General features: G+C 60.2%; 51 protein-coding genes and 1 other RNA gene (2 of these 52 cut by a window edge). 33 read left to right on the top strand and 19 right to left on the bottom strand.

Features of this window, described 5'->3' with window-relative positions:
* The 4 genes from IEV40_RS06150 to trxA all read right to left on the bottom strand — a co-directional run.
* Nucleotides 1–316: the 5' end (the start) of an ArnT family glycosyltransferase gene (locus tag IEV40_RS06150; RefSeq protein WP_188420134.1), read on the bottom strand. Its footprint begins 1,415 nt before the window's first position; 316 of the gene's 1,731 nt are visible here — the first part of the coding sequence; it begins with the start codon at nt 314–316; its stop codon lies beyond the left edge, outside the window.
* A gap of 224 nt (nt 317–540) precedes the next feature.
* Entirely contained in the window at nt 541–804 is a 264-nt protein-coding gene (locus tag IEV40_RS06155) for a type B 50S ribosomal protein L31 (RefSeq protein WP_188420135.1), read from the bottom strand.
* Between the two features lie 281 nt (nt 805–1,085).
* The gene (gene rho, locus IEV40_RS06160; RefSeq protein WP_188420136.1) at nt 1,086–2,351 is read right to left on the bottom strand and encodes a transcription termination factor Rho; all 1,266 of its coding nucleotides are present in this window, start codon (nt 2,349–2,351) and stop codon (nt 1,086–1,088) included.
* A 123-nt stretch (nt 2,352–2,474) separates the two neighbouring features.
* Nucleotides 2,475–2,801, bottom strand: a complete 327-nt coding sequence (gene trxA / locus IEV40_RS06165) for a thioredoxin TrxA (RefSeq protein ID WP_188420137.1) — start codon at nt 2,799–2,801, stop codon at nt 2,475–2,477.
* A 313-nt stretch (nt 2,802–3,114) separates the two neighbouring features.
* On the opposite strand from trxA, the gene IEV40_RS06170 reads away from it, so the two are divergent.
* The 25 genes from IEV40_RS06170 to IEV40_RS06290 all read left to right on the top strand — a co-directional run bounded on the left by IEV40_RS06170 (nt 3,115) and on the right by IEV40_RS06290 (nt 34,856).
* Nucleotides 3,115–5,838: a PD-(D/E)XK nuclease family protein gene (locus IEV40_RS06170; protein WP_188420138.1), complete on the top strand. Its 2,724-nt coding sequence runs from the start codon at nt 3,115–3,117 to the stop codon at nt 5,836–5,838.
* The gene (locus IEV40_RS06175; RefSeq protein WP_188420139.1) at nt 5,838–9,143 is read left to right on the top strand and encodes a UvrD-helicase domain-containing protein; all 3,306 of its coding nucleotides are present in this window, start codon (nt 5,838–5,840) and stop codon (nt 9,141–9,143) included. The genes IEV40_RS06170 and IEV40_RS06175 overlap by 1 nt, the downstream gene beginning before the upstream one ends.
* A 298-nt stretch (nt 9,144–9,441) precedes the next feature.
* A complete protein-coding gene (locus IEV40_RS06180; RefSeq protein WP_188420140.1) occupies nt 9,442–9,657 on the top strand; it encodes a DUF904 domain-containing protein in 216 nt (71 codons plus the stop codon).
* Nucleotides 9,654–9,965 carry a cell division protein ZapA gene (locus tag IEV40_RS06185; protein WP_188420141.1) on the top strand — a complete coding sequence of 104 codons (312 nt, stop codon included), beginning with the start codon at nt 9,654–9,656 and terminating at the stop codon, nt 9,963–9,965. Before IEV40_RS06180 ends, IEV40_RS06185 begins: the two co-directional genes overlap by 4 nt.
* 42 nt (nt 9,966–10,007) lie before the next feature.
* Nucleotides 10,008–10,186: non-coding RNA, 6S RNA (ssrS, locus tag IEV40_RS06190), on the top strand.
* 182 nt (nt 10,187–10,368) lie between these two features.
* On the top strand, nt 10,369–10,830 hold the full coding sequence (locus tag IEV40_RS06195; RefSeq protein WP_229723989.1) for an EVE domain-containing protein: 462 nt from the start codon (nt 10,369–10,371) through the stop codon (nt 10,828–10,830).
* Between the two features lie 742 nt (nt 10,831–11,572).
* Nucleotides 11,573–12,760: an XrtB/PEP-CTERM-associated polysaccharide biosynthesis outer membrane protein EpsL gene (gene epsL / locus IEV40_RS06200; RefSeq protein WP_188420142.1), complete on the top strand. Its 1,188-nt coding sequence runs from the start codon at nt 11,573–11,575 to the stop codon at nt 12,758–12,760.
* On the top strand, nt 12,750–14,156 hold the full coding sequence (locus IEV40_RS06205; RefSeq protein WP_188420143.1) for an undecaprenyl-phosphate glucose phosphotransferase: 1,407 nt from the start codon (nt 12,750–12,752) through the stop codon (nt 14,154–14,156). The genes epsL and IEV40_RS06205 overlap by 11 nt, the downstream gene beginning before the upstream one ends.
* Nucleotides 14,157–14,234: 78 nt before the next feature.
* Nucleotides 14,235–15,017, top strand: coding sequence for a polysaccharide export protein EpsE (epsE, locus tag IEV40_RS06210; RefSeq protein WP_229723990.1), 783 nt, complete (start codon nt 14,235–14,237; stop codon nt 15,015–15,017).
* Between the two features lie 37 nt (nt 15,018–15,054).
* Nucleotides 15,055–16,485: a chain length determinant protein EpsF gene (gene epsF / locus IEV40_RS06215; protein WP_188420145.1), complete on the top strand. Its 1,431-nt coding sequence runs from the start codon at nt 15,055–15,057 to the stop codon at nt 16,483–16,485.
* A gap of 49 nt (nt 16,486–16,534) precedes the next feature.
* A complete protein-coding gene (gene epsG / locus IEV40_RS06220) occupies nt 16,535–17,431 on the top strand; it encodes a chain length determinant protein tyrosine kinase EpsG (RefSeq protein ID WP_188420146.1) in 897 nt (298 codons plus the stop codon).
* Nucleotides 17,432–17,444: 13 nt separating this feature from the next.
* Nucleotides 17,445–18,512 carry a polysaccharide pyruvyl transferase family protein gene (locus tag IEV40_RS06225; protein ID WP_188420147.1) on the top strand — a complete coding sequence of 356 codons (1,068 nt, stop codon included), beginning with the start codon at nt 17,445–17,447 and terminating at the stop codon, nt 18,510–18,512.
* A gap of 22 nt (nt 18,513–18,534) precedes the next feature.
* On the top strand, nt 18,535–19,611 hold the full coding sequence (locus IEV40_RS06230; RefSeq protein WP_188420148.1) for a glycosyltransferase family 2 protein: 1,077 nt from the start codon (nt 18,535–18,537) through the stop codon (nt 19,609–19,611).
* A gap of 105 nt (nt 19,612–19,716) precedes the next feature.
* Nucleotides 19,717–21,267: an O-antigen ligase family protein gene (locus IEV40_RS06235; protein ID WP_229723991.1), complete on the top strand. Its 1,551-nt coding sequence runs from the start codon at nt 19,717–19,719 to the stop codon at nt 21,265–21,267.
* Nucleotides 21,264–22,271: an acyltransferase family protein gene (locus tag IEV40_RS06240; RefSeq protein ID WP_188420150.1), complete on the top strand. Its 1,008-nt coding sequence runs from the start codon at nt 21,264–21,266 to the stop codon at nt 22,269–22,271. Before IEV40_RS06235 ends, IEV40_RS06240 begins: the two co-directional genes overlap by 4 nt.
* A 9-nt stretch (nt 22,272–22,280) precedes the next feature.
* Complete coding sequence (locus tag IEV40_RS06245; protein ID WP_229723992.1) at nt 22,281–23,705, top strand: Atrophin-1 multi-domain protein; 1,425 nt, start codon at nt 22,281–22,283, stop codon at nt 23,703–23,705.
* A gap of 6 nt (nt 23,706–23,711) precedes the next feature.
* Nucleotides 23,712–24,335: a serine O-acetyltransferase gene (locus IEV40_RS06250; RefSeq protein ID WP_188420151.1), complete on the top strand. Its 624-nt coding sequence runs from the start codon at nt 23,712–23,714 to the stop codon at nt 24,333–24,335.
* Nucleotides 24,336–24,337: 2 nt separating this feature from the next.
* On the top strand, nt 24,338–25,591 hold the full coding sequence (locus IEV40_RS06255) for a glycosyltransferase family 4 protein (RefSeq protein ID WP_188420152.1): 1,254 nt from the start codon (nt 24,338–24,340) through the stop codon (nt 25,589–25,591).
* Nucleotides 25,588–26,778, top strand: coding sequence for a glycosyltransferase family 2 protein (locus tag IEV40_RS06260; RefSeq protein WP_188420153.1), 1,191 nt, complete (start codon nt 25,588–25,590; stop codon nt 26,776–26,778). The genes IEV40_RS06255 and IEV40_RS06260 overlap by 4 nt, the downstream gene beginning before the upstream one ends.
* Nucleotides 26,768–27,985 carry a WecB/TagA/CpsF family glycosyltransferase gene (locus tag IEV40_RS06265; protein ID WP_229723993.1) on the top strand — a complete coding sequence of 406 codons (1,218 nt, stop codon included), beginning with the start codon at nt 26,768–26,770 and terminating at the stop codon, nt 27,983–27,985. Before IEV40_RS06260 ends, IEV40_RS06265 begins: the two co-directional genes overlap by 11 nt.
* Before the next feature lie 291 nt (nt 27,986–28,276).
* On the top strand, nt 28,277–29,296 hold the full coding sequence (gene galE, locus IEV40_RS06270) for a UDP-glucose 4-epimerase GalE (protein WP_188420154.1): 1,020 nt from the start codon (nt 28,277–28,279) through the stop codon (nt 29,294–29,296).
* Nucleotides 29,297–29,415: 119 nt separating this feature from the next.
* Nucleotides 29,416–30,705, top strand: coding sequence for a nucleotidyltransferase family protein (locus tag IEV40_RS06275; RefSeq protein WP_188421069.1), 1,290 nt, complete (start codon nt 29,416–29,418; stop codon nt 30,703–30,705).
* A complete protein-coding gene (locus IEV40_RS06280) occupies nt 30,702–32,129 on the top strand; it encodes a mannose-1-phosphate guanylyltransferase/mannose-6-phosphate isomerase (RefSeq protein ID WP_188420155.1) in 1,428 nt (475 codons plus the stop codon). Before IEV40_RS06275 ends, IEV40_RS06280 begins: the two co-directional genes overlap by 4 nt.
* Nucleotides 32,122–33,402 (top strand): hypothetical protein, encoded by a 1,281-nt coding sequence (locus tag IEV40_RS06285; protein WP_229723995.1) that lies wholly within the window; start codon nt 32,122–32,124, stop codon nt 33,400–33,402. The genes IEV40_RS06280 and IEV40_RS06285 overlap by 8 nt, the downstream gene beginning before the upstream one ends.
* Nucleotides 33,399–34,856: a lipopolysaccharide biosynthesis protein gene (locus IEV40_RS06290; protein ID WP_188420156.1), complete on the top strand. Its 1,458-nt coding sequence runs from the start codon at nt 33,399–33,401 to the stop codon at nt 34,854–34,856. Before IEV40_RS06285 ends, IEV40_RS06290 begins: the two co-directional genes overlap by 4 nt.
* Nucleotides 34,857–34,968: 112 nt before the next feature.
* Here the strand turns inward: IEV40_RS06290 and IEV40_RS06295 are convergent, their stop codons facing one another.
* Entirely contained in the window at nt 34,969–35,601 is a 633-nt protein-coding gene (locus IEV40_RS06295; protein WP_188420157.1) for a hypothetical protein, read from the bottom strand.
* A gap of 39 nt (nt 35,602–35,640) precedes the next feature.
* On the bottom strand, nt 35,641–35,937 hold the full coding sequence (locus IEV40_RS06300; RefSeq protein ID WP_188420158.1) for a hypothetical protein: 297 nt from the start codon (nt 35,935–35,937) through the stop codon (nt 35,641–35,643).
* A 306-nt stretch (nt 35,938–36,243) separates the two neighbouring features.
* On the opposite strand from IEV40_RS06300, the gene IEV40_RS06305 reads away from it, so the two are divergent.
* Nucleotides 36,244–36,534, top strand: a complete 291-nt coding sequence (locus IEV40_RS06305) for a hypothetical protein (protein ID WP_188420159.1) — start codon at nt 36,244–36,246, stop codon at nt 36,532–36,534.
* Between the two features lie 72 nt (nt 36,535–36,606).
* On the opposite strand, the gene IEV40_RS06310 is transcribed toward IEV40_RS06305, so the two are convergent.
* The 3 genes from IEV40_RS06310 to IEV40_RS06320 are packed head-to-tail and all read right to left on the bottom strand — an operon-like array spanning nt 36,607 to nt 42,470.
* Nucleotides 36,607–38,076: an efflux transporter outer membrane subunit gene (locus IEV40_RS06310; protein WP_229723996.1), complete on the bottom strand. Its 1,470-nt coding sequence runs from the start codon at nt 38,074–38,076 to the stop codon at nt 36,607–36,609.
* The gene (locus IEV40_RS06315; RefSeq protein WP_188420160.1) at nt 38,073–41,222 is read right to left on the bottom strand and encodes an efflux RND transporter permease subunit; all 3,150 of its coding nucleotides are present in this window, start codon (nt 41,220–41,222) and stop codon (nt 38,073–38,075) included. The genes IEV40_RS06310 and IEV40_RS06315 overlap by 4 nt, the downstream gene beginning before the upstream one ends.
* A gap of 12 nt (nt 41,223–41,234) precedes the next feature.
* Entirely contained in the window at nt 41,235–42,470 is a 1,236-nt protein-coding gene (locus IEV40_RS06320; RefSeq protein WP_188420161.1) for an efflux RND transporter periplasmic adaptor subunit, read from the bottom strand.
* Nucleotides 42,471–42,741: 271 nt separating this feature from the next.
* On the opposite strand from IEV40_RS06320, the gene IEV40_RS06325 reads away from it, so the two are divergent.
* The gene (locus IEV40_RS06325) at nt 42,742–43,377 is read left to right on the top strand and encodes a TetR family transcriptional regulator (protein WP_188420162.1); all 636 of its coding nucleotides are present in this window, start codon (nt 42,742–42,744) and stop codon (nt 43,375–43,377) included.
* A 35-nt stretch (nt 43,378–43,412) separates the two neighbouring features.
* Here IEV40_RS06325 and IEV40_RS06330 read toward each other — a convergent pair whose 3' ends face one another.
* The 3 genes from IEV40_RS06330 to IEV40_RS06340 are packed head-to-tail and all read right to left on the bottom strand — an operon-like array spanning nt 43,413 to nt 45,734.
* Nucleotides 43,413–44,723, bottom strand: coding sequence for a TolC family outer membrane protein (locus IEV40_RS06330; RefSeq protein ID WP_188420163.1), 1,311 nt, complete (start codon nt 44,721–44,723; stop codon nt 43,413–43,415).
* A 29-nt stretch (nt 44,724–44,752) separates the two neighbouring features.
* On the bottom strand, nt 44,753–45,073 hold the full coding sequence (locus tag IEV40_RS06335) for a rhodanese-like domain-containing protein (RefSeq protein WP_188420164.1): 321 nt from the start codon (nt 45,071–45,073) through the stop codon (nt 44,753–44,755).
* A gap of 7 nt (nt 45,074–45,080) precedes the next feature.
* Nucleotides 45,081–45,734, bottom strand: coding sequence for a protein-L-isoaspartate O-methyltransferase family protein (locus IEV40_RS06340; RefSeq protein ID WP_188420165.1), 654 nt, complete (start codon nt 45,732–45,734; stop codon nt 45,081–45,083).
* A gap of 174 nt (nt 45,735–45,908) precedes the next feature.
* Between IEV40_RS06340 and IEV40_RS06345 the strand changes: the two genes are divergently transcribed.
* From IEV40_RS06345 to recQ, 3 genes are all read left to right on the top strand, one after another.
* Nucleotides 45,909–46,172: a YkgJ family cysteine cluster protein gene (locus IEV40_RS06345; RefSeq protein WP_188420166.1), complete on the top strand. Its 264-nt coding sequence runs from the start codon at nt 45,909–45,911 to the stop codon at nt 46,170–46,172.
* Nucleotides 46,173–46,362: 190 nt separating this feature from the next.
* Nucleotides 46,363–47,196 (top strand): undecaprenyl-diphosphate phosphatase, encoded by an 834-nt coding sequence (locus IEV40_RS06350; protein ID WP_188420167.1) that lies wholly within the window; start codon nt 46,363–46,365, stop codon nt 47,194–47,196.
* A gap of 11 nt (nt 47,197–47,207) precedes the next feature.
* Complete coding sequence (recQ, locus tag IEV40_RS06355; RefSeq protein WP_188420168.1) at nt 47,208–49,049, top strand: DNA helicase RecQ; 1,842 nt, start codon at nt 47,208–47,210, stop codon at nt 49,047–49,049.
* A gap of 58 nt (nt 49,050–49,107) precedes the next feature.
* On the opposite strand, the gene IEV40_RS06360 is transcribed toward recQ, so the two are convergent.
* The 4 genes from IEV40_RS06360 to IEV40_RS06375 all read right to left on the bottom strand — a co-directional run bounded on the left by IEV40_RS06360 (nt 49,108) and on the right by IEV40_RS06375 (nt 52,935).
* Complete coding sequence (locus IEV40_RS06360) at nt 49,108–49,698, bottom strand: YdeI/OmpD-associated family protein (protein ID WP_188420169.1); 591 nt, start codon at nt 49,696–49,698, stop codon at nt 49,108–49,110.
* Between the two features lie 31 nt (nt 49,699–49,729).
* Nucleotides 49,730–50,455 (bottom strand): tRNA (guanosine(46)-N7)-methyltransferase TrmB, encoded by a 726-nt coding sequence (gene trmB, locus IEV40_RS06365; protein ID WP_188420170.1) that lies wholly within the window; start codon nt 50,453–50,455, stop codon nt 49,730–49,732.
* 264 nt (nt 50,456–50,719) lie between these two features.
* Nucleotides 50,720–52,396: a TRAP transporter large permease gene (locus IEV40_RS06370; protein WP_188420171.1), complete on the bottom strand. Its 1,677-nt coding sequence runs from the start codon at nt 52,394–52,396 to the stop codon at nt 50,720–50,722.
* Nucleotides 52,393–52,935: a TRAP transporter small permease subunit gene (locus IEV40_RS06375; RefSeq protein WP_188420172.1), complete on the bottom strand. Its 543-nt coding sequence runs from the start codon at nt 52,933–52,935 to the stop codon at nt 52,393–52,395. The genes IEV40_RS06370 and IEV40_RS06375 overlap by 4 nt, the downstream gene beginning before the upstream one ends.
* Before the next feature lie 216 nt (nt 52,936–53,151).
* Between IEV40_RS06375 and IEV40_RS06380 the strand changes: the two genes are divergently transcribed.
* The 3 genes from IEV40_RS06380 (at nt 53,152) to IEV40_RS06390 (ending at nt 55,413) form a co-directional block, all read left to right on the top strand.
* Nucleotides 53,152–53,637, top strand: a complete 486-nt coding sequence (locus IEV40_RS06380; RefSeq protein WP_188420173.1) for a MarR family winged helix-turn-helix transcriptional regulator — start codon at nt 53,152–53,154, stop codon at nt 53,635–53,637.
* A 264-nt stretch (nt 53,638–53,901) separates the two neighbouring features.
* A complete protein-coding gene (locus tag IEV40_RS06385; RefSeq protein WP_188420174.1) occupies nt 53,902–54,330 on the top strand; it encodes an organic hydroperoxide resistance protein in 429 nt (142 codons plus the stop codon).
* 63 nt (nt 54,331–54,393) lie between these two features.
* A complete protein-coding gene (locus IEV40_RS06390) occupies nt 54,394–55,413 on the top strand; it encodes an alpha/beta hydrolase (protein ID WP_188420175.1) in 1,020 nt (339 codons plus the stop codon).
* Between the two features lie 47 nt (nt 55,414–55,460).
* Here IEV40_RS06390 and IEV40_RS06395 read toward each other — a convergent pair whose 3' ends face one another.
* The 3 genes from IEV40_RS06395 to IEV40_RS06405 form a co-directional block, all read right to left on the bottom strand.
* A complete protein-coding gene (locus IEV40_RS06395) occupies nt 55,461–56,447 on the bottom strand; it encodes a TIR domain-containing protein (protein WP_188420176.1) in 987 nt (328 codons plus the stop codon).
* A gap of 52 nt (nt 56,448–56,499) precedes the next feature.
* Nucleotides 56,500–57,156, bottom strand: coding sequence for a 5,6-dimethylbenzimidazole synthase (gene bluB / locus IEV40_RS06400; RefSeq protein WP_188420177.1), 657 nt, complete (start codon nt 57,154–57,156; stop codon nt 56,500–56,502).
* A gap of 69 nt (nt 57,157–57,225) precedes the next feature.
* Nucleotides 57,226–57,671 carry the 3' portion of a GGDEF domain-containing protein gene (locus IEV40_RS06405; RefSeq protein WP_188420178.1) on the bottom strand. It continues 502 nt past the right edge of the window, so only the last 446 of its 948 coding nucleotides appear in the window; its start codon lies beyond the right edge, outside the window — the gene reads right to left on this strand; the stop codon is at nt 57,226–57,228.

Genomic DNA, 57,671 nt, shown 5'->3' on the forward strand with positions numbered 1-57,671 from the left:
GGAAAAAACAGATCGGCGCCATACGCGCCGCCATCGGTTCGCCGAGCAGCCAGCCGAACAGCTTGATGCACAGTGCACCCAGCCAGAAGGCGAGCGGACCTTCTTCCGTCATCGGCAGGCCGGCGACGTTCGGTGCCAGCCAGTCGGCCAGCGAGCCGTGCGCCATCGTCCACATGATGCCGAAGCCGGTGGCATCGTCGGGCTTCCAGGGATCGCGGCCGATCAGGCCGGGCAGGATGTACAGCAGGCACAGTGCGAACAGCGCCCAGCGCGGCAATGCAAGCGTGGCGGAGGCGGGGAGTCGGACTGGCTTCATGAAGGAATGCTGTTTTTTATGGTTCGGCGCTATTGTGCCGCAAAACGTCTGTGCTCAGTGCACGATCGGTAGTCGGTCTGTAGTGGAGCGATCGAGCAGGACAAGAAATCAGAGCAGAAAGTCAGGACAAAAAACCAGGATAAAAACCGGTGCAATAAGGCGAGACAATAAATCAGGACAATAAAAAAGGCAGCCGCAGCTGCCTTCTTTGATCCACGCGGGAATTACGACGTGGTGGTTTTCGAACCGACGGAACCGAACTTCTTGCGGAACTTGTCCACGCGGCCGGCGGTATCGACGATCTTGTGCTTGCCGGTATAGAACGGGTGCGATTCCGACGACACCTCGATCTTGATCAGCGGGTAGTCCTTGCCTTCGAAATTGATCGTTTCTTTGGTCTGGATCGTCGAACGGGTGATGAATTTGAAGTCGTTGGACATGTCTTGGAACACGACTTCGCGGTAATCCGGGTGAATGCCTTCTTTCATTTTCTGCCTCAATGGTTTGGTAGCCAATCGTCACTTCGTCGGCCTGTACTGCTTCGCGGCCCGATTGTCGATCACTTGCCTGGTTGGAAATAGCCCGAAATTATACAATGAAATCAGCAGCTTGCGGCAAGTCGGCGTATGTACGAAAACCGCATCTGCGTCGTATGTGTGCTGCAAACGTGACGCAAACGCGCCGGATTTACGCGAAACGATGTCGTTTCAGCATGAAAAAACGCCGTTCCGCGAGCGGCAACGGCGTTTTGACGATAGATGGGCGCAGATCAGGAGCTGCCGCGGCGCATCATGTCGAAGAATTCGGCATTGTTTTTCGTCGCCTTCATCTTGTCGAGGATGAATTCCATCGCCTCGATCTCGTCCATGTCGTACATCAGCTTGCGCAGCACCCAGATCTTCTGCAACTGGTCCGGCTTGATCAGCAGTTCTTCACGACGCGTGCCGGATTTGCTCAAATTGATCGCCGGGTAGACGCGCTTCTCGGCCAGGCGGCGTTCCAGATGCACTTCCATGTTGCCGGTACCCTTGAATTCCTCGTAGATCACATCGTCCATGCGGCTGCCGGTTTCGATCAGCGCGGTGGCAATGATGGTGAGCGAGCCGCCTTCCTCGACATTACGCGCGGCGCCGAAGAAGCGCTTCGGACGTTGCAGCGCGTTGGCGTCGACACCGCCGGTCAGCACCTTGCCGGAGGCCGGGATCACCGTGTTGTACGCACGTGCCAGACGCGTGATCGAATCCAGCAGGATCACGACGTCTTTTTTCATTTCGACCAGGCGCTTGGCTTTTTCCAGCACCATCTCGGCGACCTGTACGTGGCGTGTCGCCGGTTCGTCGAAGGTGGAAGCGACGACTTCGCCGCGCACCGAACGCTGCATTTCGGTCACTTCTTCCGGACGTTCGTCGATCAGCAGCACGATCATGACGGCTTCCGGATGGTTGGTCGTGATCGCATGCGCGATGTGTTGCAGCATCACGGATTTACCGGATTTTGGCGACGCCACCAGCAGGCCGCGCTGGCCTTTGCCGATCGGCGCGATCAGGTCGATGATGCGGCCGGTGATGTTTTCCTCGCCGCGCATATCGCGTTCGAGTTGCAGCAGTTTGTTCGGATGCAGCGGCGTCAGGTTTTCGAACAGGATGCGGTGCTTGGATGCTTCCGGCGCTTCGCCGTTGACCTTGTCGACCTTGACCAGTGCAAAGTAGCGCTCGCCGTCCTTCGGCGTGCGGACTTCACCCTCGATCGAATCGCCGGTGTGCAGGTTGAAGCGGCGGATCTGCGACGGCGAGATGTAGATGTCGTCGGTCGATGCCATGTAGCTGGCATCAGGCGAACGCAGGAAGCCGAAACCGTCCGGCAGCACTTCAAGTGCGCCGTCTCCGAAAATCTGTTCGCCGCCTTTGGCGCGTTTTTTCAGGATGGCGAACATCAGTTCCTGTTTGCGCATGCGCGCGGCGTTGTCGATGTCGAGGCTGATAGCCATGTCGAGCAGTGCGGAGACGTGTAACGCCTTGAGTTCAGATAAATGCATGGTCGGGCTTCCCGGACGGGAAATTAAATAAGGTGGGGGAGGGAACTGCGCGGTGTGCGTTGTTGCTGCTTTTACGAATCACAGCGATGCGAGCGCATCGCTGTGTACTTGGACCAAACTATATCAGATGTTGCCGTCGATGAAAGCGGTCAGTTGGCCTTTTGCCAGTGCGCCGACCTTCTGTGCTGCCGGAGCGCCATTCTTGAACAGGATCAGCGTCGGAATGCCGCGGATGCCGAACTTGGCCGGAATGGCCTGGTTGGCGTCGACGTCCATCTTGGCGATCTGTATCTTGCCGGCGTATTCCTTGGCGACATCTTCCAGGATCGGTGCAATCATTTTGCACGGACCGCACCATTCGGCCCAGAAATCGACCAGGACGGGTTTGTCGGATTTCAATACGTCGGTATCAAAGGACGCATCGCTGATATGTTTGATGTTTTCGCTCATGTTTGCCTCGATTTGAGGAGAAAAGAAATGAAACGACGCCGCAGCAACAACATTCCTGTCGCTTGTCTGTAACGCCTCCGGATACTCAAATGGAGACGATGCAATTCAATTCAAGTTCCTGGGGGACGACAGCAGGTAATAAGGCGGGGTCTGCGCAGATCATAACCCATTTTATAAAAAGTGTGGCACGGCCCAGAAAATTTGCGGCGGCCTCGCATAGAATGCAGAACTTGCCTGCCGCGGCTGTCCTTTTGCTTGTCTTTTGCCCATTCCGGACCTGAACGCGATTCAACTGCCCGCTCACCGACTGCCGATGCCATTCACCGCCGTCACGATTCCGCCATCCGCCGCCTTCTGGGACGATGCTGCGCGCCGCATACTGGGCAGCGGACATGTGCACGATACATCGGATCTGTCAGGCCTGCGTGTGCTGGTGCCGACGTTCGAACACCTGCAATTGCTGAAGCAGGCACTGGCGCGCCGCATCGGCCGCGCCTTCGTGCCGCCGACGATCACGACGCTGTCGGCAGCGCTCGGCTTGCTGCCGCCTGCCGGCACATCGGCTGTCGCATCCAGCGAACGGCTGATGGCGTTGTATGCGCAACTGCGCCAGCATGGCTGGCTGAAAAAATTGTTCGCCGCGCGCCGCAATACCGATCTGCTGCCGCTGGCGGAAACGTTGCTGACGTTGTCCGACGAGTTGACGCAGGCGATGCTGCCGTCAATGCAGACACAAACGGGCGACGATGAAGAAGCTGACAGGCGCTGGCAGCAGGCGCTCGAACAATTGTCGCCGGTGGCACGCCATTTACTATCGGATGAAACGCAATTGGTCTGGACCATCTGGAAAAGCCAGCTGGATATCGGCGATGCGAACGTGGTGCGCTTCGCGCAGATGATGCAACTGGCGGAACATGCGTGCCAGCCGTTGTTCTGGATCAGTCCGGTCGAGCCGGATGCGATCGAGCGGGCCTTCCTCGATGCCTATGCACAGCGGCAAACGGTCATTGCGATGACGCTGGATTGGAATATGTCATGCGTCGATCCCGTCTATGCGAGGGCATGGCCAGAGATGCTGGCAGTGGCGGAAGACGATGTGCCGGCCGACGTCATGTCCGGCAATGGAATCGGCATCGAGGTCGACGATCAAGCCTTGACTGTGCCGCCGGGATTCGCGCTGTATGCGGCGCAGCACCTGGAAGACGAAGCGCGCGCCGGCGCACAGACCATCATCGACTGGCTGTCGCAGGGAAAAGAACGCATCGCCATCGTCGCGCAGGATCGCGTCGTCGCGCGCCGTATCCGTGCATTGCTGGAACGCGCGCAGATCCACGTCGCCGATGAAACTGGCTGGAAACTTTCGACCACACGCGCCGCTGCCGCGATCGCCGCGTGGCTGGAACTGGTTGCTTCGCGCGCGGAAACGGTCAACCTGCTCGACTTCCTCAAATCGCCTTTCGTCTTCGCAGGCATTGCGGAAAAAGCCGACCTCGTGATGGCGGCAGAGATCGCGCTGCATCGCGACAACGTGCTGAGCGGATGGGATGCGGCCGATGCCGCGCTCGCCGCCGTGCCCGATGCGCAGCGCATGGTCGCCATGCTGGCACAGCAGGCGGTGCAGTTTGCTGGCCGCAAATCGCTGTGCGCATGGCTGGGCGTCACCGATGCGGCATTGCGCGCGCTCGGCATGCGCGACGCAATGCAGGCCGATGCAGCCGGCGCACAGGTGATGCAGCTGCTGCAGGCCATTGCCGACGAATGCGAAAACATCGATCACGATTTTTCGTTCGCCGAATGGCGCGCCTTCGTCGATCTGCAACTGGAAGCGACGGCTTTCGTACAGCCGAACCGCGATCGCCGAGTCGTCATGCTGCCGCTGAACGGCGCGCGCCTGCGCCATTTCGATGCGGTGCTGCTGGTCGGCGCCGATGCCGATCACCTGCCGTCGCGTCCGGTCGAAACGCTGTTCTTTGCCAATGCGGTGCGGCGCGAACTGGGCCTGGCCACGCGCGAGAGCCGGCAGCGCCAGCAATTGCGCGACGTCACCGAACTGCTGATGGCGAACGACTGTGTCGTCATGTCGTGGCAGATGCATCGCAACGGCGAGCCGAATCCGATGAGTCCGTGGCTGGAACGGTTGGAGCTGACACTGGCGCAGGCCGGTGCTGCGCCGTTGAAGAAGCATGAGGTCACGATCGCATCGCGCACGATGACGGCGGCGCCGCCGTTCATGCCGGCGCCGCAGGCTGCTGCGTTGCGACCGTCGAAACTGTCGGCCAGTGCGTACAACAGTCTGGTTGCCTGTCCGTATCAATTCTTCGCCACGCGCATGCTGGGCCTGTCCGGTCTCGACGAACTGTCGGAGATGCCAGCGAAGCGCGACTACGGCGACTGGCTGCACCGCATCCTGGCGCAATTCCATCAGGCAGTGCAGCAGCGCACGGTTCCCGCCGATGAACGCGCATCCCTGCTGGACGACATTTCCGAACGCGTGTTCCGCGACGAATTGCGGAAAAGCGCAGCCGCGCTCGGCTATTACGCGCGCTGGAAGAAGACGATGCCGGCCTATCTGGCATGGGTGGAAGAACGCGAGGCGGCCGGCTGGCGTTTCGTATTCGGCGAGCAGCGTTTCGAAAAACTGCTGCAATGGGATGACGGTGAAATCCTGCTGCATGGCCGTATCGATCGTGTCGATGAAAATGCCGACGGCGCGCGCGGCGTGCTCGACTACAAGAGCACGAACCGCGCGGCATTGTCGGAAAGACTGAAGCAGGGCGAAGACCAGCAGTTGCCGTTCTACGGCCTGCTGTCGGACGTGCCGCTGGAAGCTGCAGCCTACGTGCCGCTGGAAGCGACGAAGGAACGCATACGCGAAGCGGACGCCGACGATTATGCGCGCTGGCAGCAAATGCTGGAGCAGCGCATCGTCGGCAGCATGCGCGGCATCGACGAAGGTGCACCATTGCCGGCGAGCGGGCCGGAATCGGTCTGCCGCTATTGCGACGTGCGCGGCTTGTGCCGCAAGGGGGCGTGGTGATGAACGAACAGCAGGCTGCACCACGCGCCTATGAGATCGACGGCGAAGCGGCCGACGCCGCGCGCTTCGTCGTCACCGCCTGCGATCCGGCGCGTTCGGTCGTGGTCGAGGCCTGCGCCGGCAGCGGCAAGACCTGGCTGCTGGTGGCGCGCATCCTGCGCCTGCTGCTGGCGGGCGCCGAGCCGTCGTCGGTGTTGGCAATCACGTTCACGCGCAAGGCTGCGCAAGAAATGCACGAGCGTTTGCTGCTGTTGCTGCAGCAACTGGCGCTGGCCTCGGAAGAAGAAGCCGCAACGCTGCTGCGCGAACGCGGCGTGTCGGAACGCGAACTGGCGGCGGCGCTGCCGCAGGCGCGCGCGCTGTACGACCGCGTATTGCGCAGCGCGCAGCCGCTGTCGATCGATACCTTCCACAGCTGGTTCATGCGCCTGATACAGATCGCACCGCTGGCGTCCGGCGTGCCGCACGGCTACGCATTGACGGAATCGACCGGCGAACTGATGACGGAAGCTTACGGCCGCTTCATGCAGGCGATTAATCAGCCGGAGAACGCCGCATGGCGCGCGGCGCTGCTGGCACTGTACGAACAGGTCGGCGATGCGCGCGCGCGCAATCTGCTCGACGCCTTCGTCGGTAAACGCGCCGAATGGTGGGCGGCGACGCAGCGCGGCGGTAATCCGCTTGACTGGTTGCGCGCATGCTGCGGCGACGATGCCGAGCGCGATGCGCGGCTGTCGGTGTGGAGCGATGACGCGTTGCGCGAACGCATCCTGCGCATCGCATCGCTGCTTGGGCAGGGCACCGCGACCAACCAGAAGCGCGCGACGGCGATCGAAACGGCGATCAGCGCCGGCGCCGGCATCGAGCAGTACGATGCGCTGCTGACGCAGTTCGTCGATGACAACGGCAAGCCGCGCGGCAACAGCGCCGCCAAGGGAAAGCTGTGCGATGTCGTGTTGCGCAATCTGGGCGACGACGGTGTACCGGCGTTCGAGGCGGAATTCGAAGCGATCGGCGTCACGCTGAAACACATTGCGCTGCGCGCCAGCGAATGCCTGGTGATCGCGTTGAACGAAGCGCTGTTCACCGTCGGTGCCGCCTATCTGGATATCTATCAGGCGGTGAAGGCCGAACAGCGCGTCTTCGATTTCGCCGATCTTGAATGGCAGGCGTGGCGGCTGCTGGCCGACAGTGAACACGCGGCCTATCTGCAGAGCCGGCTCGATGCGCGCTACCGCCACGTGCTGCTCGACGAATTCCAGGATACCAATCCGTTGCAATGGCAGATCGTGCAGGCGTGGCTGCGCGCCTACGGCGACGATGTGGCGCGGCCGTCGATGTTCGTCGTCGGCGATCCCAAGCAGTCGATCTACCGTTTCCGCCGCGCCGAACCGCGCGTATTCGCCGCCGCGCGCGATGCATTGATGCAGGACGGCGCGGCCTTCCTGCGCACTAACCAGACGCGCCGCAATGCTGCCGCCATCGTCGAAACGCTCAACGACAGCCTGGCCGCCAATCCGCTGTACCGGCCGCAGACCACGCTGGCCGGCGACGACGGTGAAGTCTGGCGTCTGCCGCTGGCACAGCAGGAACGCACCGAAAAGACGGCGTGGACGCCGGAACAGCTGCGCGATCCGCTGACCACTGCGCGCGACGAGGAAGAAGACGCGCGCCGACTGCAGGAAGGCCGCGCCGTCGCACAGGCGTTGCTGGCAGCGAAGGAAAAGCTGGATGCCGACTGGTCCGACGTGATGCTGCTGGTCAGGAAGCGCACGCATCTGCAGGCGTACGAGCGCGCGTTGCGCGAAGCAGGCATTCCGTTCGCTTCCGACAAGCGCGGCGGCCTGCTCGATTCGCTGGAAGTGGCCGACCTGATCGCGCTGCTGACTTTTCTCATTACGCCGCACGACGATCTGGCGCTGGCGCATGTATTGAAGTCGCCGATGATGGGCGCGCATGACGACGACCTGATCGCGCTCGCGCAGCGCAGTGAGCGGACGTGGTGGACGCGTCTGCAGCATCGCGCGGCGGAAGACGATGCGTCGCCACTCCTGCGTCGTGCCTCCTCGCTGCTGCGCGGCTGGCTGGATGTCGCCGCGCATCTGCCGGTGCACGATCTGGTCGATCGCATTCTGCACCAGGGCGATGTCGTCGCGCGTTATGCGCAAGGCTCGTCGCCGCTGCAGCGCGGACAGGTGCTAGGCAACATCGAAGCCTTCACCGAACTGGCGCTGAATCTGGATGCCGGCCGTTATCCTAGCCTGCCGAAATTCATCGACGCCTTGCGGCGCCTGCGCAAGGCGGCCGACAGCGACGCGCCCGACGAAGCCGATATCGATGCCGCGCTGAACGCGGTGCGTATCCTGACGATACACGGCGCGAAAGGGCTGGAAGCGCGGATCGTCGTGTTGCTCGACGCCAACCACAGCGAAGGTGCGCGCGACGATTTCGGCGTGCTGTGCGAATGGAAGGATACCGACGCGCCCACGCATTTCTCCGCTTTTGCGCGCAAGGCCGAGCGCGGCGTCGCGCGCGATTCCCTGTTCTCGGAAGAAGAGCAGCTGAAGACGCAGGAAGACTGGAACCTGCTGTACGTGGCAGCGACGCGCGCGCGCGATCTGCTGATCGTCAGCGGCGTGGCCGATCGGCGCAGCGCCGCAGCCGACGGCATGACGGCAGACAGCTGGTATGCGCGCTTCGCACAGGTGCTGCTATGGACTCTACCGATAGAGCAGATGCCGGAAGATGCACCAGTACATGCGACGGCATCGGTATCGACGGACGCCGAATTTTCCCTGCCGCTGTTCGATCCGCCGCCACTGCCGTTCCTGGAGGACGCGCCGCCGGTTTTCTCCAGCAAGGAAATCGACGAAGGCATCGCGCTGCATGCACTGCTGGAACGGTTGACGCATGTGCCGTCATGGCCGGTTGCGCTGCACGCGCCGGAGATCGTGGCGAAATGGCTGCGCTGTCCACGCCAGACGGCGGACGTCATCTGTATACAGGCGCAGGCGATTTTCGATAATCCGGAACTGATGCGTTTCTTCGATCCGTCGCGGCATCGCTTCGCGCGCAACGAAATGGAAATTGTCGATGCCGCCGGCACCGTGCGTTTCGATCGACTCGTCATGTTCGACGACGAAACATGGATACTCGATTACAAGCGCAGACTGCTGGATAGCGAGCGCGCCGATTATGCGGCGCAGCTGGCACGCTATCGCGCGGTGGCGCAGAACGTATTTCCGTCGATGGCGATTCGCACCGCGCTGATCACTGCGGATGGTCGACTGATCGAGATGGCGTGATCGAAACGGGAGATGCGTCTTCCGTTCGAGGAAAGGTATCCATTCAGGAATATGCGCGTGCGTTGTATCGCGATAAGGCGCGCAGGGAGAATGCTTGCGAGATGCCAGTTGATACCGATTGCCGGCGAGCGAAACGATGCAAAACATTTATCGGATCGCGATGGATTGCGGCGTTAGCCGTGAAATAAGCGAAATACTATGCACCTGATGTTGTGCCATTGTTATTTGTGTGTGCGGCACGCGGTTATCATGTAACGATTGGTTGACTGCCCTTCACCGGCGAATCTATAGTGACGAGATGATTTCCGACTTTCAAGAACTTTCCGAAAAAATCAGCCAGCTGGCTGCAATGACCCAGGCGCTACGTAGCGAAAATGCCGAATTGCGGATGCGCGCGGTATCGCTCGAGGCGGAAAATACCGAACTGGCGCATCGCATGCAGCAGGCGCATGATCGTGTCGCTGCATTGCTGGAAAAGATTCCGGCGCCTGCACAGGATGAGGAGCCCGCATGATCCAGCTTGACGTGACCATCATGGGGCAAAGCTACAAACTCGCCTGCAAGGAGGGCGAGGAAGACGTGCTGCGCGAAGCCGTCTCGTATCTGGACGAAAAGATGACGGTGATTCGCGATGCCGGCAAGATCAAGGGCACCGATCGCATCGCCGTGATGGCAGCGCTGGGCGTGACGGCGGAATTGCTTTCGACCAAATCGCCGGACGGTCCGCTGTCGGGCATGTCGATTGTCGAGGTCAGGCAGAAAATCGCTGCCATGCATACCGTACTCGACAGCGCGCTGGCGCCGCAGGAAAACCTGTTCTGATCGAAACCGCTTTTCCTGCGCAGACGATTGGAGTAAACTCCGAACTCCCTGCAGTGTTCGCCATTGCCTTAAAATCCTTGAACCATTTCTGTGCACCGGCTGCGGAAATTTGTTCGACGGGCGAGAGCGTCGCTAGTTCGATGAACCCGAAGTTGGACTAACTGTGGCCACCTGAACCTTATGGTTCGGGATACCGGCAAAGCGGCACAGGCGGGGACTTACATATAAACGGTCGCATGTTTTTGCATGCGGCCGTTTTCTTTTGTCTTGCGTAGCGGATTGGTGATTACGTGCTGCGTCCACGCGTCTGTATAAAATACGGCGGTGGGATGTGCGCCGGCTAACCTGCGGTGGCGACGTCTCTTCCCGTTTCTGTCGCTGTAATTGGAGATATGGAGGCTGTGTGCGTTACTGGCTGATGAAATCCGAGCCTGACGAAGTCAGCATCGACGATGCGCTCGCGGCCCCGAGGCAGACGGTGGCGTGGACCGGCGTGCGCAACTATCAGGCGCGTAACTTCATGCGCGATGCGATGCAGGTCGGCGACGGTGTGCTGTTCTATCACTCCAGTTGTCCCGAGCCGGGCATTGCCGGCTTGGCGGAGGTGGTCAGCACCTCGTATCCGGACGAAACGCAATTCGATCCGAAAAGTCCGTACTACGATCCGAAAGCCACACGCGAGACGCCGCGCTGGATGCTGGTCGACGTGCGTGCAACGAAGAAGACGCGGCTGGTATCGCTGGCCGAGTTGCGCGCCGCACCGGAACTGGCGGGCATGCAGGTGCTGCAGCGCGGCAATCGCCTGTCGATCACGCCGGTTTCTCCTGCCGAGTGGAAATTCATTTGCAAGAAGCTGATCGGATAATCGATCTTGCTCGATCCGATATTGCGCACATATCGATATGCATGGCGGACATAAGATGCTGTTCGACATGCGCAATATTTCTCCGGCGTGACATGGGTTACATCTGCTAACAATCTTTTTCTCATTGGGAAAAAGGAAGAATTTCCTTTGTTTCTCCTGTGCGCCATCGATGTGATATCGATGTGCAATTCCGTGTCGCGATAGTGCACGCCGTGTCTTCCTTCCATTTCATTTTGATGACGAATGCCTGTTCTTTGCAGAGAGAACGCGGCCGTTCGCCGATCGCGCTGCCTTAAATTTGAGCAGGCGTTTTGCATCTTTTACGTGCACCGCATGTAAAAGGGCGCATTGCTTCTTTCGTCTGATCAAGCTTGCTTCTGTCATTTCCGTTCCGGATAGAAACAGCTCGGACGCTTTCTTCACATCCGCGCTTCTGCGAGCGTGGAACTAATCGAATGTTGTTCTTCTCTTAACGTCGCTTCGCAACGAATGCGGAATGTCGCGTGTGATGTACGGGAATTTTTCCGTGATGCATCGCACATGTTTTCATGCCGGCACAAACAGTGCCGGTACGCAATGACAGGGGATCGGAGAGAACAATGCAATCGATTTCAATATGCCGCGTCCAGAGAAAAACGCAGAGAGACGCACAAGGCGAAACAAAAACAGACACGCATAAGCCGTCGTACAGGATCGGTATCGTGTCTCATCCTTCTTCCTTGTTGCGTTGATGCGGATGAGCATGCCGTTCACATATTTCCGCCGAAAGGCGACGAGCAGTCCGCAGATCCTGCTGCTGGCAGCCGGTGCGTTGGCCTGTACGCCAGCGTTTGCTGCCGAAGGGGACGTCTTCACGCCTTACGCTTCCTATGGCATCTATTACGACGCCAACCTGCTGCGCAACCCCGATTACCTCGGGCGTGACTCGGATCGCTGGCAGCGCGCGGCAGTCGGCATCAAGATGGACAAGGACATCGGGCGTCAGGAGCTGACGGCCGATCTGTCGGCCAATCATTCGGATTACGACCGCTTCACGCAGTTCGACAACACCGGCAAGGAACTGCAGGCGAACTGGAAGTGGGCCTACGGCAACTACTTCAGCGGCAATCTCGGCACCAGCTATTCCGAAGCGCTGACGCCGATCGAGGATTTCCGCAGCCTGGAGCCGAACATCCGCACGCAGACGAAAAACTATGCCGACGTCTCGTGGCTCATTCATCCGAGCTGGCAGCTGAACGCCGGCTACAGCCGTTACGACCTGCGCTACGACCTCGAATCGCAGCAGCCGTCGGAACGCAATCTGGATATCACTGATCTGGGTTTCGATTATCTGGCACGCAGCGGCAACAAGGTCGGCATCGTGTTTCGCCATATCGACGGCGAATATCCGTATGCGACGATCAACAGCTATGAGCAGAACGAGGTCAAGGCCAAGGTGGACTGGCAGATTTCCGGCAAGACCTGGCTGCAGTTCCTCGGCGGCTGGGCCAAGCGTGAATACAACAACAGCCCGCAGCGAGATTCCAGTGAGCCGAGCGCACGCCTGACGGCGTACTGGAAAGCGACCGGCAAGACGGCCTTCTCGCTGGGCGCGTGGCGCGAAATCGGCGCCACCGACGATCTCGCCGCCAACTATGCGCTGAACCAGGGCGTCAGCCTGGGCGCGACCTGGGATGCGACGGAGAAGATCAGCGTGGATGGCCTGCTGATGACCGAGAAACGCGACTACAACGGCGTCTCGGTAGTGGAAGGCATTGCGCCGCTGGACCGCAACGACCGCTATCACAACGCCGTGCTCGGCATGACCTACAAGCCGACGCGGCACTGGCGCATCCGCGCTTCCGTCTATCGCGCAAGGCTGGGTTCCAACATTGCGTCGGAAGCCTATACGACAAACGGCATCTTGCTGAATACGCGCTATGAATTCTGACATCGGACAAATCAAGTATCCGCCGGATATTCCAGCCCGCAGCTTTCATCGCCGGCTGTTCGATCCGCTGCTGGCGATCGGCCTGCTGTACGTGACGGTCTTCGTATCGGGCAATGTGTTTACCGGCAACCATGTGGTGCTGTCCATTCTGGTGTTCTTCATCAGCTCGACCGTGTTCGGCTGGCTGGATCCGTGGCGTGAAGCGCCGCAGGCCAATTTCCTGACACTGGCGCGTTCCATCGCGCTGGCCTGGTTGGCGGTGGTGCTGGCGTTGCTGTTCTTCGGCTATGCGGCGGGTTTGTCGTCGCTGTTCGTGCGACATGAAACGCAGTTCTGGCTGGTCGCAACGCCGGCCTTCCTGCTGTTCGCGCAGATCGTGCTGCAGAAAGCCGGCATGGGTTTGAGTCGTGCATCGGTCCGTTCGGTGGTGCTGGTCGGCGTCAACGACCTGAGCGTCAAGCTGGCCGAGCGTGTCGACGACAATCCCGATCTGCGCATGGAAATCAGCGGTTTTTTCGACGACCGCGAACCGTCGCGCCAGCCGGAAGACAAGCGCGTGCCGCTGCTGGGCCGCATGTCCGACATTCCGACCTATGTGCGCGCCAACAATATCAACACCGTCTTCATCAGCCAGCCGATTTCGGCGCAACCGCGCATCCGTACGCTGCTGAACGAGTTGCAGGATACGACGGCCTCGATCTACTTTTTGCCGGACATCTATGCCTTCGATCTGATCCAGGCACGCTTCGACAGCGTGGCCGGCCTGCCGGCGGTGGCGATCTGCGAATCGCCGTTCACCGGGTTCAACGGCATGGTCAAGCGCGCCAGCGACATCGTGCTGGCATCGATCATTCTGCTGATGCTGCTGCCGATCCTGCTGGCGATCTCGATTGCGATCAAGGCGACTTCGCCCGGGCCGGTGATCTTCCGCCAGCGTCGTTACGGTCTCGATGGCGAGGAAATCATCGTCTACAAATTCCGCTCGATGACGGTCTGCGAAGACGGCGCCACCGTCGTGCAGGCCAAGAAGAACGATCAGCGCATCACGCGTATCGGCGGCATTCTGCGCCGCACGTCACTGGACGAACTGCCGCAGTTTTTCAACGTGTTGCAGGGACGCATGAGCATCGTCGGCCCGCGTCCGCACGCGGTTGCGCACAACGAGCTGTATCGCAAGCAGATCAAGGGTTACATGCTGCGCCACAAGGTGCGTCCCGGCATCACCGGCTGGGCGCAGGTCAACGGCTATCGCGGCGAGACCGACACGCTGGACAAGATGGAAGCGCGCATCGCCTATGACCTCGATTACCTGCGCCGCTGGTCGCTGGCGCTCGACATGCTGATCATCGCGCGCACCGTCAAGGTCGTGCTGGCGCGTGACGGCAACGCTTACTGATCAATGCCTGATGAGATTCAAGATTCGAGAGGAGAAATGTCTGCAATGGAATATGTACTGAAAAAAAACAGGATCCTGATGTTGTCCTTGCTGCTGTTCTGCTGCGCATTGCTGCAGGCAAACGCGCAAACCGCGACGACCGATGTGCCGCTCGGACCGGGCGATGTCGTCAAGATCAGTGTGTTCGGCAACAACGATCTGTCGCTGGAAACGCGCATCAGCGAGGCCGGCACCATTACGTTCCCGCTGATCGGCGAAGTGAAAGTCGGCGGCATGTCCACCGGCCAGGCGGAACACAGGATCGCCGACATGCTCGAAAAAGGCGGCTTCATACGCAATCCGCAGGTCAGCATGATGGTCAGCGAAATGCAGAGCCAGCAGGTTTCGGTGCTGGGGCAAGTCAACAAGCCGGGGCGCTATCCGGTCGACGGCAAGCGCAGCCTGACCGACGTGCTGGCCCTGGCCGGCGGCATGACGCCGGATGCCGGCGACAACATCGTGCTGATGCGCACGCGCGACGGCAAGACCACCAAGGAAACCATCGATCTGGAAAAGATGATGGGCTCCTCCGATCCGAACAGCAATCCGCAGATGATGGCAGGCGATTCGCTGTATGTGGAACGTGCGCCGCATTTTTATATCTACGGTGAAGTGCAGAAACCGGGCTCCTACAAGCTGGAACGCAACATGATCGTGTTGCAGGCACTGTCCGCCGGCGGCGGCCTGAGTCCGCGCGGCACCGAACGCGGCATCCGCATCAAGCGGCGCGATGCAAAAGGTGAATTGCACGAGATCGAAGTCAACCATGACGATCTGGTCAAGGCGGGCGACATCGTTTATGTCAAGGAAAGCCTGTTTTAAATGAAGTACAGAAAAGCATAGTCAAAGGAAGTAACTCATGACGCTCACTCAGATCCTGCTCGCACTACGCGCACGGTATCGCATCATCCTGCTGCTGCTGGTGCTGACGGTTTCGGCCGCCTTCGTCGTCAGCCTCGTGATGTCGAAAACCTACAAGGCGACGACCTCGCTGGTGCTCAACAGCAAGGGTATCGATCCCGTCACCGGCACCAATGTGCCGACGCAACTGATGCCGGGCTATCTGCCGACGCAGGTCGACATCGTCAGCAGCAAGGCGGTGGCACTGCAGGTCGTGCGCGACCTGAAGCTGGCCGAGAATCCCGCCGTACGCGAACGCTTCGAGCGTAGCGACCACGGCAACACGACGATACAGGACTGGCTGGCCGACGGCCTGCGCGCCAACCTGAAGGTGGAGCCCGCGCGAGAAAGCAGCGTGCTCAACATCACCTTCACCGGCGACGACGCGCAATACGTGGCCGCCGTGGCGAATGCCTTCGCTTCCGCCTACCAGCAGGTCACCGTGCAGCTGAAGGTGGCGCCGGCGCAGAAGGCGACCGAATATTTCCATGCGCAGATCCAGCAATTGCGCGACAGTTTCGAAGCGGCGCAGAACAAGCTGTCGGCCTACCAGAAGCAGCACAACATCTTCAGCAGCAACGACCAGCTCGACGTCGAAACGTCGCGCATGAACGAGTTGTCCAGCCAGCTGGTAACGGCGCAGGCGCTGGCGATGGAGGCATCGTCGCGCCAGAAGCAGGTCAGGAGCAGTGCCGCCAATTCGCCGGACGTGCTGAACAATCCGCTGATCCAGTCGCTGAAATCGCGCATGGCGGAAGCCGAAGCGAAGTTCGCCGACGTCTCCGCACGCCTGGGCAGCAACCATCCGCAATACATCGCCGCCAAGTCCGAACTGGATGAGGTGCGTGCCAGCCTGAACCGCCAGATCGGCCTCGCCTCGCAAGGCATCGTCAGCAATGCACGCATCCAGCAGCAGCGTGTGACGGAACTGCGTGCCGCACTGGATGCGCAGAAAGCCAAGGTCATGCAATTGAACGGCGCGCGCGACGAAATGAACGTGTTGACCAACGAGATGGAGAGCGCGAAGAAAGCGTATGAAACCGCGTCGCAGCGCCTGACGCAGACCAGCCTCGAAGGCCAGTCCACGCAATCGGACATCGCTGTGCTGACGGCCGCCACCGCGCCGTTGCATCCATCTTCGCCGCGCCTGTTGCTGAACCTGCTGGTGGCTGTCGTGGTCGGCTTGATTCTCGGTATTGTCGGCGCGATCGCGATGGAATTGCTGGATCACCGCGTGCGTTCCAGCGACGACCTGACGCGCCTGTTCGGCCTGCCGCTGATCGGCGTCATCGAAAAGCCGAAAGCCGTCGGCAGCGTGCGCCGTCCGCGCGATCCGCCGCGGCTCGGTCCGCCAGGCTCAGGCTTTGGCCGGCCGCCGGCACCGGCCTGACGCTCTTCCGATTTCGCCACCGAGAAACACCGTTTTGGGAAAACAGCACATGAGATTATCGAACCAGATTCAGGATGCGGCCAAGCTGCGTTACCAGGAAGCGCCGCGGCTGACGACCGACCAGATCGGCCGCATCCTGATGGACAACGGGCGTCTGACGCACGAAGAAACCGAACGCATCCTGGAAGAGCAGCGCATCAGCCGCCAGCGCTTCGGCGACGCCGGCATCGCGCTGGGATTGCTGACGCCGACCGATATCGAGTTCGCGCTGTCGAACCAGTTTTCCTATCCCTATTTGCTGCGCGGGCAGAGCACGGTCAGCGAAGAGCTGGTCGCCGCCTACGATCCCTTCAACAAGGAAGTCGAATCGCTGCGCGCGCTGCGCAGCCAGCTGGTGATGCGCTGGTTCAGTACCGGCGAGCGCCGTTCGGCACTGGCGATCACCAGCGCCGAAGCCGGCGACGGCCGCAGCTACATCGCCGCCAATCTTGCCGTGCTGTTCTCGCAGCTTGGCCAGCGCACCTTGCTGATCGATGCCGACATGCGCAATCCGCGCCAGCACCAGTTGTTCGGCGTCGACAACCGCAGCGGCCTGTCATCGATCCTTGCCGGGCGCGGCAGCGTGGACGATGTGCAGCGTGTGACGTCGATGATCGACCTGTCCATCCTGCCGGCCGGCGCCACGCCGCCGAATCCGCAGGAATTGCTGGGTCGCCGTGCGTTCCCGCAGATGCTGGCCGATTACACCGGCGAATACGATGTGATCCTGATCGACACGCCTCCCGACAGCGAATATGCGGACGGCCAAATCGCCGCCATGCGTGCCGGCGCGGCAATGGTGGTGGCGCGCCGACACGCCAGTCATACCGGTGCCGTCGGCAACCTGGTCGATTCGATGAAGTATGCGGGCGTGATGGTGGTCGGTGCCGTCCTCAACGATTACTGACGGGACGACAGGCATGGAATACAGCGGAAATCATGTGGAACTGTGCAATGCGCTGATGGAGCGGCATGCGGTACTGGCTGCCCTGATCGGCGATGCGCCTTTTCATTACGTGGACATTCCGACGCACGGCAACGTCGGCGATCTGCTGATCATGCACGGCACGCTGGCCTTCTTCCGCAAGCAGGGATTGCAGCCGAAGACGATCGCACCGCACGATGCCTTCGATACGCGCTGGGTCGCGCCGGGTGACGTCGTCGTCTTCCACGGCGGCGGCAATTTCGGCGATCTGTATCCGTGCTTCCAGCAACTGCGCGAACGCGTGGTGCAGTCCTGCAAGGACAACCGCATCGTCATCCTGCCGCAGTCGCTGCATTTCTCGTCGGACGAAACGATGCTGCGTTCGGCGCACATCTTCCGCCAGCATGGCGACGTGCACCTGTGCGTGCGCGATCGCGCATCACTACAGACGGCAGCACTGTTTACCGACAATGTGCTGCTGCTGCCGGACATGGCGCACCAGTTGTATCCGCTGCAGGCGCCGCAGGCTGCGTACATGCGGCCGGGCGCGTTGCGCATCAGCCGTATCGACGACGAAGCCGGCGAGACCGGCGACATCGCCGGTGCACCGCATATCGACATGCTGACCGACTGGCCGCAGTTCGTCGGCCGCCGCGAGCGTCGTATCGAATTGTTTCGCCGTGCCTACGGCGCGTTCTTCCGCCGCGGCATGGGCCGCTGGGCGAATCGTGTGCTGTCGCCGATGTGGATCGGCTATTCGAATCGCCTGATCGCCGATGCGGCGAAGCTGTTCGCACGCCACCATCTGATCGTCACCGATCGCCTGCACGGCCACATCCTGGCCTGCCTGCTGGATCGCAACAGCATCGTGCTCGACAACAGCTACGGGAAAAATTCCCGTTACGTGCAGGCATGGACGCGCCCGAGCGAACTGGTGGTGCTGAACGGCGAACAGAACGATGAACAAGGAAACGCAGGTGGAAATGAAGCGTCGGGCATATCGAACGCCTATCGCAATCATGCCGCCGGCATTGCAACGGCTGCCATCTCGGCAGCCATCTGATTTTGATGAAAAGGAGCGCAACTTGGCGACGATAGACGTGCTGCTGCCTGTAAAGAACGGCATCGATTTCCTGGCGCAGTCGCTCGACAGCATCTGCGCGCAGACTTTCAAGGACTGGCGTCTGCTGATCCTCGATCACGGCTCCACCGACGGTACGCTGGAGATGGCGGAGGATTACTGTCGCCGCGATCCACGTATCGAAGTGCACAGTTTCCCTGAAGCGAAAGGGCTGGCCGGCCTGCTGAACTGCGGGCTGGACATCGCCGATTGCAAATACGTGATGCGCCACGACGCCGACGACGTCTGCTTCGTCGATCGCATGGAGCTGCAGCTGGCCGCGTTTCGCCGCCAGCCGGAATGCGTTGCCATCAGCGGCCAGTCGGAAGTGATCGACGGCCAGGGCCGCATCGGCGGCGCGATCAAGATGCCGATCGGTCGTCATCGCGTGGCTGCCGCCGCCTTCTTCCGCAATCCGATCACGCATCCGGCATCGATGCTGGATTTCGAGGCGGTACAGAAGATGGGTGTGCGCTACGGCGCCGATTTCCTGAACGTGCTGCCGCCGGAGCGCAGCATGCGCGTCGATGCGCTTGCCGAGGATTACTTCATGTTCGGCCAGCTGGCGATCCTCGGCAAATGCACGAACGTGCCTTCACAGTTGATCCAGTATCGCTGGCACGGCAGCAATGTCAGCGCGACAAAATTCACGGAACAGGTCGAGGTGTCGCTGGCGATCTCGCGCCATCTGGTGCGTTCGTTCTGCACGATGTACGATCTGCCGTATTTCGATCCGGCGCCGTTCTGCAATCACGGCGGCATCCTGTTCGACATCGACGGCCAGACCGATTTCGACGATGCGTTCGAACGCATGGCACAGACCCTGCGACGCGGCTTCGGCCCGTCGGACGAACTGGAACGCGAACTGACATTCCGCAAGGCCGCTTCCACGCGCCGCCACGCGAACCTGCTGTGGCGCTACTTCCGCTTTCAGTCGCGCCATGCGCCGGAGACGGGCGAGTGGAATGCGGTTCGCTCATGGCTGGTCCGTCATATTCCCGGCAAGCCGCGCATGCGCGTCAGTGGAGAGCTGACGGCATGACGATGCGTTTCCAGTCCGATGCAACGCATTGCGTGATGCATTGCGCGCTGTATTGCGTAATGCATGGCAAAACGCATGGCGCGGCGCATGCGGAGGAAAGCCGCCGTGTTCGCTGATCGCACAATCGAAGACGGTGCATTGCGTTCACGCTGGCTGCCGCAGGAATCGAATGCGCATACGCTGATCGGCATCATCGTGCTGGCGGTGCTGGCCGGCATCGTCGTGCCGTTCTATGCCGATGCGATGGATTACCGTTTCGCGCGGCTGCTGGCGTTGCCTGCATTCCTGGTGTTCGGTTTTCTGCTACTGTTCAACCGGCTGTTCCTGCTGGGCCTGATCATCGTGTTCCGCTCGGCCGGCGACATCGTACTGGATACCACGCGCTTTTCGCTCGGCGGTTACGAAACCGGCGTCGGCGGCCTGATCAACCTGTGCGTGATCTTGCTGGCCTGCATGCTGGTAATCGAGAAACCGTCGCGCCTGCCGAAGAAGATGGTGATGGCGTGGCTGCCCTTCCTGCTGGTGGCGGCTTTCGGCGTTGCGCTTGCGCCGTCGAAGGGCGATGCGATCCGTACTTATCTGACGTTGCTGTCGTACTTCGCGATGTTCGTCGCCGCATTCTATTTTGTGCAGTCGCCGCTGGACTTCCGCAAGTGCGTGAAGCTGGTGTTGTGGTCGTCGGCGATCCCGGCGCTGTATGCACCGGTCGACGTGCTGCTGCATGCCGGCGCCGGCGGGGCGGAAGGATTCCGCCTGCAATCGACGTTTACGCATCCGAACATCATGGCGTTCTACCTGACGCTGATTATCTCGCTGACGCTGTTCACGCTGAAGGACAAGGTCTTGCGTCCGAGCGGGGCCGGCCGTGTCGGCCTGACGCTGTACATGATCTACCTGTTCGTTCTGCTGGTGCTGACACAGACGCGCAGCGCATGGATCGCCTGCCTGCTGCTGTTCGTTTTCTATGCGCTGCTGTTCGAGCGGCGCTACCTGATCTATCTGCTGGCGTTGCCGGTGGTGGCGCTGCTGGTGCCTGAGATTCGCGATCGTCTGGTCGACCTGGGCAGCGGCAACGAAGCGGTCGGCTACGCGAAGCTGAATTCGTTTGCATGGCGGCTGCAGATCTGGGAAAGCGGCCTGCAATGGATGCAGCCGATGCGCTACCTGTTCGGTTACGGCATCGACGGCTTCCGCGTGTATTCGCCGATCTTCTTCGAGGCGGCCAACAAGATCAACTGGGGTGCGCACAACGTCTATGTGCAATGGTTCTTCGATGCGGGTGCAATCGGCCTGGTGGCCTATCTGTGGCTGTACGCCCGTACTGCTTTTTTCATTCGCCAGCTGGCGCGGCGGGATAAGCTGGCCGCCTTCATCGCGATCGCGATCGTGATCGTCTATCTGGTGGTTTCTTCGTCGGACAATATGTTCGGCTACCTGGTCTTCAACTGGTATTTCTGGTTCACGGTCGGCGCTGCCTGCGCACTGGCGGCCGGTGTGCAGACGAAGCGGGCAACGCAGGCCACGCGCGAAAAATCGGAAGACGGGCCGCCTGCACGCACGCCGCCTGGCGATGTGCGTGGCGATGTACATGGTGAGCAAGGCGAGGGGCGTACAAAACTGCGCCGCCATCAGCTGCGCGCGGCGGGGCGGCCATGAGCAGCGCACTGCCACGACTGGAGATGCTCGACGGCTGGCGCGGCATCAGCATCCTGTGCGTGCTGGCTGCGCACCTGCTGCCGATGGGGCCGAAATCGCTGCACGGCAATGCGATGTTCGGCCTGCTCGGCATGTCGCTGTTTTTCACGCTGTCCGGTTTCCTGATCACGTCGTTCCTGCTGAAGAATCCGTCGGTCATCGATTTCCTGCTGCGGCGTTTTTTTCGCATCATTCCGCTGGCGTGGCTGTATCTGGCAATTGCGTTGACGATGGCGGGCGCCACGCCCGACGGCTGGCTTGCGCACTATCTGTTCTATGCGAACCTGCCGCCGCAGAAGCTGGTATTGCTGACCGAGCATATCTGGAGCCTGTGTCTGGAGATGCAGTTCTACGTCGGCATTGCGCTGATGTTTGCGATCTTCGGTGTGCGCAGCCTGTTGTTCCTGCCGCTGATCGGTTTTGCCTTCACGATGCTGCGCGTGGCCGACGGCGTTCTTGCGTCCAGCGTCAGCTATTACCGCATCGACGAAATCCTCGCTGGCTGCGCATTGGCGCTGATCTATCACCAGCGTTTTCACGCCAGCATTCTCGAATGGCTGAGAAAGGCGCCGCAATGGCTGCTGTTGCTGCTGCTGCTGGTGTCATGCCATGAATTTGGCGGTCCGATGAACTACTTCCGGCCGTATCTGGCGGCGATGCTGATCGGCGCCACTGTCGTCAATCCCGATCATCGACTGGCGCGCCTGCTCGATAACCGCATCCTCGTCTACCTGGCGACCGTGTCCTATGCGCTGTACGTGATCCATCCGATGCTGGCCTACGGCACCTGGCTGGGCAGCGGCGACACCATCGTCAAGTACCTGAAACGTCCGCTGCTTTTCATCGTGCTGTTCCTGCTGGCGCATGTGTCGACGTTCTATTACGAGCGCTGGTGGAATGCCGGCGGCAGGATGCTGGCGAAGAAGTTCAGCATGAATGCAAAAACCGATACAAACACTGCCTGAGGAGATGTAATGCAAAAACGCCTTGCCTTCATGCCGGCTTCCTGGTCGACCTTCTGTGGTGCGGCCCTGATCGCTGCTGCGGCAGCCGCGCCGGTCAATGCGCAGACGCAGCCGGCGCAATGGGGCAGCTACCAGAAGCCGTTCGCGCCGACCTCGCCGTGGAACAGCCGGCCGGTCAATCCGGCCTTCGGCGATTTCGTGATTCCGAAATCGACCTATTCGCCCGGCGTGGCCGGCGGCGAATGGTCGACCGGCGTATTTCTGGCGAAGCAGGGCGATGCGCCGGTGACGGTCAGCGGTCTGCCGAATACGCAGGGATTGTGGGATCCGGATGCCGGCAGCAATCATGACGTGACGATTCCGCGCTGGCCGGCCGACGTGCAGGCCGCGACGGCCAGCGACGGCCATGCCGATATCGTCGATCCGGTTGCCGGCGTCGTGCATTCGTTCTGGCAATTGAAAAAGCTGAATGGCAAATGGGTTGCCGCGCAATACGCATGGACGCCGCTGAACGGCCGTGGCTGGGGCGATCCGGCGCACTACTTCCAGGGTTCGCGCGCAGCCGGCGTGCCGACTTCCGGCGGCCTGATCCGCAAGCACGAGATCGATGACGGCGACACCATGTACCGCCACGCATTGGCGATGTCGCTGACATTCACCGGGCTGTCTCCGAATCCCACCTACATCTATCCGGCGACATCCGCCGATACCAGCGCCGCGACCGCCAATACCGGCCGCATTCCGGAAGGCGCATTGATGATGCTGCCGCCGAGCTACGACACCTCGAAGATCAGCAGTCCGGCGTTGCGCAAGGTGGCCGAGACGCTGAAGACCTACGGTGCCTATGTCGTCGATCGCAATGGCGGTACGCCGTTCTTCATCTATGTGGAAAACGGTGCGAAGTACGACCTGCACAGCGGCGGCTGGAACACGGCGGTGGCCAACGATCTGGACCGTATCCGCGCCGCGTTGCGCCAGGTGACTTCGGCGCAGGGCTGGGTCGACGGCAATGGCCAGGCGTTCACGCTACCGAAGAAATTCAATCTGCTTTCGATGCGCGGTCCGTGGCAGCAATACGCGGGCGGACCGCTCGGTGTTTTCGATACATGGCAGCAGGCTGTCGTGTTTCCCGCATCGGCCACGCGTGTGACGCAGGTCAATTATTCGTCGCGCGGCATGAACCGAATCACGTGGTCGCTGCCGCAAACGGGGAAAACGTATCGCGTCTCCGCGATCACCACTGGCGGTGCAAAACTGAAGCTGCAGGTGCGCGATCCGTCCGGCTTGCCGCTGCATTTCGACAGCGGCGAACTGGCGAACGGCGAATCGAAGACGTTTGCATGGCCGGCGAACAACGCGATCGTCACCGTGTGGGCGATCAGCGGCGTCAACCAGCCATCCACCGTGCGCGGCGAACTGCTGTTGCAGGAGTAACGATCGATGTCGACGGCACGCGATCCCGACTGGCATGCCGACCTGCAGCGCTGCGGCATGCGCCGTCCGCTTCTGAAGGAGCAGTCGTTGTGGGCGCTGTGGGTGTATCGCTTCGGCCGTCGTGTGGACAGGCGGCCGCCCGGCATCGTGCGGCGGATGCTGACATCGTGGTACTGGCTGCTGTTTCGCGCAGCGGAAACGGCGACCGGCATCAGCCTGCCGAAATCGGCAACGATCGGGCCGGGCCTGCGCATCTGGCACTTCGGCGGAATTTTCCTGCATCCGCAGGCGACGCTCGGCGCGAACTGCACCTTGCGTCAGGGCGTGACGATAGGCAACCGTGAAGAAGACGGGCCGGTGCCGGTGATCGGTGACGACGTCGAATTCGGCGCCTATGCGCAAGTATTGGGCGGCGTACGTATCGGCAACGGTTGTCGCATCGGTGCGCTGTCGGTCGTGCTGCAGGATGTGCCGGACGGCGCGACGGCGGTCGGCGTGCCGGCGCGCGTCGTCACGCGCGGCGATGAATCGTTGAATGAAATATCGAAAGAGCAGTTGAGCAAACAATCAAACGGTATCGACCACATGAGCACTGAAGTGAATGTCGTGCAGCTGAAAGGAATCGCCTGAACATGCATATCGCCTATCTGATCAATCAATATCCGAAGGTCAGCCACAGCTTCATCCGGCGCGAAATCCTGGCGCTGGAACGCCAGGGCATACGCGTGCAACGTCTCGCGCTACGCGGCTGGGAAGGCGATCTGGTCGACGCCGAGGATTTCAGCGAACGCGAACGCACGCGCTATGTGCTGCGCGACGGCATGGGCGGTCTGTTGAAATCGATGGCGAAGATGGCGCTGGCGTCGCCGGCACGTTTCTTCTCGGGATTGAAACTGGCGTTCAGGATGAGCCGCCGTTCCGACAAGTCCTTGCCTTATCACCTGATCTATTTCGCCGAAGGCTGCCGCATCGCCGAATGGCTGCGCGCCGAAGACATTGCACATCTGCATGCGCACTTCGGCACCAATTCGGCGGAGGTGGCGATGCTGGCGGCGGAAGTCGGTGGTTTCCGCTACAGCCTGACGATCCACGGTTCGGAAGAATTCGACAAGCCGGAATTCATCGGCCTTGGCGAAAAGATACGGCGTGCCTCCTTCGTCGCCGGTGTCACGTCCTACTGCCGCAGCCAGCTGTATCGCGCGGTTTCGCACGAGCACTGGGGCAAGATTCACGTCGTGCATTGCGGTGTCGAGCCGGCCTTCCACGACGGCGCGATGCCTGCGTTGTCGCCGCGGCCGCGTTTCGTCTGCGTCGGCCGGTTGTGCGAACAGAAGGCGCAGCAACTGCTGGTGGAAGCGGTTGCGCTGCTGGCGCGAAAAGGTGTGGATGTCGAACTCGTGCTGGCCGGCGACGGCGAGATGCGTGACGAAGTGATGGCGATGATCGCGCATCACAAGCTGCAAGACCGCGTACGCATCACCGGCTGGATCAGCGGCGAGCAGGTGCGGCAGGAATTGCTGGAAGCGCGCGCGCTGGTGATGGCCAGCTTTGCCGAAGGGCTGCCGGTGGTGATCATGGAAGCGATGTCGCTGCGCCGTCCGGTGCTGACGACGTGGATCACCGGCATTCCGGAACTGGTGCGCGAAGGCGAAAGCGGCTGGCTGTATCCGCCGGGATCGGTGGATGAACTGGCGGTAGCGATGGAACGCTGCCTGGCGACGCCGGACGACGAACTGCTGCGCATGGGCGAACGCGCACGCGTGCGCGTGCTGGAACGGCACGACAGCGATCGCGAGGCCGGCAAGATGGTGACGCTGTTCCGGCAGGCCGAACAGAACAGCATGGTCGAAAGTGCCGCAGGCGGCATGGCGGAGGCGTATCGATGATGGCCTTGATGGAAATCCTGCTGCTGTCGTTGTTGGCGGTCGTCGCCGTGCCGGTGCTGGTCCTGCTGGTGCAGGCGTGCCTGGCGAAGTCTTCGCGTGCTGTCTTGCTGCCGGATGCACGCCGTCCGCGCATTACCGTGCTGGTGCCGGCGCACAACGAAGCGAACGGCATCGCCGCTACCGTTACATTGATCCGCAGCCAGCTTGACGAAAATGCCGGCGACCGCGTGATCGTCGTCGCCGACAACTGCACCGACATGACGGCATCGATCGCCGCATCCGCCGGTGCGCATGTGCTGGAACGGCACGACGAGCTGCGGCGCGGCAAGGGCTATGCGCTGGATCTTGGCGTGCGCGCGTTGATGCAGGATGCACCGGACGCCGTCGTCTTCATCGATGCCGATTGCATCGTGCTGCCCGGTTCGGTCGAACTGCTGGCGCGCACGGCATTGGCATCGCAACGGCCGGTACAGGCGCTGGACCTGATGCGCGCACCGCGCGGCGCCAGCCTGAAGATACGCATCGCCGAATTCGCGTGGGTGGTAAAGAACCGTGTGCGGCCGCTGGGTTTCCATCGCCTCGGTTTACCGTGCCAGCTGATGGGAACCGGCATGGCGTTTCCGTGGCCCTTGATCGCGCAGGCGCAACTGGCGAACGGCCATATTGCGGAAGACATGAAGCTGGGCATCGAGATGGCGAAAGCCGGCCGGCCGACGCTGTTCTGCCAGGAAGCCTGCGTCGTCAGCTACTTTCCCGTCGGCGACGATGCGGCGCGTGCGCAGCGTACGCGCTGGGAGCACGGCCATCTCGGCATGATCGTGCATGAAGGATTGCCGCTGCTGCGCGATGGCATCGTGCGGCGCGACCGCATGCTGATCGCACTGGCGCTGGACATGTGCGTGCCGCCGGTGGCGCTGTTAACGCTGGCCGTCGGCGGCGTTTTTGTGGCGATGCTGGCGATTGCGCTGTTTGCCGGCATGCAGTTGCCTCTGATGGCGGCGGCCGCGATTTTTGCATCGCTGGCGTTTGCCGTCTGGCTGTCGTGGTGGCGTTTCGGCCGCCGCATCGTCAGCTTCGGCGATCTGCTGTCGGCCGTCGGCTATGCGTTCTGGAAGGTGCCGTTGTACGTGAAATTTCTTTTCAGCCGCCAGGTGGAATGGGTGAGGGCCAAGCGCGATGCAGAGTGAAGCGAAAACAGAACAACGCAGCAATCGACCGGCCTATCCGGTGCGCACCGATTTTCGTCGTCGCGTCGTTTGCATACTCGGCATGCCGTTCGATGTCGTCACGCTGCAGGAAGCGGTGCAGAAGGTCGGCGATGCGGCGGCGCATGACGTGCGCTGCTTTCTTTCCACGCCGAACCTGAACTTCGCCGTCGCCGGCATGGAGGGCGGCTCCGCTGCCGATGTATTCCGCGATTCGGTCTTGCGCAGTGACCTGTCGGTGGCAGACGGCATGCCGCTGGTGTGGATTGCACGCCTGCTCGGCCTGCCGATACGCGAGCGCGTGGCCGGCTCCACATTGTTCGAAGCCCTGCGCCACGGCGAAGCGCGTCGTACCAATGCCGGCCTAATGTCAGTCTATTTCTTCGGCGGTCCGGACGGCGTGGCCGAGCGCGCGGCGGAAAAGCTCAATGCCTCGTCGTCGTGGCTGCGTTGCGTCGGCTATCGTTCGCCGGGTTTCGCCAGCGTCGAGGAAATGAGCGATGCGGAAACGATAGATGCGATCAATGCCAGCGATGCCGATTTTCTCGTGGTCGCACTCGGCGCGAAAAAGGGGCAGGCATGGATAGAGCGGAATCTGTCACGCCTGCAGGTGCCGGTCGTCAGCCATTTGGGCGCGGTCGTCAATTTCGTTGCCGGCACGGTCAGCCGCGCGCCTTCCTGGGTAGGACGCAGCGGCATGGAGTGGCTGTGGCGCATCAAGGAAGAACCGGCGCTGTGGAAACGTTACTGGAACGATGGATGGATGCTGCTGAAGCTGGCTGTCACCCGCATCGTTCCGTGTGCGGTGGCGACCAGATTGCGGCGCCGCGATGCCGAGGCGATGGCGCGTGCGCGCGTGGCCGTGCGCATGTACGGCCGTAGTTGCCGCATCGTCGCCAGCGGCGTGTGGATGGAAGGAAATCTTTCTGCATTGCGCGATGCCTGCGAACAGGCGACGGCCTCGCCCTGCGATGTGCATGTGGATTTTGCACGCGTCGTGCAGATAGACAGCGCCTGCATTGCGCTGCTGCTGCTGCTGTACGGTCATCAGACCAAGATTGCGCGCAGCTTCGTGCTGCATAACATCCGGCCCGCTGTCATGCGCACGATGCGGCTGCATTGTGCGGATTGGCTGGTTGCCTACGATGATCGTGCACAACGTTTTCCGCAACAGACGGTGTTGCCCTGATGATGCATAGATAAATCGCGTTCATTCGAAATGCGTGTTCGATCCCGCGTCCTAATCCACGTTGGCATCGTGCTCATCCGTGTTGTGTGTATCCGCATTGCACCATACAGGTAATTTTTACCTGCAAATATTTCCGTGTGTGAATGAATGCGCGCAAAAGATTTCTCTCGAAAAACGAATTGCTCTTGTCACGAAAATGTCATTGAATCAGTGATGACAAAAATGAACTTTTGATGCGATCTGCCGCTCTTTTAAAGGTTGCCGCGATGCGGCGTTCTGGATGTGCGGATCATGAAAATACTGGTAACCGGAGGAGCGGGCTACATCGGCTCGCATGCATGTGTTGAACTGATTCAGGCCGGTTACCAGATCGTCGTTGTCGACAATCTCTGCAACAGCAAGGAATCGGTTCTCGAACGCGTGGCGACGATCACCGGTTCTGTCATTCCCTTCGTCAAGGCGGACTTGCGCGATCGTGCCGCCATGGAACGAATTTTTTCTTCCGGGAATTTCGATGCCGTCATGCACTTTGCCGGACTGAAGGCAGTCGGCGAATCGGTCGACGAGCCGATGCGCTATTACGAGAACAATGTCGAAGGTAGCCTCGCGCTGTTCCAGGCGATGGCGAAGCACAATGTGAAGACGCTGGTGTTCAGCTCTTCGGCCACCGTCTATGGCGATCCGGCGACGGTGCCCATCGTCGAGGATTTTCCTCTGTCCGCCACCAATCCCTACGGCCGCAGCAAGCTGATGATCGAGGAAATGCTGCGCGATATCGCGAAAGCGGATGCCGCATGGCGCGTCGGCCTGCTGCGTTACTTCAATCCGGTCGGCGCACACGAGAGCGGATTGATCGGCGAAGACCCGAACGGCATTCCGAACAATCTGCTGCCTTATGTGGCGCAGGTGGCGATCGGCAAACGGCCGATGCTGTCGGTATTCGGTGGCGATTATCCGACCGAGGATGGCACTGGCGTGCGAGATTACATCCATGTGGTCGATCTGGCGGTCGGCCATGTGCGCATGCTGGAACGTTTAATGCATGGGGAAGCCGGCGTGCAAACCTACAACCTTGGCACCGGTTGCGGCAGTAGCGTGTTGCAGATGATCCAGGCGTTCGAGCACGCCAGCGGGCGTTCCATTCCGTATCAGGTGGTGGCGCGCCGTCCGGGCGATATCGCCGTTTGTTATGCCGATCCGTCGCGTGCTGAACGTGAACTTGGCTGGCGGGCGCAACGCAACATCGCACAGATGTGCGAAGACGCATGGCGCTGGCAGGCGTTGTCCGTGGAAACTTTCGATTACGCCTGAGCGCATTCGACGAAAAAACGTATTTGCATCACGTATTTCATCTCATATCCATTCTCGCAATTCATTTTTATTTCATCCGAAACGAACAGAAGAGAGACAGAAGGCCACCCATGAAAGCAATGATTCTTGCAGCAGGAAAAGGAACGCGCGTACAACCGCTGACATACGAACTGCCGAAGCCGATGATCCCGATTCTCGGCAAGCCGGTAATGGAGTACCTGGTCGAGCATCTGGTCAAGTACGGCATCCGCGACATCATGGTGAACGTCAGTTATCTGCACCAGAAGATCGAGGATTATTTCGGTGAAGGCCAGCGTTTCGGCGCGCAGATCGGCTATTCGTTCGAAGGTTATGTGAACGAGGAAGGCGAAGTGGTGCCGCGTGCGGTCGGTTCGGCCGGCGGCATGAAAAAAATCCAGGAATCCGGCGGCTTCTTCGACGAGACCACGCTGGTCATTTGCGGCGATGCGCTGATCGATCTCGACATCAAGTCCGCACTGTTCGAACACCGCAAGAAGGGCGCCAAGGTCAGCATCATCACGAAGGAAGTGCCGCGCGAAAAATCGTCCGATTACGGCATGGTGGTGACGGACGACGACGGCCGCGTGCTGTCCTTCCAGGAAAAACCGAAACCGCAGGATGCGATGTCGACGGCGGCCAGCACTGGCATCTACATCTTCGAGCCGGAAGTGCTGGACCTGATTCCGTCCGGTGTCGAATTCGATATCGGCTCGCAGCTGTTTCCGCTGCTGGTCGAGAAGGAGATTCCGTTCTATGCGCAGAAGCGCTTCTTCAACTGGATCGACATCGGCAACGTCAAGGATTACTGGGCGGTGTCGCAGAGCGTGCTGAACGGCGAGATGGCGCACATGACGATGCCGGGCACGCAGATCGACGACGGCATCTGGGTCGGTCTCAATACGCATATCGACTGGGACGGCACGACGATCGAGGGGCCGGTCTACATCGGTTCCGGCTGCACGGTGGAAGCCGGCAGCACCATCATCGGCCCGACCTGGATCGGCCATGGCAGCCAGATCTGCAGCGGATCGGAAGTCGTGCGCAGCGTGCTGTTCGAATACACGCGCGTGTCGCCGGAATCGACGATGGAGGAACTGGTGGTCTGCCGCAATTATTGCGTCAGCCGCGAAGGCGAGATGCGGCACGTTTCCGAATGCGAGGACGATCACTGGCGCGATGCGCGCGACCGCCGCTCGGTTACGCGTTCTTCCAAGGCTTCTGCTGACGGCTCGGTCAAAAATCAGGTCCAGGATGAGGCCAAGGGCGCAGCCAGGAATGCAGCGACCAAGGATGCTGTGACCAAGGATGCAGCCAAGGGCGCGGCTGCAGGTTCATCAGCACCCAACATGCCCGTCAACGAGCGCAGTCGCGCAATCGGTGCAGTGTGAAGATCCATCCCGTCATTCTTTCCGGCGGTTCTGGCACGCGCCTGTGGCCGCTGTCGCGTGCAGCGCTGCCCAAGCAGTTGCTGCCGTTGGTATCCGGCCTGACGATGCTGCAGGAAACCGTGCTGCGCGTGGCCGGCCGACCCGGCATTGCGTCGCCGCTGATCGTCTGCGGCGACGACCATCGTTTCCTGGTGGCGGAGCAGATGCGCCAGATCGGCGTGGAGCCGCACGCGATCATGCTGGAACCGCAGGGGCGCAATACGGCGCCGGCGATCGGCGTGGCGGCTTATCACTTGCGCAAGGATGGCGACGACGATGCGCTGATGCTGGTATTGCCGGCCGATCACGTGATACGCGACGTCGAGGCTTTCAACGAAGGGATTGCGACGGCGGCATCGGTTGCGCAGGGATCGTCGAAACTGGCGACCTTCGGCATCGTGCCGTCGGCGCCGGAATCCGGCTACGGCTACATCCGGCGCGGCGCGGCGGTGGAGGGAGCATCGGGCTGCTACATGGTCGAGCAGTTCGTCGAGAAGCCGGATCGCGAGACGGCGCAGCAATTCCTCGACGACGGCCGCTATTCGTGGAACAGCGGCATGTTCCTGTTCCGCGCCGGCGCTTACTTGGATGAGCTGGAACGCCTGCAACCGCAGATGGCAGCCTGCTGCCGCGAAGCCGTGCAGGAAGCCTACAGCGATCTGTCGTTCTGCCGTCTCGGCAAGGAGGCGTATGCAAAGTGTCCGTCCGAATCGATCGACTTCGCCGTGATGGAGCATACGCAGCAGGCGGTCGTGATACCGGCCGATATCGGCTGGAGCGACGTCGGCTCGTGGTCGGCGCTGGCCGACGTGCAGGAACACGACGATCTGGATCGCAACGTGCTGCAGGGCGACGTCTATACCGATGGCGTGCGCGATTCCTTCATCCGTGCGGAAAACCGCTTCGTCGCCGTGCTCGGACTGGACAACGTGATCGTTGTCGAAACCAAGGACGCGGTGCTGATTGCGAACAAGGATGATGTGCAGCGTGTCAAGCAGGTGGTCGATTACCTGAAGCAGGAAAAGCGCTGCGAGCACCTGAACCATACGAAGGTCTACCGGCCGTGGGGATCGTACGAATCGATCGATGACGGCCATCGCTACCAGGTCAAGCGCATCACCGTCGATCCGGGCGAGAAGCTGTCGCTGCAGATGCATCACCATCGCGCCGAGCACTGGATCGTCGTGACCGGCACCGCGCTCGTCACCCGTGGTGAAGAGCAGCGGCTGCTGACGGAAAATGAATCGGTCTATATCCCGATCGGCACGCAGCACCGGCTGGAAAATCCCGGCAAGATGCCGCTGCATCTGATCGAGGTGCAGTCCGGCGCCTATCTGGGCGAGGACGATATCGTCCGTTTCGAGGATGTATACCAGCGTGCCTGACGATCATCACCTTTCTCCTTCCGCAGATGTCCAGCCCGGTTCGCCACGTCCGGATCGTATCGTCGCGCGCCTGACCGAAATGCGCGGCAATAATGAAGCTACGCATCAGAGTACAAATCAGGTCACGCGCATCGTCTCCTTCGACGACCAGCAGGTCGGCTGGGAAATGACCGGCCCCGAGGAATGCCTGCCGCCGCCGTTGCGCGTGCACGATCTGGCGGCGACTGCGCTGGTGTTCCTGGCGATGCATCAGGGACGCGACCTGCACATCGACGGCCCGGTCACGCAATCGCTGCTGCGCAACATGGAAGATCTGATTGCGTGCTGGCATCTGTGGCGTCCCGATCTCTACCGCATCGTGCGCGTCAGCGCCGAACACGAAGTCACCGATGCGGCCTTGCCGTCGCCTGCGTCGCCGCCGCGCGCGGTGCTCGCCTTCTCGGGCGGCCTCGATGCCAGCTTTACCGCATGGCGGCATGTGACGGGCAACGCCGGGCGTCGCAGTCATCTGCTGCATGCCGGCGTGCTGATCCAGGGATTCGATATCGGCCTCGATGCCAATGCCGCTTTCACGACGACGGTTTCCACGGCCGCCGATGCGCTGCGCTCGATCAATGTGCCGATGGTGACGATGCGCACCAACTGGCGCGACGTCGCTTGCGTCAACTGGGAAATGGAATTCGGCAACGGCGTGGCGAGCTGCCTGCGCAACTGGCAGGGCAGTGTGTCGGCCGCGCTGGTCGGCTCCGACGAAGACTATGCACGTCTGGTGCTGCCGTGGGGCGGCAATCCGATCACTTACACGATGCTGTCGAGCCGCGATTTTCAGGTCGTCTATGACGGCGGTGAATTCACGCGTACCGAAAAAGCGGCAGGCATTCTCGACTGGCCCGCCGGCTTGCGCAATCTGCGCGTGTGCTGGGAAGGTCCGCTGACCGGCCGCAATTGCGGGCATTGCGAGAAATGCCTGCGTACCAAACTCAATTTCATGGCGCTCGGCGCGCCGCTGCCGGAATCGCTGGCAGGACCGCCGAGCGATGCCGATATCCAGAACCTGCGCGTCGGCAACCGCGCGCAACTGGTTCTGCTGCAGGAGATCGTCGAAATGGCGGAGCGTCGCAAGATACGCCAATCGTGGGTGCGCGCATTGAAGATCGCCATCGCCAAGAATCGCATGCGTCTCGCCGTGCCGGTCGGTGCTGCGTTGCGGCGCATGACGCAGCCGTTGCGCACGCTGCTGCGTCCGCTGAAACGTCGATTGGTGTCGCAATGAAGAATCTGCGCCGTGCCGTACCATGGGCGATCGTCGACAGCGTCGGCGTCGGCCTGCTCGGTTTCCTGACGCTGGGCATCATGTCGCGCGTGCTGACGGCGGCCGATTTCGGCAGCGTCGCCTTCGCGCAAGCCATCGTGCTGATGATGCAGCTCGTCATCGCACTCGGCATCAACGAAGCGCTGATCCAGCGCCGGCCTATCGATATGCTGCATATCGACAGCGCGTTCTGGATGGCGCTGGCGCTCGGTTTTTCCGGCTTCCTGTTCTGCGCCTGCATCGGTCTGTATTTCATCTATATGGCGGGGCAGCCGCTGGTCGGTACCATTCTCCTCATCGAAGGAACGGCTTGTTTCTTCACCGGTTTGAACCTGCTGCCGTCGGCGATGCTGGACCGCAAGATGCGCACCAAGGCAGTGGCACGCCGCACCGTGCTCGGGCGTCTCAGCTACTGCGTGGTCGCGATCGGTCTGGCGCTGGCGAATTTCGGCGTCTGGAGTATCGTCATCGCCGGCGTCGTGCAGAACCTGGTGCTGACGACGATCTTCTGGCGCGGCCTGCAGCGCTGGCCTAAGCGGCGTTTCTCGTGGCCGCATGCGAAGCAGCTGATCACGTTCGGCGTGCCGGTGATGCTGGAAGGCGCGCTGTGGGCATTCCTGACGCGCGGCTTCAATCTGCTGATCGGCGCCATCCATGGTTTGACGGTGCTGGGTCTGGTCAGCGTCGCGTTCAAGGCGACCGATGCGCTGTCCAACATCGTCGGCAACGTGGCCGGCCGTATCGGCCTGCCGTTCTTCTCGGCCTTGCAGCAGGATCGCGCGCACATGCAGCGTGCCTTCCTGCGCATCACGCAGGCAACCACCTTTATCTCCGGCCCGATCTTCGTCGGCCTCGCATTGACGGCGCATCAATGGGTGCCGCTCTTGCTCGGCGAAAAATGGAGCGAGGCGATCCCGTTGATCGTCGTGCTGTGCCTGATGTGGGTGACCAGCTTCACGCGCATCTTCGTTAGCCCGTACCTGCGTGCACTCGGCCATCCGCGCGCCTTGCTCTTACCCGGCCTGTGTGCCAGCGCCTGCACGATCGCGGTGGTATTCCTGACGGCAGGGCATGCGCCTATCTACATCATGCTGGCGTGGTCGTGCCGCGTGCTGGTCACTTATCCGCTTGGCTTGCTGTTGCTGCGCAAATACGCCGGCATCAGCGTCGGTCGCCAGTTGCGTCCGCTGGCGATGCCTGCGTTCTGCGTGGCGACGATGTCGGCCTGCGTGCTGGGATTGCAGTCGGTGATGACTGGTCACGAATGGTCGCTGATGACGGAACTGCTGGCTTCGATGGCGGTGGGCGCGTTCAGCTATGCGGCCATCGTCCTGTTCATGCATAGACGCAGACTGCCGGCCATGCTGGCGGACTGGCGTGGCGGCAGTGGCGGAATGGGGATGAAGGCCCGCTGAGAGCAGGTTGATGCGGCTTCCGGCTTCTTCATGAGGCTGGTGGTGACTGATTCCTCGTGTAATAGCCGATGTCGCGCATGTAGGCCTGCTTGTCGCCGCGGTCAGGCGACAATCAGCGTCGCGTGCGGACGTTTTTCAGCAGACGCTCCACGTCGCGGTTCAATGCTTCCAGATCGTGCTGCAATATGTCTTTTTCCGATTGCGTGATCTGGCCATCCACTCTGAATGCCGCTTCGCGGTGATAGATGTCGGTTTCGCGCTGCGCCAGGCGCTGCGCCTCGGTGCGTGTGATGAGGCCGCTGGCAATGCCGTAGTCGATGCGCTTGCCGATCTGCGTTTCACGTCCGGCGAGATCGGGAAGGTAGCCGTCCGGGCTGCCTTTCATCCGTGTATTGCGCAGGCTGCGTTCGACACCGGCATGCAGCGCATCGAGATCGCGGCGCAGCTGGTCGCGCTCTTGCGGCGTCAGCGTGCCATCGCGCTGGAAACCTGCTACACGCTGCTGGATGTTGCTTTCGCGACGCGATAGCTCATCCGCTTCATCCTGCGTGATCAGGCCATACGCGATGCCTTGTTCGATGCGCGCATGGATGTCCTGCTGTTGCTGATCGATGCTGTAACTTCGGACATTTTCGGCGTCCGCGAAAAGCGGAGCTGTTGCCAGTACGCCCGCTGCCAGCGCAAACCATGCCGTTGCACGGTTGCGCCGAAATCCTGAAGGGAAGAGGAGAGAAGTTTTCATCATGCGACGATGCCTTGCGATCGCCGGACATGATGCCGACGATCAATAACGATACGGGTTGGTAGGTCTGCGGTCGAAACGATTCGGTACGCCATCGCGATCATAGTCGCCGCGCGGGCGAATGTACCGTTTGTGATGGTAATACCTGTGCGGATGAACGTATACCGGCATCGGGCGCGGTGCGACATACACGGGGCGCGGCGCGACGTAGACCGGTGCCGGGCCGACATAGACCGGCGCGCCCAGATGGACGTCGACATTGACGCGGGCCATTGCCGGGGCAGAAAGCAGTAGTGCGCCTGCCAGTATGCCGGCCGAAATGCCGAGGATCTTTTTCATGACGCTCTCCTTGATGAGACGTTTTGGGGACGTTTTTGATGGAACATTTGCGGAGGATTTCCATTCCTGAAAAATCCTCTATCAGGACAATTCCATTTAATACGAGCATTGCATCGGTCGCCAGCCTGAATCGGTAAGGTCTGTTACAACATGTATCCGCCTCGGCATTGACGTTTGCATGCATTGCAGAAATGGCATGCCGGCAGTGCTGAATGAAATGCATGGTCACGAAAATCCCATATGGATGGGATACGAAACCGGCGGGAAGCGCTCCAGAATGATCAACCCTTCAGGAGTCGCACAACCATGCCATTTCAATTGCCGTCCAACGTTACTGCCCAGCGCAGGCCGATTTCCGCCACATCCTATGAATACATCCTCCGCCACAGCGAACTGGGCCAGCTTGGACAGATCATGCTGAGCGTCTGCGTTTCCGGGCATTGCCGGATCACGTCGCTGGTCCACGGACAGCCGGGTGAAATCCTGACCGAACGCCGTCGCGCCATTTTCGAACCGTTGGCGAAGCTGCTGGCCGAACAGATCAAGCCGGCATTGAGCATGCAGCCGGCAGGCAATGAGCGGTCCGCCATGGTCTGATCGCGAGTGCTTTTTTCACCGCAAAATAAAAGAGGCCCGTGAGGGCCTCTTTTCATTGGAGAACAGTTTTTGTCACTGCACTGTCTGCGGCGCCGTCGGAGCCGTTGCGGCTGTCGGGGTATTTTCCAGCAGTCCACCGCCCAGTGAGCGGTACAGGTCGACCGCATTGGTCAGACGCAGTTGCCGCACCTGCACCAGTTCCAGATCGGCAGCGAACAGGCCGCGCTTCGCATCCAGCACGTCCAGCGAACTGGCGATGCCGTTGTCGAAACGCTGGGTCGCCAGTTTCAGGCGTTCGGCTTCCGCATCGCGCATCCGAAGCTGCGCCTCGATCTGTTCGTCCAGCAGGCCGCGTGCCACCAGCGCATCGGATACTTCACGGAAGGCAGTCTGGATCGTCTTCTCGTAGTTGGCGACTTCGATGTTCTTGCGCACTTCGGACAGCTTCAGATTGGCAATGTTGCGGCCGCCCTGGAAGATCGGCAGCACCAGTTGCGGTGCGAACGACCAGGCGCGTGAACCGGCATCGAACAGGCCGGAAAGCTCGTTGCTGGCCGTGCCAACGCCCGCCGTCAGCGAGATCTGCGGGAAGAAGGCTGCGCGTGCCGCACCGATGTTTGCATTGGACGAAATCAATGCCTGCTCGGCGCTGCGGATATCAGGTCGCTCCGTCAGCAGGTCGGAGGGCAGGCCGGATGGCAGATTGGTCGCGAGATCCAGTTTCGACAGCGGTTCGGTCGGCGGCAGATCCGTCAGCGGCTGACCGACCAGCAGCGTCAGGGCGTTCCATGCCTGCGCGCGCTGGCGCGCCAGTGCCAGTTGCGCAACGCGCGCGGTCTGCATCGAGGATTCGTCCTGCTTCAAATCCAGTGCAGACAATGCGCCGACATCGAAACGTTGCTTGGAAAGCTTGTAGGCATCGGCGCGCGTCTCGTAGGTCTGGCGCGCCAGTTCCAGCTGTTCGGCATAGCCGCGTTCCGTCAGGTAGGCGGTGGCGACTTCCGCAACCAGGCTGATGTGCGCAGCGCGCTGTGCTTCTTCGGTGGACAGGTACTGCGCCAGGGCCGCATCGCTGAGGCTCTTCACGCGGCCGAAGAAATCCAGCTCGAATGCAGCCAGACCGAGGCCGACCTGATAGTTGCTGGTGACGACCGAGGTGCCGGTCGTCGACAGCGAAGCCGGTACACGGGCGCGCTGGCCGGTGGCGGAGATGTCGAAGTTCGGATAACGGTCGGCCGACTGGATGTTGTACAGCGCACGCGCTTCCTCGATGCGCAGAGCCGCCACGCGCAGGTCGCGGTTGTTTTCCAGCGCGGTGGAAATCAGCGCTTGCAGGCGCTGATCCGGGAAGAAGTTGCGCCAGCCGATTTCCGATACCTTTTGCTGATTGGCTGCCTGCGCATCCTGCGCTGCCTTGTCCTGGCCGGCCTGGTCCGGATAAGCGGTCGCGATCGGCGCTTCCGGGCGCTGGTAGGTCGGCGCCATCGAGCATCCGCTCAGTACGCCTGCTGCCAGCAGGCTTAACGTCATTTGCTTGATCATATTTCTTCATCCTCGTTGCGTGGCTTGTGCGCGGCATACATGCGGCGCTGGCGTTCGCTGCCCTTGAAGATGCTGCGAACCACCACGAAGAACACCGGTACCAGGAACACGGCGAGCACCGTCGCCGTGATCATGCCGCCCATCACGCCGGTACCGATGGCGCGCTGGCTTGCGGAGCCGGCGCCGGAGGCGATCACCAGCGGCAGCACGCCGAGGATGAACGCCATCGACGTCATGATGATCGGACGGAAACGCAGGTGGACTGCTTCCAGCGTCGCTTCGATCAATCCCTTGCCTTGCGCCTGCAGATCCTTGGCGAACTCGATAATCAGAATCGCGTTCTTCGCTGAAAGCCCGACCACCGCAATCATGCCAACCTTGAAGTACACGTCGTTCGGCATGCCGCGCAGCGTCACGCCGAGCAGTGCGCCGAGAATGCCCAGCGGCACCACCAGCATCACGGACAGCGGAATCGACGTGCTCTCATACAGCGCCGCCAGCACCAGGAACACCGCGATCAGCGACAGCATGTACAACGCCGGCGCTTGCGAACCGGAAGTCTTTTCTTCCAGCGACTGACCGGTCCATTCGAAGCCGAAGCCCGGCGGCAGTTTGGCCATGAACGATTCCATCTCGTTCATCGCTTCGCCGGTACTGCGGCCGGGAGCAGGACCGCCGGAAATCTTCATCGCCGGATAACCGTTGTAGCGGATCAGCTGTACGGGACCGGTGATCCACTTCGACGTCATGAACGACGAGAATGGCACCATCGTGCCGTCGGCACTGCGTGCATACAGCTTCATCAGGTCTTCCGGCTGCAGGCGGCGCGGTGCGTCAGCCTGCACGATGACGCGCTGCTGGCGTCCCTGGTTCGGGAAGTCGTTGATGTAGGACGAACCCAGCGCCGTCGACAGCACGGTGTTGATCGTCTCGAACGGCACGCCGAGCGAATTGGCTTTGTCGCGGTCGATGTCCAGCTGCAGTTGCGGTGCATCTTCCAGACCTTCCGGACGTACGCCGGCCAGCACCTTGCTTTGTGCTGCCATGCCCAGCAACTGATTGCGTGCGGCAACCAGTGCATCGTGCCCCTGGCCCGAACGATCTTGCAGGCGGAAGGTGAAACCGGTCGCATTGCCCAGCTCGCGGATAGGCGGCGGGTTCAACGGGAACACGATGGCGTCCTTGATCTGCGAGAAGACGCCGAATGCCTTGCCGGCGATCGCATCGGCGGTTTCGCCCGCACCGCGTTCGCTCCAGTCCTTGAACGGCGTGAACACCAGCGCCGCATTCTGGCCGTTACCGGAGAAGCTGAAGCCCAGAATGCCGATCGCATGTTCGACCGACGGCTGTTTCATGTAATAGTTTTCCACCTGTTTCACCACTTCCAGCGTACGCGCGGTGCTCGCGCCCGGTGGCAGCTGGATGTTGGTGATGATGTAGCCCTGATCCTCGTTCGGCAGGAACGAAGCCGGCAGGCGGACATACAGCAGGCCGACGCAGGCCACGATCAGCGCATACACGATCATGTAGCGGGTAGTCTTCGTCAGCATCTTGCCGATGAAGCCCTGGTAGGCGTTCGCCGTCTTGTTGAAGCGACGGTTGAACCAGCCGAAGAAACCGCGTTTTTCATGGTGATGGCCGGCCTCGACCGGCAGCAGGATGGTTGCGCACAGTGCCGGCGTCAGCGTGAACGCCATCAGCACCGAGAACACCATTGATGCCACCATCGACAGCGAGAACTGGCGATAGATCGCACCGACTGCGCCGCCGAAGAAGGCCATCGGAATGAATACCGCGATCAGCACCAGCGTGATACCGATCAGCGCGCCGCTGATCTGTCCCATCGCCTTGCGTGTCGCATCGCGCGGCGACAGGCCTTCCTCGCTCATGATGCGCTCGACGTTCTCCACCACGACGATCGCATCGTCGACCAGGATGCCGATCGCCAGCACCATGCCGAACATCGTCAGCACGTTGATCGAGAAGCCGAACACCAGCAGCGTGGCGAACGTGCCCATCAGCGCCACCGGCACCACGATGGTCGGGATGATCGTGTAGCGGATGTTCTGCAGGAACAGGTACATCACCAGGAACACCAGCACGATCGCTTCCAGCAGCGTCTTGACCACTTCCTCGATCGAGATCTTGACGAACTTCGACGTGTCGTAAGGAATCGTGTATTTCACGCCGGCAGGGAAGTACTTGGACAGTTCTTCCATCTTCTTGTGCACGGCGGTCGCGGTTCCCAGCGCATTGGCGGTCGGAGAAGGCTGCACGCCGATGAACGAGGTGGGAGCACCGTCAAGACGGCCCGAAGTCAGGTAAGTCTGGCCGCCGACCTCGATGCGGGCGACATCGCGCAGGCGCACGGTGGAGCCGTCCTTGTTGGCGCGCAGGACGATGTTGCCGAACTGCTCAGGCGTGGTCAGCTGTCCTTCGACGACCACGGTTGCCGTGATCTGCTGATCCTTCGGGCTGGGCAGGTCGCCGATCGTGCCGCCGGCCACCAGCGCATTCTGATTGCGGATCGCGGTGCTGACATCGCCCGGCGTCAGATTCAGGCCGACCAGCTTGTTCGGATCGATCCAGATGCGCATCGCGCGTTCGGTACCGAACAGCTGCGCCTGGCCGACGCCTGGAATACGGCGGATTTCATTCAAGACGTTACGCGACAGGTAGTCGCCCAGCGCCACCGGATCGAGCGAACCGTCGGTGGAAGAAAGGCCGATGAACATCAGGAAGTTGCTGCGCGACTTCGTGACGATCAAGCCTTGTTGCGTGACGACGGATGGTAGACGGGCTTCGACGCGTTTCAGGCGGTTCTGCACGTCGACTGCCGCGAGATCCTCGTTGGTATCCGCGGAAAAGGTGACGGTGATCTGCACCTGGCCGTTGGCCTGGCTTTGCGATTCGACATACTGCAGACCATCGGCGCCGTTCATCTCCTGCTCGATGATACTGGTGACGCTGTCGTCCAGAGTCTGCGCAGTCGCACCCGGATAATTGGCTGTGATGACGATCGTTGTCGGCGCGATATTGGGATACTGTGCGACCGGCAGACCGGTAATCGCAAGGGCGCCGGCCAGCATGATGAAGATGGCCAGCACCCAGGCGAAGACCGGGCGGTCGATGAAAAATTTACCCATTACGGTACTCCCTTACTTCGACTTGGGTTGTTCTGCGTTCTTGGCCGAAGCTGCAGGAGCAGCCGGCGCTGCGGTACCTGCAGCGTCTGCAGCACCATTTGCGGCTGGTGCCGCCTTCTGCCACGGGACAGGCTTGACGGTGGCGCCCGGCTGGACCTTCTGCAATCCTTCGACGATGACGCGATCGCCTTCCTTCAGGCCGTCGGTAATCACCCACGAATTGTTGCTTGCATTGCCGGTGGTGACAGGACGTGAAGCCACCTTGTTGTTGGCATCCACCACCATGACGGCCGAACCGCCCGGCGTACGGGTGACGGCTTGCTGCGGCACCGTGATGGCGCTTTCGTCAACCGCCTGTTCGACGCGCGCACGCACATACATGCCCGGCAACAGCAGGCGTTCCGGGTTAGGGAACGTGGCGCGCAAGGTGACGGCGCCGGAGCTTGGGTCGACCGTCAAGTCGGTAAACAGCAGTTTGCCCGGATGCGCGTATTCACGACCGTCTTCCGTCACCAGCGTGACTTTCAGCTGATCTTTGCCGGCACTCTTCAACTGGCCGCTGGCCATCGCACGTTGCAACTGCAGCGCTTCGGTGCTGGATTGCGTCATGTTGACGTAGATCGGATCGATCTGCTGCACGACGGCCATCGGCGTTGCATCGCCCTGGCCGACCAGTGCGCCTTCGGTCACCAGTTCGCGGCCGACACGGCCGGAGATCGGCGACGTCACGGTGGCGTAGCCGAGCGATAGCTTGGCGGTTTCGCGGGCAGCCTTGGCGGAAGCGAGATCGGCGGCAGCCTGTTTCTCGGCGGCGACCACGTCATCGTATTCCTGCTTGCTGACCGCGTTGGTCTCGACCAGCGGCTTGTAGCGCTTGGCCTTCAACTGATTTTGCAGCAGCGTCGCTTCCGCGCGCTGAACGGAGGCTTCGGCGCTGTTGTATTCGGCCTTGAACTGCGCCGGATCGATCAGGAACAGCGTGGCTCCGGCTTTCACATCGCTGCCTTCCTTGAAGGTGCGCTTGAGCACGATGCCGGGAACGCGTGCACGCACTTCGGCGACGCGGCTGGCTTCGATGCGTGCCGGCATTTCGTTGGTGATGGCGAGCGGGGCAGGCTTGACGGTGACGATGGACACTTCCGTCGGGGGCGGCGCAGCCGGCCCTTCCGATTTACCGCCGCAGCCGGCGATTGCGTACAGCATGAACAGGGATGCGCCAATTTGGGAAAGACGGGGGAGTGAACTCATAGACATCTCGCACAGTGAGTGAATCGCTCTATCGCCGTGAAGCGACAGTTCCGGTAATAAAGAAAACGGGTAAAGCTGATAGAAACGAAAGCGCGGAGGGAGGAAGCGGAAAACCAGTGGGCCTGTCCGTTCCGGTGCTCTCTTTTCTGGAGGCGGTCTTGCAAACTCGGGTATTATACATACATACGTGAATGTATGTATTAACGGCAATCATTGCCTCAAGCATAACGAAATTAGCCGAAATTTGTGACAACAGGAAGCTGAATCGAAAATGGCTCGTTCAACAAAAGAAGAAGCGCTGGAGACGCGCAACCGCATCATCGATGCTGCGGAGGAAGTCATGTTCGCGCGAGGGGTCGCGCAAACTTCGCTGGCGGATGTGGCGGACGCCGCGGGCGTTACCCGCGGTGCCATTTACTGGCATTTCAAGAACAAGGGCGAACTGTTCGAAGCCATGGTGGAGCGGGTGCGCTTGCCGGCGGAGGCCTTGATGCAGACCCCGGCCCCCCAGTTTCTCAACGATCCTCTGGGACATCTGCGCAGTTCGTGGGTGCAACTATTGCAGGAAGTGGCATTGATGCCCCGTACGCGCCGCATTCTGGATATCCTGTTTCTGAAGTGCGAGCTGGTCGACCGTGACGATCCGATCTGGATTCGCCAGAACGAATGCCATATGAACTGGCTGGAAACCACGGAAAGGATTCTGAAGGAGGCTATCTCGCTGGGCCAGCTTCCAGAAGATCTGGATGTGCATCTGGCGGTGCTGACGCTGCACAGCCACATCAACGGACTGCTGAACAACTGGTTGTTTGCCCCAAGCATTTTTGATCTGGCGCAGGTAGCCGAGCGCTTGATCGACGCTTGCCTCGACAGTCTGCGCTATGCGCCATCGTTGCGGATGAAATAAGAACAGCGGGAGCGGAAGGGTCAGATCGCACCGCTTCAGCGTGCCGTCAGCAAGGTGTTGATGCGAACCAGATCTTCTTCCCGCAGCGTGCCTGCAGCTGCCTTCAATCGCAGGCTGTTCATCAAGGTATCGTAGCGCGCTTTCGCCAGATCGCGCTGCGTCGCATACAGCTGCTGCTGCGCATTCAGCACGTCGATGTTGATGCGCACGCCGACCTGATAGCCGAGCAGGTTGGAATCCAGTGCCGATTTGCTCGATCGTTCCGCCGCTTCCAGTGCCTTTACCTGTGCCAGCCCGTTGGTCACGCCGAAATAAGCCTGCCGCGCGCTTTGTGCAGCGGCACGGCGCGATGTTTCCAGATCGGCGCGCGCCTTGTCTTCCAGTGCAATCGCCTGCCGTACGCGGCTGGTCACCGAAAAACCGCTGAACAGCGGAATCGACCATTGCACGCCGACCGAGGTTTCGGGGCCGTTGTCATCGCGGCCCAGAACGTCGTTGCGCCGACGCGTGTTGCTGCGGCTGGCGACCAGATCGACGGTCGGATAATGGCCGGAACGGTTGCGTGTGATTTCGCGCATGGCGATTTCCAGCGCCAGCTGCCTGCTGACGACGTCGAAATTTTGTTGCTCCGCACGATGCACCCATTGATCCATCTGCACTGGTTGCGGCTTTTGCAAGTCGATACCGGTGCGCAGCGTCGCCAGTTCATCGGGTGCTTTTCCGATGATCTGCTGCAGCGCAGCGCGGGTGACGTCCAGCGTATTGCGTGCGGCGAATTCCTGCGCCGTCGCCAAGTCGAAGCGAGCCTGTGCTTCATGGGTATCGGTGATGGTCGCCGAGCCGACTTCGAATTGGCGTTTGGCCGATTCCAGTTGTTCTGCAATGGCGGTCTTTTCCGCTTCCAGCGAGGCCAGCGCATCCTGCGCGGTCAATACGTCGAAATACGCCTGCGCGGTGCGTAGGATCAGATCCTGCTGCACGACGGAGAAGGCTGCTTCGCCAGCCGTTACGGCCAGCTTGCTTTGTTCGTAGTTCTGCCATGCTGCGGGATCGAACAACGGTTGCGACAGCGACAGCGCGTAGCTGTTCGACGTCACGTTCGGCGTGTCGTCGCGTCGTATCCGTTCGCGTGTGCCCGACAGTCCGACCAGCGGCAGCAGATTGGCGCGGCCCTGTACCGACAGTTCCTGATCGGCAGCCAGTTGCGCGCGGGCGCTGGCATAGACGGCATCGTTGACGAGCGCATCCTGATAAACCTGCAGCAAATCCGCTGCGTGCGCGTTAGCGTGAAAAAAAGGGGAAAGCAGCAGGCCGGCAATCAGCGTAACGGATCGGGCCAGATGCATGCAGCTTCCGGGAGGGCGAGCAGTACTGCTCAATAGGTCGGCATCGCAGGATCGACCTGCTGTGCCCAGGCGTGGATGCCGCCTGTCAGATTGGTGACCTGCGCAAAGCCGTTGGCTTCGAGGAATTGTGCAACCCGCAGACTGCGGGCACCGTGGTGACAGATGCAGATGATGGAAGCATCGCGGTCCAGCTGATCGACCTGGCCGGGAATGGTGTTCATCGGCACCGAAACCGAACCGGCGATGTGGCACGTCTGGAACTCCCAAGGTTCACGCACGTCCAGCAGGACATGCGCATCGCCGGCATCGGCGATCAGGGCGGCCACTTCCGGCGCGGTCAGGTGCTGCATCGTATCCTCAGAACTTGAAGTGCGATGGCGCGACGGCGTTGCGCAGCGGCTTGATCAGCGTTTCGAACACGCCGACGGTGTCGTAGGCGACGTCGGAGGTGCGCGTGATGATCTGTGCGGTCATTGCTGGCGCATTGCCGACGACGACGAACATGCGGCCGCCGACCTTGATCTGCGACAGCAGCTTTTCAGGTACCACCGGCAGCGAACCGGAGACGACGATCACGTCGTACTGCTGGCCGTTGTCCAGACCCTGCGACGCGTCGGCCTGCACGACGTCGACATTGGTCACGCCGTAATCGGCCAGGTTTTTTTCCGCCAGCGTCTTCAGTTCCGGTTCGATCTCGACCGTCGTCACGTGGCGCGCCTGATGCGCCAGCAGCGCTGCCATGTAACCCGAGCCTGCACCGATTTCCAGCACGTTCTCATGTTTCTTGACCATCAGTTCCTGCAGGATGCGTGCTTCGACGCGCGGTGCCAGCATGTGTTCGCCGTGCGGCAGCGGGATCTCGCTGTCGGCGAAGGCCAGTGCGCGATAGGCCAGCGGCACGAAGGATTCGCGCTTGACGACGACGAGCAGTTCGAGAACGTCCAGATCCAGCACGTCCCAGGGACGAATTTGCTGTTCGATCATGTTGAAACGGGCTTGTTCGATGTTCATGGCGTGGCTCGGATAGCTGAATGGAGAAAACCGCTATTTTAGCAAAGGATGCATGCCATGCCGCAACAGAACGGAACAGATGCCGTGAATTGTTGCAGACACGGAAATGACGGCCGGGTCGGCACACGTGCGAACGGTACAATGCGGCCTTTGCATGTTGAAGGGCAAGGCCCGATGTCCGAAGCGATTTGCCGTCCCGATTGCGGCGCTTGTTGCACTGCACCGTCGATTTCGTCGGCGATTCCCGGCATGCCGCACGGTAAGCCGGCCGGCGTACGCTGCGTGCAGCTGGACGAGCGCAATCGTTGCCGCATCTTCGGCCGGCCGGAGCGGCCTGCAGTCTGCGGCAGCCTGATGCCGGAGCCGGAAATGTGCGGTGCATCGCGCGACGAAGCGATGATTTATCTGGCAACACTGGAACGAATGACAACAGCGTGAGTCGAAACGCCCGGTACGGCAGCCGGTTCGGTGCAAGGCGACAGATTCCGTCCGGTTGTGCGCATGCTCATGGTAACCTTTGGGCCGCGCGCCGATGGGCGCACGGCAGGGAAGCATCCATCATCGGAACCCGTACGGCGTCTTCACCGGCGGGTTTTTTTATATCCACTTTTTACTGACATATCACTGCATGGACCCGATTCTCGCGCTCAAGGCCATCATCATGGGCATCGTCGAAGGCCTGACCGAATTCTTGCCGATTTCATCGACCGGTCACCTGATTCTGGCGGGCAGCCTGCTCGATTTCGTCGGCCCCAAGGTCAAGGTGTTCGAGATTGCGATCCAGACCGGCGCCTTGCTGGCGGTGATCTGGGAATACCGGGCGCGTATTGCAGATATCAGCGGCGGATTGTTTCGCGAGCGGCGTTCGCAACGATTCGTGCTGAACATCATCGTCGCTTTCATTCCAGCCGCGGCGCTCGGCCTGATGTTTGCCAGTGTCATCAACGAGAAACTGTTCACGCCGGTACCGGTGGCGATCGCGTTCATCGTCGGCGGCTTCCTGATCCTGTGGATAGAACGCGCCAATCGCCTCGGCCTGCACAAGGTGCGCGTCGAATCGGTGGACGACATGAGCATTGTCGATGCGCTGAAGGTCGGCTGCGCACAGGCCTTCGCGCTGATTCCCGGTACCAGCCGCTCCGGCGCCAGCATCATCGGCGGCATGTATTTCGGCCTGTCGCGCAAGGCGGCAACCGAGTTCTCGTTCTTCCTCGCGATTCCGACGCTGTTCGGCGCCACCATTTATTCGGTCTACAAGGCACGCGATCTGTTGTCGATGTCCGATGTGCCGATGTTCGCACTGGGAGGCTTTGCGGCCTTCGTGTCAGGCTTCTTTTGCGTGCGCTGGCTGTTGCGCTATATCAGCACGCACGACTTCACCTTCTTCGCGTACTACCGCATCGTGTTCGGCCTGTTCGTGTTGCTGAGCGCGCATTACGATTGGGTCGTCTGGTCCGAGTAATTGTTGGTAAGATGCGCGCCATGAATACGCAGGGTGATCTTGGCGCGCGTGCGCTGCATGTACTGGAAACCGTCTTCGGCTATTCGTCGTTCCGCGGCGAACAGGCCGATATCGTCGACGTCGTTGCACGCGGCGGCGATGCGCTGGTACTGATGCCGACCGGCGGTGGCAAGTCGCTGTGCTACCAGATTCCCTCCTTGCTGCGCGATGGTGTCGGCGTCGTCGTTTCGCCATTGATCGCATTGATGCAGGATCAGGTCGATGCGCTGGCCGAAGTCGGCGTGCGCGCCGCCTTCCTCAATTCCACGCAAAGTTTCGACGAAGCGCTGCAGATCGAGCGTCGCCTGCGCGGCGGTGATCTGGATTTGCTGTATGTCGCGCCGGAACGCCTGATGACCTCGCGCTGTCTGGCCTTGCTGGAAAGCGCGAAGATCGCCTTGTTCGCGATCGACGAGGCGCATTGCGTATCGCAGTGGGGGCACGATTTCCGTCCCGAATATATCCAGTTGTCGGTGTTGCACGAGCGCTTTCCGCAAGTGCCGCGCATCGCATTGACGGCAACGGCCGACAGCCAGACGCGCGAGGAAATCATCCATCGCCTGCAGCTGGAAGATGCGCGCATGTTCGTGTCGTCATTCGACCGGCCCAACATCCGCTACCAGATCGTCGAGAAGGCTAACGGCCGCAAGCAGCTGCTTGATTTCATCCAGAGCGAGCATGCCGGTGATGCCGGCGTCGTCTACTGTCTGTCGCGCAAGAAGGTCGAAGAAACCGCCGAATTCCTGAACGAGCATGGCCTCAATGCGCTGGCCTATCACGCTGGCATGGAGACGGCAGTGCGCAGCCGCAATCAGGCGCGTTTCCTGCGTGAAGAGGGCATCGTGATGGTAGCGACGATCGCGTTCGGCATGGGTATCGACAAGCCGGACGTGCGCTTCGTCGCGCATCTCGATCTGCCGAAAAGCATCGAAGGCTATTACCAGGAAACCGGCCGTGCCGGCCGCGACGGCTTGCCGGCCAGCGCATGGATGGCCTACGGTTTGCAGGACGTGGTGCAGCAGCGCCGCATGATCGACGAATCGGAAGCGGGCGAAACCTTCAAGCGTGTGCAGAGCGCCAAGCTCGATGCGATGCTGGGTTTGTGCGAAACGCTGCACTGCCGTCGTACGCGACTGCTCGATTATTTCGGCCAGTCATCGTTGCCGTGCGGCAATTGCGATACCTGCATCAGCCCGCCCGGCGCCTACGATGCCACCGTCGATGTGCAGAAACTGCTGTCCACCATTTACCGTGTTGATCAACGCTTCGGTGCGATGCACGTGCTCGATGTGTTGCGCGGCGTCGATTCGGAAAAAATCCGGCAGCGCGGTCACGAACAGTTATCGACGTTCGGCATCGGCTCCGACCGCAGCGAAGCGGAGTGGCGTGCGATCCTGCGGCAGGTGATTGCGCTCGGACTGGTCAGCGTCGATCACGAAGCGTTCGGCGTATTGAAACTGGCCGACGCCGCGCGTCCGGTATTGAAGGGTGGCGAGCGCGTGCAGTTGCGCGTCTATCAGAAGCCGGTCAAGGCGCGACGCACATCGGGCAAGCCAAAGGGATTTGTCGAAACCGATCTGTCGGCTGCCGAGCAGACGATCTTCGAAAAATTGCGCTGGTGGCGCATGGAAACCGCGCGTACGCACAACGTGCCGGCCTACGTGATCTTCAACGACGCGACGTTGCGCGAAATCGCCAAGACCCAACCGGCATCGCTCAATGAGCTGCGCGGCGTCAGTGGCGTCGGCGAGAAGAAGCTGGAAACGTATGGCGAGGAAATCGTCGCCCTGCTGGAGGGGGCGGGTGTCGATTGAACGAGGGGACTGGCTTGATGACTATCGTTCGTGCGTGACATTGAATGAAGGCGCGCCGTCAGGAATGGATTTTTTCCTTCCGCGCCAGCATGTCGACGTATTGCCTGATGCGTTTCGCGCGTGTTTCCGCTTTCTTCGCCGTCTGCACGCGCCATAGCACGGCATAGCGATTGGCGCTGTCAAGCGTTGCAAAGAAGGCTGCAGCGGCCGGTTCGGCATCGAGGGCAAGGGCGAGATCTTTCGGCATGGTCATGGTGCTTGCCGAATCGTAGGCATTGACCCATCGGCCATCTTCTTTCGCCAATGCGATTTCCTTCAGCCCTGCCGGTTGCATGCGACCTTGTTCGATCAATGCCAGGACTTTTTTGCAATTCGTCTTCGACCAGATGCTGCGCGGCCGCCGCGGCGTAAAGCGCTGGAGCCAGTAATGTTCGTCCAGTGCCTTCTTCTGGCCGTCGATCCAGCCGAAACACAATGCCGTTTCAAGCGCCTCGGCATAGCTGACCGATATCTGCCCGGCATCCTTCTTTGCGATACGCAGCCACACCCCTTGCGATTTCTGATGGTGCAGCGCCAACCAGTTTTCCCATTCGGGCTGACTGGCGTGATGTTGAATCCCGGCATCGACGGATGTGGACGTATTTGCCATTCGTGACGTCATGCCGGTTCGAGGGGAAGCGCTATCGCTTCTGGAACACCAGATCCCATACGCCGTGGCCCAGCTTCAGACCGCGATTCTCGAACTTGGTGACGGGGCGGTAATCGGGCCGTGGCGCATAACCGTCTGCCGTATTCTTCAATGTCGGTTCTGCGTTCAGGACTTCCAGCATCTGTTCCGCATATTCCTGCCAGTCGGTCGCGCAGTGGAGATAGCCGCCCGATGCGAGGCGCGACGACAGCAGTTCGACCATCGGCGGCTGGATCAGCCGGCGTTTGTTGTGGCGCGCCTTGTGCCACGGATCGGGGAAGAAGACATGGATGCCCGACAGCGATGCCGGCGCGATCATGTTGACCAGCACCTCGTAGGCGTCGTGCTGGACGATGCGTACATTGTTCAGTTCTTTTTCGCCGATCAGTTTCAGCAGGCTGCCGATACCCGGTGTGTGGACTTCGACGCCGATGAAATTCTTTTCCGGCATGCCGGCGGCGATCGTCGCCGTCGTCTCGCCCATGCCGAAGCCGATTTCGAAAATCGTCGGTGCGTTGCGGCCGAATGCCTGTGTCGTGTCCAGCGGCGCTTTTTCGTAAGGAATCATGAAGCGCGGGCCGAGTTCTTCCAGCGCGCGGCCTTGCGCCGTGGAGACGCGGCCGGCGCGCGTGACGAAGCTGCGGATGCGGCGCTCGGACGGGTCGTAGAAAAGGGGTTTGCGGTTGCCGTCCTGGTCGTCGGCGTTATGGTCGGTCATGCTGTCGAAAATCCTGAAAAACACGGGAAGCAAAGAGCCTTCCCTTGTCCGCGGGGCGGAAATGAAGCGCAAAATTAAGCGCGTATTGTACCTGTCGCGTGTCCCCGTCGTGGTTCTGCCGTAGCGGCTGATCATGGATAAACGGCAAATTTGCCGGCTGGCTGCACGACAGGTATTTCGCATGGATGAAAAAAGAGGACAGGGCTTGCGCCATGTCCTCTTTTCGCCGGCAGCTTTCCGCCACCGAGTATTGCTGGAAAGGAGTTATTGCCCGAACGTCGGCGGAGCCCAGTCTCCGGCCCCCTGGTTGATCTGCTGCTCAATGATCAAGCCTTGCGAGGTATCGGTCACGGTGCCTTTGTCCAGCAGGCCGGTAGCCAGCTGCGGCACCGAGATCACCAGGATCACCATCAGGATCTGCAGGCCGACCCACGGCAGCGCGCCCCAGTAGATGTCTGAACTCTTCACTTCCTTCGGCGCCACGCCGCGCAGATAGAACAGCGCGAAGCCGAACGGCGGGTGCATGAACGAAGTCTGCATGTTCACGCACAGCATCACGCCGAACCACACCAGTGCTGCCTGCGATGCGGCTTCCGGACTGCCCATGCTGGCCAGCAGCACCGGCGCCAGGATTTTCTCCGCAACCGGTGCCAGCATCGGCACGACGATGAAGGCGATCTCGAAGAAATCGAGGAAGAAGGCGAGGAAGAAAATGAACAGGTTGACGACGATCACGAACCCGATCCATCCGCCGGGCAGGCCGGTGAACAGATGCTCGACCCAGGTGCCGCCGTCCACGCCGAGGAAGACCACCGAGAAGCAGGTCGAACCGATCAGGATGAAGACCACCATGCAGGTCAGGCGCATCGTCGACTGATAACCCTGCACGATCAGGTTGCGCAGATCGCGGATGCGCGTGGCGCGATAGACCAGCCACGCGATGCCGAGATAGGTCGCTGCCAGTGCCGCCTGCAGGAATGGCTTGGCGCCATCGGAAACGCCGACGTAGTCGGTATAGAAGACCACGCTGATCGCGGCGGCCAGTACCAGGCCGACCATGCTGATGCGCATGAACCAGCGATCGCGCTGCGTGAATTCCTTGTCGCGGATCACGGCCAGCACGACGGCGCCGAGCGCACCCATCGCGCCGCTTTCGGTCGGTGTGGCGATACCCAGCATCATCGTGCCCAGCACCATGAAGATCAGCACGGCGGAAGGGATGATGCCGCGCAGACATTTGCGCCACAATGCCCAGCCGTGCAGCGTGATGTCTTCCTTCGGCACGGCCGGCAGCCAGTCCGGCTTGATGCGCGACAGCAGGAAGGTATAGGCGACGAACAGCGCAATCTGCATCAGCGACGGACCCCATGCACCGAGGTACATGCTGCCGACGTCGGCGCTGGAAGTTTGCGTGCGCAGCTGGTCGGACAGCACCACCAGCACCAGCGACGGCGGCACCAGCTGCGTGATCGTGCCGGATGCGGCCAGCACGCCGGTCGTGTAGCGCACGTTGTAGCGGTAGCGCATCATCACCGGCAGCGAGATCAGCGCCATCGTGATGACCTGTGCCGCCACGGTACCGGTGATCGCACCCAGCACGAAGCCGACCAGGATCACCGCATAGCCGAGGCCGCCGCGGATCGGGCCGAACAGCTGGCCCATCGAATCCAGCATCTCTTCAGCCAGCCCGCATTTCTCGAGGATCGCCCCCATGAAGGTGAAGAACGGAATCGCCAGCAGCAGGTCGTTGGCCAGCACGTTGCCGAAGATGCGTTGCGGCACCGCCTGCAGATAGTTGACGCCGAAGAAGCCTTCCTCGATCGAGATGAAGCCGAAGAACAGGCCGAGGGCCAGCAGCGAAAAGGCGACCGGAAAGCCGATCAGCATGAACAGGACAAGGCCGCCGAACATCAGCGGCGGCATGTATTCGACTGGAATCATTGGACCGGCCTTTCGTACTTCGATTCGATGGTAATGAGGCCGCGCAGGGCCGCGATGCGTTTGATCAGTTCGGAAATACCCTGGAATATCAGCATCGCAAAGCCGACCGGCACGATGAACTTGATCGGATAACGGGCTAGGCCGCCGGCATTGCTGGATTGCTCCAGGATGTCCCACGACGGCATGAACAGCGAAACCCACGACAGATAGGAGAACAGCACGCAGGCAGGCAGCAGGAAGAAGATGATGCCGAAGATGTCGATCCACATACGCCTGCGTTCGGACACGTTGCCGTATACGAGATCCACGCGCACGTGCTCATTGCGCTGGAACGTGTACGAAGCGCCCAGCATCACGGCAGCGCCGAACAGATACCACTGCAGTTCGAGCGCCCAGTTGTTGCTCCAGTCGAAACCGTAGCGGATCAGCGCATTGGTCGCGCTGATCAGGCAGGACAGCAGGATCATCACATTGGCCACGCGGCCGATGCGTTCGCCGACCCAGTCTATCCAGCCGGATAGCCGCAGCAACGTATTCATCGAAAACTCCTCCTTTTGTTTCTTTGGCAAGCCGGCATGGAAGCCGGTTTCGCGGAATGTATCACTCCATGGCCCGCCGAGTATCAATAATGTGTAATACGACGGACCGAGGCGCAGATTGTACTTTTTCATGCCGTAAATGGCTGTTGAAACTTTTTTGCCACAACCGATAAAAATCGCTTGCAATTAAGTAGTGTGCTATTTATTATTCGACTCATGAAATCGAAATCAGCCAAATCCGCCGGCACGGCAGTTGAGACGACCAGCAAGGCCGACGTGCCTAAGCTGGACAACCAGCTGTGCTTTGCGCTGTATTCGACTTCGCTGGCAATGAGCAAGGTGTACCGCAAGCTGCTGCCGCAACTGGGCCTGACGTATCCGCAGTACTTGGTGATGATGGTGCTGTGGGAACAGGACGAATTGACGGTATCGGATATCGGCGGGCGTCTGTTCCTCGATTCGGCAACGCTGACGCCGTTGCTGAAACGGATGGAAGCGGCAGGGCTGGTCAGCCGTACCCGGGCCGCCAGCGATGAGCGCCAGGTCATCATCGCGTTGACGCACGAAGGTGATGCCCTGCGGAACAAGGCGGCAGCCGTGCAGGACAGCGTGTTTTGCGCAACCGAATGCAGTATCGATGAAGTGCTGGCGATGAAGGGGCAACTGGAAACGTTGCGCGCCAAGCTGGCAAAGAGCGCTTAGATGTCAAGTGAGTGCCAACTGAGTGCCAGTCAAGCGCAAGAACATTGCAACAGACGTAGAAGCAAATAGAAGGAAGTCACATAGAAGTAACGGGAAGAAGCGGCGCGACCGCTTTTTCAAGGAAATTTAAATAGTGCACTATTTAATCGCTTTATATGTAAATTTATTGACATATAGTCAAACCCGGCCAGGCGGCGAGCCGGTGCAATTTGAATCGCTGATTTCTTGAATCAACTTTTTATTCACCACTGAAGGAGAAACATCATGGCAGTCATCAACAAAGTTCTGTACCGCGCTCAAGCAACCGCAACCGGTGGCCGTGACGGCCGCGCCGTATCGTCCGACGGTGTGCTCGACATCGCACTCGGCACGCCGAAGGAACTCGGCGGCGCAGGCGGCGCAGTCACCAATCCGGAGCAACTGTTCGCCGCAGGCTATTCCGCCTGTTTCCTCGGCGCGATGAAATTCGTCGCTTCGCAGGAAAAGATCAACGTGCCGAAAGACGCCAACGTGCAAGGCAACGTCGGCATCGGCCAGGTCCCGACCGGTTTCGCGATCGAAGTCGAACTGAAGATTTCGCTGCCAGGCATGGATCGCGCTGCAGCGCAGGCGCTGGTCGACAAGGCACACATCGTCTGCCCGTATTCGAATGCAACGCGCGGCAACATCGACGTCACGCTGACCATCGTATAAACCGACAAACGCAACTAGATAACACAACCATTGCGACTACCGCTTTCGAAAGGACGCATCATCATGACTTCGCTCAAGAAAATCATCGGCCTCTCCGTATTGAGTCTCGCCATCGGCAACGCCTTCGCAGCCGGCAGCGCCGGTGTCGAACACAACACGCAGAAATTCCTCGAAGCGCTGGAAGCCGGCGGCGGCAAGCCGATCGAGCAACTGTCGCCGGCCGATGCGCGCAACGTCCTCGTCGGAGCGCAAGCGGGTGTCAAGCTGACCCTGCCGAAAGCGGATGTGTCGCAAAAAACAATCAACGTCGATGGCCAGAAGATCAACCTGACCATCGTGCGTCCGGCCGGCGTCAAGGGCACGCTGCCGGCCTTCATGTTCTTCCACGGTGGCGGCTGGGTGCTCGGCGACTATCAGACGCATGAACGCCTGATCCGCGATCTGGTTTCCGGCTCCGGTGCCGTCGCCGTCTATGTCGATTACACACGCTCGCCGGAAGCAGGCTACGGCGTCGCCATCAACCAGGCCTATGCCGCAACCAAATGGGTCGCCGCACACGGCAAGGAAATCAACGTCGACGGCAAGCGTCTCGCCGTTGCAGGCAACAGCGTCGGCGGCAACATGGCAGCCGTCGTCGCACTGATGGCAAAGGACAAGGGCGGACCGAAGCTGCGCTTCCAGGCATTGCTGTGGCCGGTCACCGATGCCAATTTCGAGACCGGTTCCTACAACGAATTCGCCGAAGGTCACTTCCTCACCAAGAACATGATGAAGTGGTTCTGGGATAGCTACACGACCGACGCCGCCAAGCGCAAGGAAATCTACGCATCGCCATTGCAGGCAACGACCGAACAGTTGAAGGGTTTGCCACCAACACTGATTCAGACGGCGGAGAAAGACGTGCTGCGTGACGAAGGCGAAGCGTATGGCCGCAAGCTGGATGCAGCAGGAGTTGCCGTCACCAGCGTCCGCTACAACGGCATGATTCACGACTACGGTTTATTGAACGTGGTGGCGAATGTGCCGGAAGTGCAGGCTGCGATGCGGCAGGCTGCGGATGAGTTGAAGGTGCATTTGAAATAAATCGATAACCAAAGGTCAGGCATTAAATGCCTGACCTTCAAATGTATCTATCGTAATCTCTCAAGATTTTTCATTATTAAATGAGGTAACTCACTCATAAGGAAATAATCTTCTTCATCTTCTACTAATAGATCGACTATTCTGCTTTTTGTACTGAGCCTCATTAGGTGTTCAAAATCAGAAAAAGCTTTCTGAGATAGTGGGCTAGTAGTACTCGACATTCTTCTACTCAAACGATTAACTAAAAGAATTCCCTCGTCGTATATCCATGGCATTTTTTCACGATAAAAGCTAAGGGCAATTTTTATCGCGAGGCGAGGATCTTTTGAAAGGGCCGTAATCTCTTCAAGAAAATGAGGATGAAATTTGTGATTACGTCTTTTATTAGGAGCAGAGGTTCTTCTTTCTATGCGAGATGGTAGATCTTGAAACATGATCTTGATTTCTTCAAATAACTTTGCGGAAGAATTCTCCATCTCTTGAATTGGTTTTTCGGGTGTTCCATCTAATTTTTTTAGAATTTTAGAAGTGGTTTCTCTAAACTTCTCAACCTGAAATTTAATCGTATCTTTATCCGGTTCAGAGTTGGGAATACGATTTACAAGTTGAAAAACTAGTTTTATAAGCGAATCTTCATCGTCGGCACAGTTTTGAAATTGTGCAAAAGGACCAGAAGATGCGTCCTTAAGAGGGATTCCTAATGCAAGACCTAGGATGGGAGTATCTAGCTTTCCTTTGGCCATACCCGCTTCGAAAAGAATCCAAGGCCTATCAACGCTTCTTTTTGTTAAGAGGCAAACTACATCCGATGCATTTTGAATATTCTTCGTAATTTCTGGATACCATTCCACTCCATATTCAATTCCTTGATTTCCTCTTTTGTCTGAGGTGCGAAATGATTTTAGAACACCCGCACTTACGCTTTTTAAAAGGGTGCTAAATGCCTCAGCTAAGTCACCATCACGTGTATCGTGACTAATAAAAACTAAGGGATTAGTTGCTTTCAAAACTTCATTGGATATTTCCGTGCTCAAAAATAGTCTCCGTAGATTGAATTAAAAAGTAGTTAATTTTTTTAGATTTTTACTATATTTTCCAAGCATTTTCGAAGAAAAGTTCTTTTATATTTTTTCTTTTATCCCATTTTTCAATCTCCAACATCGGCGCCGGATAAAATTCCTCCACATGCCCGATACACAACACCGCAATCGGCTGACTTCCCTCCGGCATTCCGCATAACTCTCTGATCCGCGCAGGGTCGAACAGCGACACCCAGCCCATGCCGATACCTTCGGCGCGTGCGGCCAGCCACATGTTCTGGATCGCGCATGATGCGGATGCCAGATCCATCTCCGGCATCGTGCGGCGGCCGAAGATGTATTTCTCTCTTTGATCGGTGAGGCCGACGACCAGCACTTCGGCGCAGGACAGGATGCCTTCCACCTTCAGCTTCATGAATTCGTCCGAGCGTTCGCCGAGTGCGTCGGCGGTGGCGATGCGTTCTTCATCGACATGCGCGTGGATTGCCTTGCGCAATGCCGGATCGGTGATGCGCAGGAAGCGCCACGGTTGCATGTAGCCGACGCTGGGCGCCATGTGGGCGGCGTGGATGAAGCGTTCGAGCTGGCCTTCTTCCAGCGGGTCGGGGCGGAAGTGGCGCATGTCGCGGCGTTCGCGGATGGCGCGATAGACGGCGTCGATCTCGTCGGCGGAAAAGGCGTGGGAATTGTCGGGTGTATTCATGCCGCCATTATCCGTCGAATGGACGGACAGGGCGGTTGCGGCGAAGGACGATGGAGTGCGGCGTTTGTTTTACGGCGCGTTGGTGGCGGCGACGCAGTTCCGGCCGTTCTGCTTGGCGAGATAGAGTTGCTTGTCCACCGATTCGATGAAAGCGGTCAGCTTGTCCTTCTCGGTCGGGATGATGGTGCCGACGCCGAGGCTGATGGTGACCTTGCTGCAGATGCCGGATTTTTCATGGGCGAGCGCTTCGTTGCAGATCAGCGTGCGGCAGCGTTCGGCGATCTTGAGCGCTGCGTCCTGATCCGTTTCCGGCAGGACGAGCATGAATTCCTCGCCGCCGAAGCGGGCGAAGAAGTCGCGCGATCTGCGGGTGGCGGAGCCGAGGATGGTGGCGACGGTCTTCAGGCATTCGTCACCCTGAAGATGGCCGTAGTGATCGTTGTACTGCTTGAAGTAGTCGATATCGAGCATGACGAGCGACAGCGGCTGGTAATTGCGCCGCGCGTTGTGCCATT

The organism is Oxalicibacterium solurbis, assembly GCF_014635845.1.
Classification (GTDB): Bacteria; Pseudomonadota; Gammaproteobacteria; order Burkholderiales; family Burkholderiaceae_D; genus Oxalicibacterium; species Oxalicibacterium solurbis.

What these genes read in the sequence shown, in the direction of transcription:
- IEV40_RS06155 (WP_188420135.1), bottom strand. Translation starts at nt 804, where the DNA reads ATGAAAGAAGGCATTCACCCGGATTACCGCGAAGTCGTGTTCCAAGAC.
- rho (WP_188420136.1), bottom strand. Translation starts at nt 2,351, where the DNA reads ATGCATTTATCTGAACTCAAGGCGTTACACGTCTCCGCACTGCTCGAC.
- trxA (WP_188420137.1), bottom strand. Translation starts at nt 2,801, where the DNA reads ATGAGCGAAAACATCAAACATATCAGCGATGCGTCCTTTGATACCGAC.
- IEV40_RS06170 (WP_188420138.1), top strand. Translation starts at nt 3,115, where the DNA reads ATGCCATTCACCGCCGTCACGATTCCGCCATCCGCCGCCTTCTGGGAC.
- IEV40_RS06175 (WP_188420139.1), top strand. Translation starts at nt 5,838, where the DNA reads ATGAACGAACAGCAGGCTGCACCACGCGCCTATGAGATCGACGGCGAA.
- IEV40_RS06180 (WP_188420140.1), top strand. Translation starts at nt 9,442, where the DNA reads ATGATTTCCGACTTTCAAGAACTTTCCGAAAAAATCAGCCAGCTGGCT.
- IEV40_RS06185 (WP_188420141.1), top strand. Translation starts at nt 9,654, where the DNA reads ATGATCCAGCTTGACGTGACCATCATGGGGCAAAGCTACAAACTCGCC.
- epsL (WP_188420142.1), top strand. Translation starts at nt 11,573, where the DNA reads ATGCCGTTCACATATTTCCGCCGAAAGGCGACGAGCAGTCCGCAGATC.
- IEV40_RS06205 (WP_188420143.1), top strand. Translation starts at nt 12,750, where the DNA reads ATGAATTCTGACATCGGACAAATCAAGTATCCGCCGGATATTCCAGCC.
- epsE (WP_229723990.1), top strand. Translation starts at nt 14,235, where the DNA reads ATGTTGTCCTTGCTGCTGTTCTGCTGCGCATTGCTGCAGGCAAACGCG.
- epsF (WP_188420145.1), top strand. Translation starts at nt 15,055, where the DNA reads ATGACGCTCACTCAGATCCTGCTCGCACTACGCGCACGGTATCGCATC.
- epsG (WP_188420146.1), top strand. Translation starts at nt 16,535, where the DNA reads ATGAGATTATCGAACCAGATTCAGGATGCGGCCAAGCTGCGTTACCAG.
- IEV40_RS06225 (WP_188420147.1), top strand. Translation starts at nt 17,445, where the DNA reads ATGGAATACAGCGGAAATCATGTGGAACTGTGCAATGCGCTGATGGAG.
- IEV40_RS06240 (WP_188420150.1), top strand. Translation starts at nt 21,264, where the DNA reads ATGAGCAGCGCACTGCCACGACTGGAGATGCTCGACGGCTGGCGCGGC.
- IEV40_RS06245 (WP_229723992.1), top strand. Translation starts at nt 22,281, where the DNA reads ATGCAAAAACGCCTTGCCTTCATGCCGGCTTCCTGGTCGACCTTCTGT.
- IEV40_RS06250 (WP_188420151.1), top strand. Translation starts at nt 23,712, where the DNA reads ATGTCGACGGCACGCGATCCCGACTGGCATGCCGACCTGCAGCGCTGC.
- IEV40_RS06255 (WP_188420152.1), top strand. Translation starts at nt 24,338, where the DNA reads ATGCATATCGCCTATCTGATCAATCAATATCCGAAGGTCAGCCACAGC.
- IEV40_RS06260 (WP_188420153.1), top strand. Translation starts at nt 25,588, where the DNA reads ATGATGGCCTTGATGGAAATCCTGCTGCTGTCGTTGTTGGCGGTCGTC.
- IEV40_RS06265 (WP_229723993.1), top strand. Translation starts at nt 26,768, where the DNA reads ATGCAGAGTGAAGCGAAAACAGAACAACGCAGCAATCGACCGGCCTAT.
- galE (WP_188420154.1), top strand. Translation starts at nt 28,277, where the DNA reads ATGAAAATACTGGTAACCGGAGGAGCGGGCTACATCGGCTCGCATGCA.
- IEV40_RS06275 (WP_188421069.1), top strand. Translation starts at nt 29,416, where the DNA reads ATGATTCTTGCAGCAGGAAAAGGAACGCGCGTACAACCGCTGACATAC.
- IEV40_RS06290 (WP_188420156.1), top strand. Translation starts at nt 33,399, where the DNA reads ATGAAGAATCTGCGCCGTGCCGTACCATGGGCGATCGTCGACAGCGTC.
- IEV40_RS06295 (WP_188420157.1), bottom strand. Translation starts at nt 35,601, where the DNA reads ATGATGAAAACTTCTCTCCTCTTCCCTTCAGGATTTCGGCGCAACCGT.
- IEV40_RS06300 (WP_188420158.1), bottom strand. Translation starts at nt 35,937, where the DNA reads ATGAAAAAGATCCTCGGCATTTCGGCCGGCATACTGGCAGGCGCACTA.
- IEV40_RS06305 (WP_188420159.1), top strand. Translation starts at nt 36,244, where the DNA reads ATGCCATTTCAATTGCCGTCCAACGTTACTGCCCAGCGCAGGCCGATT.
- IEV40_RS06310 (WP_229723996.1), bottom strand. Translation starts at nt 38,076, where the DNA reads ATGATCAAGCAAATGACGTTAAGCCTGCTGGCAGCAGGCGTACTGAGC.
- IEV40_RS06315 (WP_188420160.1), bottom strand. Translation starts at nt 41,222, where the DNA reads ATGGGTAAATTTTTCATCGACCGCCCGGTCTTCGCCTGGGTGCTGGCC.
- IEV40_RS06320 (WP_188420161.1), bottom strand. Translation starts at nt 42,470, where the DNA reads ATGAGTTCACTCCCCCGTCTTTCCCAAATTGGCGCATCCCTGTTCATG.
- IEV40_RS06325 (WP_188420162.1), top strand. Translation starts at nt 42,742, where the DNA reads ATGGCTCGTTCAACAAAAGAAGAAGCGCTGGAGACGCGCAACCGCATC.
- IEV40_RS06330 (WP_188420163.1), bottom strand. Translation starts at nt 44,723, where the DNA reads ATGCATCTGGCCCGATCCGTTACGCTGATTGCCGGCCTGCTGCTTTCC.
- IEV40_RS06335 (WP_188420164.1), bottom strand. Translation starts at nt 45,073, where the DNA reads ATGCAGCACCTGACCGCGCCGGAAGTGGCCGCCCTGATCGCCGATGCC.
- IEV40_RS06340 (WP_188420165.1), bottom strand. Translation starts at nt 45,734, where the DNA reads ATGAACATCGAACAAGCCCGTTTCAACATGATCGAACAGCAAATTCGT.
- IEV40_RS06345 (WP_188420166.1), top strand. Translation starts at nt 45,909, where the DNA reads ATGTCCGAAGCGATTTGCCGTCCCGATTGCGGCGCTTGTTGCACTGCA.
- IEV40_RS06350 (WP_188420167.1), top strand. Translation starts at nt 46,363, where the DNA reads ATGGACCCGATTCTCGCGCTCAAGGCCATCATCATGGGCATCGTCGAA.
- recQ (WP_188420168.1), top strand. Translation starts at nt 47,208, where the DNA reads ATGCGCGCCATGAATACGCAGGGTGATCTTGGCGCGCGTGCGCTGCAT.
- IEV40_RS06360 (WP_188420169.1), bottom strand. Translation starts at nt 49,698, where the DNA reads ATGGCAAATACGTCCACATCCGTCGATGCCGGGATTCAACATCACGCC.
- trmB (WP_188420170.1), bottom strand. Translation starts at nt 50,455, where the DNA reads ATGACCGACCATAACGCCGACGACCAGGACGGCAACCGCAAACCCCTT.
- IEV40_RS06370 (WP_188420171.1), bottom strand. Translation starts at nt 52,396, where the DNA reads ATGATTCCAGTCGAATACATGCCGCCGCTGATGTTCGGCGGCCTTGTC.
- IEV40_RS06375 (WP_188420172.1), bottom strand. Translation starts at nt 52,935, where the DNA reads ATGAATACGTTGCTGCGGCTATCCGGCTGGATAGACTGGGTCGGCGAA.
- IEV40_RS06380 (WP_188420173.1), top strand. Translation starts at nt 53,152, where the DNA reads ATGAAATCGAAATCAGCCAAATCCGCCGGCACGGCAGTTGAGACGACC.
- IEV40_RS06385 (WP_188420174.1), top strand. Translation starts at nt 53,902, where the DNA reads ATGGCAGTCATCAACAAAGTTCTGTACCGCGCTCAAGCAACCGCAACC.
- IEV40_RS06390 (WP_188420175.1), top strand. Translation starts at nt 54,394, where the DNA reads ATGACTTCGCTCAAGAAAATCATCGGCCTCTCCGTATTGAGTCTCGCC.
- bluB (WP_188420177.1), bottom strand. Translation starts at nt 57,156, where the DNA reads ATGAATACACCCGACAATTCCCACGCCTTTTCCGCCGACGAGATCGAC.